The sequence below is a fragment of the Umezawaea sp. genome (assembly GCF_057122925.1).
This window is the reverse complement of sequence record NZ_DBNGPQ010000035.1, coordinates 1-55,565: the sequence shown is the minus strand read 5'-3', so window position 1 is coordinate 55,565 and position 55,565 is coordinate 1. Positions and strand designations below refer to the sequence as shown.

At 72.3% G+C, this 55,565-nt stretch carries 56 protein-coding genes and 4 tRNA genes (1 of these 60 running past the window's edge); 31 read left to right on the top strand and 29 right to left on the bottom strand.

The features are described from left to right. From AC156L_RS05510 to AC156L_RS05495, 4 genes are all read left to right on the top strand, one after another. Positions 1-709, top strand: the 3' portion of a protein-coding gene (locus AC156L_RS05510) for a hypothetical protein (RefSeq protein ID WP_330875797.1). 182 nt of this gene lie to the left of the window's left edge; the window shows 709 of its 891 coding nt (coding positions 183-891); the start codon falls outside the window, past its left edge; it ends in the stop codon at positions 707-709. Between the two features lie 58 nt (positions 710-767). Then, positions 768-920, top strand: coding sequence for a hypothetical protein (locus AC156L_RS05505; RefSeq protein ID WP_330875796.1), 153 nt, complete (start codon positions 768-770; stop codon positions 918-920). Between the two features lie 40 nt (positions 921-960). After that, on the top strand, positions 961-2,040 hold the full coding sequence (locus AC156L_RS05500) for an LOG family protein (RefSeq protein ID WP_330875795.1): 1,080 nt from the start codon (positions 961-963) through the stop codon (positions 2,038-2,040). A gap of 78 nt (positions 2,041-2,118) precedes the next feature. Then, a complete protein-coding gene (locus AC156L_RS05495) occupies positions 2,119-2,775 on the top strand; it encodes a M15 family metallopeptidase (RefSeq protein ID WP_330875794.1) in 657 nt (218 codons plus the stop codon). Positions 2,776-2,778: 3 nt separating this feature from the next. On the opposite strand, the gene AC156L_RS05490 is transcribed toward AC156L_RS05495, so the two are convergent. Next, on the bottom strand, positions 2,779-3,342 hold the full coding sequence (locus tag AC156L_RS05490) for a YbaK/EbsC family protein (protein ID WP_330875793.1): 564 nt from the start codon (positions 3,340-3,342) through the stop codon (positions 2,779-2,781). Positions 3,343-3,413: 71 nt separating this feature from the next. On the opposite strand from AC156L_RS05490, the gene AC156L_RS05485 reads away from it, so the two are divergent. Further along, entirely contained in the window at positions 3,414-4,172 is a 759-nt protein-coding gene (locus tag AC156L_RS05485; protein WP_330875792.1) for a MerR family transcriptional regulator, read from the top strand. A gap of 32 nt (positions 4,173-4,204) precedes the next feature. On the opposite strand, the gene AC156L_RS05480 is transcribed toward AC156L_RS05485, so the two are convergent. From AC156L_RS05480 to AC156L_RS05460, 5 genes are all read right to left on the bottom strand, one after another. Continuing rightward, positions 4,205-4,753: a type 1 glutamine amidotransferase domain-containing protein gene (locus AC156L_RS05480; RefSeq protein WP_330875791.1), complete on the bottom strand. Its 549-nt coding sequence runs from the start codon at positions 4,751-4,753 to the stop codon at positions 4,205-4,207. A 28-nt stretch (positions 4,754-4,781) separates the two neighbouring features. Beyond that, entirely contained in the window at positions 4,782-5,486 is a 705-nt protein-coding gene (locus AC156L_RS05475; RefSeq protein ID WP_330875790.1) for an alpha/beta fold hydrolase, read from the bottom strand. Further along, positions 5,483-5,803 (bottom strand): DUF2516 family protein, encoded by a 321-nt coding sequence (locus tag AC156L_RS05470; protein ID WP_414719865.1) that lies wholly within the window; start codon positions 5,801-5,803, stop codon positions 5,483-5,485. Before AC156L_RS05470 ends, AC156L_RS05475 begins: the two co-directional genes overlap by 4 nt. A 142-nt stretch (positions 5,804-5,945) precedes the next feature. Further along, positions 5,946-6,632 (bottom strand): helix-hairpin-helix domain-containing protein, encoded by a 687-nt coding sequence (locus AC156L_RS05465; RefSeq protein ID WP_330875788.1) that lies wholly within the window; start codon positions 6,630-6,632, stop codon positions 5,946-5,948. A 5-nt stretch (positions 6,633-6,637) separates the two neighbouring features. After that, a complete protein-coding gene (locus AC156L_RS05460) occupies positions 6,638-7,042 on the bottom strand; it encodes a helix-turn-helix domain-containing protein (protein ID WP_330875787.1) in 405 nt (134 codons plus the stop codon). 125 nt (positions 7,043-7,167) lie between these two features. Between AC156L_RS05460 and tgmC the strand changes: the two genes are divergently transcribed. Continuing rightward, entirely contained in the window at positions 7,168-8,325 is a 1,158-nt protein-coding gene (gene tgmC / locus AC156L_RS05455) for an ATP-grasp peptide maturase system methyltransferase (protein WP_330875786.1), read from the top strand. Here tgmC and AC156L_RS05450 read toward each other — a convergent pair. Then, the gene (locus AC156L_RS05450; RefSeq protein WP_330875785.1) at positions 8,322-8,717 is read right to left on the bottom strand and encodes a TFIIB-type zinc ribbon-containing protein; all 396 of its coding nucleotides are present in this window, start codon (positions 8,715-8,717) and stop codon (positions 8,322-8,324) included. The two genes, tgmC and AC156L_RS05450, sit on opposite strands and share 4 nt — an antisense overlap. An 85-nt stretch (positions 8,718-8,802) precedes the next feature. Here AC156L_RS05450 and AC156L_RS05445 point away from each other — a divergent pair, with 85 nt between their 5' ends. After that, positions 8,803-10,818 carry an NACHT domain-containing protein gene (locus AC156L_RS05445; protein ID WP_330875784.1) on the top strand — a complete coding sequence of 672 codons (2,016 nt, stop codon included), beginning with the start codon at positions 8,803-8,805 and terminating at the stop codon, positions 10,816-10,818. Here AC156L_RS05445 and AC156L_RS05440 read toward each other — a convergent pair. From AC156L_RS05440 to AC156L_RS05430, 3 genes are read right to left on the bottom strand one after another with little or no spacing between them, the layout of a single operon-like run. Beyond that, positions 10,787-13,084, bottom strand: a complete 2,298-nt coding sequence (locus AC156L_RS05440) for an ABC transporter permease (RefSeq protein ID WP_330875783.1) — start codon at positions 13,082-13,084, stop codon at positions 10,787-10,789. The two genes, AC156L_RS05445 and AC156L_RS05440, sit on opposite strands and share 32 nt — an antisense overlap. Beyond that, complete coding sequence (locus AC156L_RS05435; RefSeq protein ID WP_330875782.1) at positions 13,081-13,755, bottom strand: ABC transporter ATP-binding protein; 675 nt, start codon at positions 13,753-13,755, stop codon at positions 13,081-13,083. The genes AC156L_RS05440 and AC156L_RS05435 overlap by 4 nt, the downstream gene beginning before the upstream one ends. Then, a complete protein-coding gene (locus tag AC156L_RS05430; protein WP_330875781.1) occupies positions 13,752-14,276 on the bottom strand; it encodes a PadR family transcriptional regulator in 525 nt (174 codons plus the stop codon). The genes AC156L_RS05435 and AC156L_RS05430 overlap by 4 nt, the downstream gene beginning before the upstream one ends. 107 nt (positions 14,277-14,383) lie before the next feature. On the opposite strand from AC156L_RS05430, the gene AC156L_RS05425 reads away from it, so the two are divergent. Beyond that, entirely contained in the window at positions 14,384-14,914 is a 531-nt protein-coding gene (locus AC156L_RS05425; RefSeq protein WP_330875780.1) for a CGNR zinc finger domain-containing protein, read from the top strand. Here AC156L_RS05425 and AC156L_RS05420 read toward each other — a convergent pair. Next, positions 14,911-16,164 (bottom strand): DUF445 domain-containing protein, encoded by a 1,254-nt coding sequence (locus tag AC156L_RS05420; protein WP_414719864.1) that lies wholly within the window; start codon positions 16,162-16,164, stop codon positions 14,911-14,913. The two genes, AC156L_RS05425 and AC156L_RS05420, sit on opposite strands and share 4 nt — an antisense overlap. 29 nt (positions 16,165-16,193) lie before the next feature. On the opposite strand from AC156L_RS05420, the gene AC156L_RS05415 reads away from it, so the two are divergent. The 4 genes from AC156L_RS05415 (at position 16,194) to AC156L_RS05400 (ending at position 20,656) form a co-directional block, all read left to right on the top strand. Continuing rightward, entirely contained in the window at positions 16,194-17,366 is a 1,173-nt protein-coding gene (locus AC156L_RS05415; RefSeq protein ID WP_330875779.1) for a pyridoxal phosphate-dependent aminotransferase, read from the top strand. Between the two features lie 232 nt (positions 17,367-17,598). Next, positions 17,599-18,147, top strand: a complete 549-nt coding sequence (locus tag AC156L_RS05410; RefSeq protein WP_330875778.1) for an RNA polymerase sigma factor — start codon at positions 17,599-17,601, stop codon at positions 18,145-18,147. Then, entirely contained in the window at positions 18,144-18,590 is a 447-nt protein-coding gene (locus tag AC156L_RS05405; protein ID WP_330875777.1) for a hypothetical protein, read from the top strand. The genes AC156L_RS05410 and AC156L_RS05405 overlap by 4 nt, the downstream gene beginning before the upstream one ends. Continuing rightward, positions 18,587-20,656, top strand: a complete 2,070-nt coding sequence (locus AC156L_RS05400; RefSeq protein WP_330875776.1) for a CHAT domain-containing protein — start codon at positions 18,587-18,589, stop codon at positions 20,654-20,656. Before AC156L_RS05405 ends, AC156L_RS05400 begins: the two co-directional genes overlap by 4 nt. Here AC156L_RS05400 and AC156L_RS05395 read toward each other — a convergent pair. Then, positions 20,634-21,764, bottom strand: a complete 1,131-nt coding sequence (locus AC156L_RS05395) for a S8 family peptidase (RefSeq protein WP_330875775.1) — start codon at positions 21,762-21,764, stop codon at positions 20,634-20,636. The genes AC156L_RS05400 and AC156L_RS05395 overlap by 23 nt on opposite strands. 246 nt (positions 21,765-22,010) lie before the next feature. Between AC156L_RS05395 and AC156L_RS05390 the strand changes: the two genes are divergently transcribed. Then, positions 22,011-22,928 carry a hypothetical protein gene (locus AC156L_RS05390; protein WP_330875774.1) on the top strand — a complete coding sequence of 306 codons (918 nt, stop codon included), beginning with the start codon at positions 22,011-22,013 and terminating at the stop codon, positions 22,926-22,928. A gap of 386 nt (positions 22,929-23,314) precedes the next feature. Here the strand turns inward: AC156L_RS05390 and yczR are convergent, their stop codons facing one another. Further along, positions 23,315-24,775, bottom strand: a complete 1,461-nt coding sequence (gene yczR / locus AC156L_RS05385) for a MocR-like transcription factor YczR (RefSeq protein WP_330875773.1) — start codon at positions 24,773-24,775, stop codon at positions 23,315-23,317. A 53-nt stretch (positions 24,776-24,828) separates the two neighbouring features. Here yczR and yczE point away from each other — a divergent pair, with 53 nt between their 5' ends. Then, positions 24,829-25,491, top strand: a complete 663-nt coding sequence (yczE, locus tag AC156L_RS05380) for a membrane protein YczE (protein ID WP_414719863.1) — start codon at positions 24,829-24,831, stop codon at positions 25,489-25,491. Here yczE and AC156L_RS05375 read toward each other — a convergent pair. After that, complete coding sequence (locus AC156L_RS05375; protein ID WP_330875771.1) at positions 25,463-25,996, bottom strand: Clp protease N-terminal domain-containing protein; 534 nt, start codon at positions 25,994-25,996, stop codon at positions 25,463-25,465. The genes yczE and AC156L_RS05375 overlap by 29 nt on opposite strands. Next, the gene (locus AC156L_RS05370) at positions 25,996-26,208 is read right to left on the bottom strand and encodes a helix-turn-helix domain-containing protein (protein WP_330875770.1); all 213 of its coding nucleotides are present in this window, start codon (positions 26,206-26,208) and stop codon (positions 25,996-25,998) included. Before AC156L_RS05370 ends, AC156L_RS05375 begins: the two co-directional genes overlap by 1 nt. Positions 26,209-26,270: 62 nt before the next feature. Here AC156L_RS05370 and AC156L_RS05365 point away from each other — a divergent pair, with 62 nt between their 5' ends. Continuing rightward, positions 26,271-26,996 carry a protein phosphatase 2C domain-containing protein gene (locus AC156L_RS05365; RefSeq protein WP_330875769.1) on the top strand — a complete coding sequence of 242 codons (726 nt, stop codon included), beginning with the start codon at positions 26,271-26,273 and terminating at the stop codon, positions 26,994-26,996. 173 nt (positions 26,997-27,169) lie between these two features. Here AC156L_RS05365 and AC156L_RS05360 read toward each other — a convergent pair. The 4 genes from AC156L_RS05360 to AC156L_RS05345 all read right to left on the bottom strand — a co-directional run bounded on the left by AC156L_RS05360 (position 27,170) and on the right by AC156L_RS05345 (position 27,910). Next, positions 27,170-27,243 (bottom strand) — tRNA-Phe (locus tag AC156L_RS05360). A gap of 31 nt (positions 27,244-27,274) precedes the next feature. Continuing rightward, a tRNA-Asp gene (locus AC156L_RS05355) sits at positions 27,275-27,348 on the bottom strand. 54 nt (positions 27,349-27,402) lie between these two features. Further along, a tRNA-Glu gene (locus AC156L_RS05350) sits at positions 27,403-27,475 on the bottom strand. Between the two features lie 189 nt (positions 27,476-27,664). Then, positions 27,665-27,910: a hypothetical protein gene (locus AC156L_RS05345; RefSeq protein WP_330875768.1), complete on the bottom strand. Its 246-nt coding sequence runs from the start codon at positions 27,908-27,910 to the stop codon at positions 27,665-27,667. Positions 27,911-28,061: 151 nt separating this feature from the next. Between AC156L_RS05345 and AC156L_RS05340 the strand changes: the two genes are divergently transcribed. The 4 genes from AC156L_RS05340 to AC156L_RS05325 all read left to right on the top strand — a co-directional run bounded on the left by AC156L_RS05340 (position 28,062) and on the right by AC156L_RS05325 (position 31,417). Next, a complete protein-coding gene (locus tag AC156L_RS05340) occupies positions 28,062-28,289 on the top strand; it encodes a hypothetical protein (RefSeq protein ID WP_330875767.1) in 228 nt (75 codons plus the stop codon). Positions 28,290-28,419: 130 nt separating this feature from the next. Next, positions 28,420-28,629 carry a heavy-metal-associated domain-containing protein gene (locus AC156L_RS05335; protein WP_330875766.1) on the top strand — a complete coding sequence of 70 codons (210 nt, stop codon included), beginning with the start codon at positions 28,420-28,422 and terminating at the stop codon, positions 28,627-28,629. Positions 28,630-28,636: 7 nt separating this feature from the next. Continuing rightward, a complete protein-coding gene (locus AC156L_RS05330; protein ID WP_330875765.1) occupies positions 28,637-30,877 on the top strand; it encodes a heavy metal translocating P-type ATPase in 2,241 nt (746 codons plus the stop codon). A 210-nt stretch (positions 30,878-31,087) separates the two neighbouring features. Next, positions 31,088-31,417: a hypothetical protein gene (locus tag AC156L_RS05325; RefSeq protein ID WP_330875764.1), complete on the top strand. Its 330-nt coding sequence runs from the start codon at positions 31,088-31,090 to the stop codon at positions 31,415-31,417. An 84-nt stretch (positions 31,418-31,501) separates the two neighbouring features. Here AC156L_RS05325 and AC156L_RS05320 read toward each other — a convergent pair whose 3' ends face one another. Continuing rightward, the gene (locus AC156L_RS05320; RefSeq protein ID WP_106186934.1) at positions 31,502-31,705 is read right to left on the bottom strand and encodes a cold-shock protein; all 204 of its coding nucleotides are present in this window, start codon (positions 31,703-31,705) and stop codon (positions 31,502-31,504) included. Between the two features lie 386 nt (positions 31,706-32,091). Here AC156L_RS05320 and AC156L_RS05315 point away from each other — a divergent pair, with 386 nt between their 5' ends. Further along, positions 32,092-33,267, top strand: a complete 1,176-nt coding sequence (locus AC156L_RS05315) for a L,D-transpeptidase (RefSeq protein WP_330875763.1) — start codon at positions 32,092-32,094, stop codon at positions 33,265-33,267. 150 nt (positions 33,268-33,417) lie between these two features. On the opposite strand, the gene AC156L_RS05310 is transcribed toward AC156L_RS05315, so the two are convergent. Together AC156L_RS05310 and AC156L_RS05305 are read right to left on the bottom strand one after the other, a co-directional pair. Beyond that, positions 33,418-34,236 carry a glutamate ABC transporter substrate-binding protein gene (locus tag AC156L_RS05310; RefSeq protein ID WP_330875762.1) on the bottom strand — a complete coding sequence of 273 codons (819 nt, stop codon included), beginning with the start codon at positions 34,234-34,236 and terminating at the stop codon, positions 33,418-33,420. A gap of 142 nt (positions 34,237-34,378) precedes the next feature. After that, positions 34,379-35,260 (bottom strand): oxygenase MpaB family protein, encoded by an 882-nt coding sequence (locus AC156L_RS05305; RefSeq protein ID WP_330875761.1) that lies wholly within the window; start codon positions 35,258-35,260, stop codon positions 34,379-34,381. Positions 35,261-35,312: 52 nt separating this feature from the next. On the opposite strand from AC156L_RS05305, the gene AC156L_RS05300 reads away from it, so the two are divergent. Both AC156L_RS05300 and AC156L_RS05295 read left to right on the top strand, forming a co-directional pair. Next, complete coding sequence (locus tag AC156L_RS05300) at positions 35,313-35,723, top strand: PPOX class F420-dependent oxidoreductase (protein WP_330875760.1); 411 nt, start codon at positions 35,313-35,315, stop codon at positions 35,721-35,723. After that, the gene (locus AC156L_RS05295; RefSeq protein WP_330875759.1) at positions 35,723-37,585 is read left to right on the top strand and encodes a hypothetical protein; all 1,863 of its coding nucleotides are present in this window, start codon (positions 35,723-35,725) and stop codon (positions 37,583-37,585) included. The genes AC156L_RS05300 and AC156L_RS05295 overlap by 1 nt, the downstream gene beginning before the upstream one ends. A gap of 55 nt (positions 37,586-37,640) precedes the next feature. Here AC156L_RS05295 and AC156L_RS05290 read toward each other — a convergent pair whose 3' ends face one another. From AC156L_RS05290 to AC156L_RS05280, 3 genes are read right to left on the bottom strand one after another with little or no spacing between them, the layout of a single operon-like run. Then, on the bottom strand, positions 37,641-38,780 hold the full coding sequence (locus AC156L_RS05290) for a WXG100-like domain-containing protein (RefSeq protein ID WP_330875758.1): 1,140 nt from the start codon (positions 38,778-38,780) through the stop codon (positions 37,641-37,643). Positions 38,781-38,789: 9 nt separating this feature from the next. After that, on the bottom strand, positions 38,790-39,101 hold the full coding sequence (locus tag AC156L_RS05285; protein WP_330875757.1) for a WXG100 family type VII secretion target: 312 nt from the start codon (positions 39,099-39,101) through the stop codon (positions 38,790-38,792). After that, on the bottom strand, positions 39,098-39,580 hold the full coding sequence (locus tag AC156L_RS05280) for a YbaB/EbfC family nucleoid-associated protein (protein ID WP_330875756.1): 483 nt from the start codon (positions 39,578-39,580) through the stop codon (positions 39,098-39,100). Before AC156L_RS05280 ends, AC156L_RS05285 begins: the two co-directional genes overlap by 4 nt. A 157-nt stretch (positions 39,581-39,737) precedes the next feature. Here AC156L_RS05280 and AC156L_RS05275 point away from each other — a divergent pair, with 157 nt between their 5' ends. Further along, the gene (locus AC156L_RS05275) at positions 39,738-40,274 is read left to right on the top strand and encodes a hypothetical protein (protein WP_330875755.1); all 537 of its coding nucleotides are present in this window, start codon (positions 39,738-39,740) and stop codon (positions 40,272-40,274) included. 83 nt (positions 40,275-40,357) lie between these two features. Here the strand turns inward: AC156L_RS05275 and AC156L_RS05270 are convergent, their stop codons facing one another. Genes AC156L_RS05270 through AC156L_RS05260 form a run of 3 tightly spaced genes read right to left on the bottom strand, consistent with a single transcriptional unit; the run spans position 40,358 to position 48,000 of the window. Further along, a complete protein-coding gene (locus tag AC156L_RS05270) occupies positions 40,358-45,229 on the bottom strand; it encodes a DNA repair ATPase (RefSeq protein WP_330875754.1) in 4,872 nt (1,623 codons plus the stop codon). A 7-nt stretch (positions 45,230-45,236) separates the two neighbouring features. Beyond that, positions 45,237-47,372 (bottom strand): flotillin family protein, encoded by a 2,136-nt coding sequence (locus AC156L_RS05265; RefSeq protein ID WP_484406642.1) that lies wholly within the window; start codon positions 47,370-47,372, stop codon positions 45,237-45,239. Positions 47,373-47,388: 16 nt separating this feature from the next. Next, entirely contained in the window at positions 47,389-48,000 is a 612-nt protein-coding gene (locus AC156L_RS05260; protein WP_330875752.1) for a hypothetical protein, read from the bottom strand. Between the two features lie 135 nt (positions 48,001-48,135). On the opposite strand from AC156L_RS05260, the gene AC156L_RS05255 reads away from it, so the two are divergent. Next, on the top strand, positions 48,136-49,116 hold the full coding sequence (locus AC156L_RS05255) for a CobW family GTP-binding protein (protein WP_330875751.1): 981 nt from the start codon (positions 48,136-48,138) through the stop codon (positions 49,114-49,116). Here AC156L_RS05255 and AC156L_RS05250 read toward each other — a convergent pair. Then, a complete protein-coding gene (locus AC156L_RS05250; RefSeq protein ID WP_330875750.1) occupies positions 49,113-49,679 on the bottom strand; it encodes a DUF4232 domain-containing protein in 567 nt (188 codons plus the stop codon). The genes AC156L_RS05255 and AC156L_RS05250 overlap by 4 nt on opposite strands. 331 nt (positions 49,680-50,010) lie before the next feature. Here AC156L_RS05250 and AC156L_RS05245 point away from each other — a divergent pair. The 7 genes from AC156L_RS05245 to AC156L_RS05215 all read left to right on the top strand — a co-directional run. Then, positions 50,011-50,083: transfer RNA gene (locus AC156L_RS05245), tRNA-Lys, on the top strand. Between the two features lie 340 nt (positions 50,084-50,423). After that, entirely contained in the window at positions 50,424-50,912 is a 489-nt protein-coding gene (locus AC156L_RS05240) for a superoxide dismutase (RefSeq protein ID WP_330875749.1), read from the top strand. 56 nt (positions 50,913-50,968) lie between these two features. Continuing rightward, the gene (dusB, locus tag AC156L_RS05235) at positions 50,969-52,120 is read left to right on the top strand and encodes a tRNA dihydrouridine synthase DusB (protein WP_330875812.1); all 1,152 of its coding nucleotides are present in this window, start codon (positions 50,969-50,971) and stop codon (positions 52,118-52,120) included. Beyond that, positions 52,113-52,577: a hypothetical protein gene (locus AC156L_RS05230; RefSeq protein ID WP_330875748.1), complete on the top strand. Its 465-nt coding sequence runs from the start codon at positions 52,113-52,115 to the stop codon at positions 52,575-52,577. Before dusB ends, AC156L_RS05230 begins: the two co-directional genes overlap by 8 nt. A 187-nt stretch (positions 52,578-52,764) precedes the next feature. Further along, a complete protein-coding gene (locus tag AC156L_RS05225; protein ID WP_330875747.1) occupies positions 52,765-53,640 on the top strand; it encodes a GGDEF domain-containing protein in 876 nt (291 codons plus the stop codon). 326 nt (positions 53,641-53,966) lie between these two features. Continuing rightward, entirely contained in the window at positions 53,967-54,533 is a 567-nt protein-coding gene (locus tag AC156L_RS05220) for a hypothetical protein (protein WP_484406641.1), read from the top strand. A 791-nt stretch (positions 54,534-55,324) separates the two neighbouring features. Continuing rightward, positions 55,325-55,565 (top strand): hypothetical protein (locus tag AC156L_RS05215; RefSeq protein ID WP_484406639.1); only part of this gene is annotated, 241 nt, incomplete at its 3' end.

The window sequence follows — 55,565 nt, the reverse complement described above, 5'->3', positions numbered from 1 at the left end:
CGAGAAGGCCGGTGACACGGCCCCGCCGGAGGCCCCGGTCGAGGTCAAGGAGAAGTGGGTCTCGCTGCGCGCCTCCGCGGCGGGCGACCTGGACCCCGTGGTGGTCAACGGTTCCGGGTTCACGCTGTACCGGTTCGACAAGGACTCCGCGGACCCGTCCAGGGCGACCTGCGACGACGAGTGCGCCAAGACGTGGCCGCCCGTGACGGTCGCCAAGGGCGGCAAGGTCTTCATCGCGGGCGTCGAGCAGGCGGACGTCGGCTTCGTGAAGCGCGAAGACGGCCACGTCCAGGTCACGCTGAAGGGCTGGCCGCTCTACCGGTTCGCCAAGGACGTCAACCCCGGTGACACGCTCGGCCAGGGCGTCGGCGGCACGTGGTTCGGCACCACCCCGAACGGCGCGAAGGCGGGCCCGGCGGAGAAGCCCGTCCCGCCGGTCGCCGCGCCCGACGCGAAGCCCGCCCAGTCCGCGACCCTGTTCAGCGGCAAGAACTTCGACGACACCAGCGGCACCAACTTCGCCACCGGCATCGCCACCCCCGGCTGCAACGACCTGCGCGGCGGCTTCCTCTCGCTGACCGTCAGCGGCTCCATGAAGGTCTGGTCCGAGGTCGGCTGCAAGGGCAAGTCGGCGGTCGTGACCGACGACGTGCCGAACCTGGCCGCGCTCGGGTTCCCGTCGGGCGTCAAGTCCGTCTTCCTGGGCTGAGGCACCGCACCGTGAGGGCGCTGGTGGTCGCGGCGGTCTCCGCCGCGCTGCTCGCCGGGTGCTCGCAGGGCGTGCCCGGCCGGGCGAGCAGGACGGCGACGTCGGCCCCGGCGCGGGCGACGCGAAGGGCGAGACCATTCCGTCCGGTTTCGCACGGGTCGAGGGGTTCCTCACCGGCTCGGCCCGGTCCTGCACGACCCGTTACCGCTGACCGGGGGTGATCCCGGTCCGCGCCGCCGTAGGATTCGGCGGTGCGAACCGAGATCAGCGACCTCGACCAGCTGCGCGCGGCGACCGACCTGCGCGGCGCGGTCCTCACCGGCCTCGACCTGACGGGTGAGGACGTCCGGGGGCCGCTCGACGGCGCGCTGTTCCTCGGCTGCCTGCTGTCCCCGGCGTTGCAGCGGCGGGCGGAAGCCGCGGGGGCGCTGACGTTCCCGGCCATCCCGGACGTGCCGTACGACGTGTACCGGACCAGGCTCTACACGCCCGCCGAGCTGTTCGCGGGCTTCGACCCGACGACACCCGCGTCCTACGCCGACACCCCGGACGCGCGGATCTACCGGCACAGCAGGCGCCTCGGGAAGCACCCCGACCCGCTGCACGCGCTGGCCGAACGGCTGCACGACCACGCCATCACCGAGGCCCTGGACGAGGTGCTGACCGGGAAGCCGGTGGCCGTCATGGGCGGCCACGCGCTGGGCCGCGACTCCGCCGGGTACCGCGCGGCCGTCGACCTCGGCGTCGCGCTGGGCCGGGCGGGCCTCACCGTGCTGACCGGCGGCGGGCCGGGCGCGATGGAGGCCGTGCCGCTCGGCGTCCGGCTGGCCGACGGCGGCGACGTGGCCGACGTGCTCGGCCGGATCTCCGCCGCGCCGGGGTTCGGCGGCGACGACGAGAGCATCGGGCGGTGGCTGGCGGCGTTCCCGACCGACCTGCCGTCCGGCCCCGCGCCCCGCACGATCGGCATCCCGACCTGGTTCTACGGCCACGAGCCGCCCAACCCGGCGTGCGAGCTGCACGCGAAGTACTTCGCGAACTCCGTGCGCGAGGAGGGCCTGCTGACCGTCGCCACCGGCGGGATCGTGTACACGCCGGGCAAGGCCGGGACCGTGCAGGAGGTGTTCCAGGACTTCTGCCAGAACTACTACGGGAGCGTGGGCCCGGCCGCCCCCATGGTGTTCCTCGGCAAGGACTTCTGGCTGAACGAGGTGCCCGCCGCCCCGCTGGTGCAGCAGCTCGCCCGCGGGCGCGACGCCGAGCGGTGGATCGTCGTCACCGACGACGTCGAGGAGGCCCTCGCCATGCTCCAGGAGTACCAGGAGGGGTGAACCCGGCCCGACGCGCGGCCGACCACGGGTTCGTCGGTCACAATCACCGTTTTCCCGACGAGCACCGCAGGTGACACCGTGACCGAACTCGTGCTGCTGTCCAACCCCCGCGTGGCCGACCTGCCCGCGCGGGAGTGCGGGGAGCCCCTCGTGGACCTCCGCACGATCGGGGAGCTGGCGCTCGACGACCGCCAGGCCGACCCGGCCGGGGCGTACGTGCACCTCAGGGCCGGGGTGGTGGAGCGGCTGCTCGTCGCGCAGGGGCACCTGCCCGCGGGCGTGCGGCTGCTGGTCGTGGAGGCGTACCGGCCGCTGTGGCTCCAGGAGCGGTACTTCGAGGAGTACGCCGGGGTGCTGCGCTCGGACAACCCGTCGTGGAGCGAGACCGAGGTCCGGGACCAGGCCAGCAGGTACATCTCGCCGCCGGAGATCGCGCCGCACGTCAGCGGGGCAGCCGTCGACCTGACGCTGTGCACCGAGAGCGGCGAGGAGCTGCCGATGGGCACCGAGGTCAACGCGTCACCGGAGGAGAGCGCGAACGCCTGCTACACCGACGCGCCCGACATCCCGCCGACGGCCAGGGACAACCGGCGGCTGCTGGTGCGCGCCCTGCGCACCGCGGGTCTGGTCAACTACCCCACCGAGTGGTGGCACTGGTCCTACGGCGACCGGTACTGGGCCATGCTCACCGGAGCCCCCGCCGCCCTGTACGGCCCGCGGGACCTGCGGCTCTGACGGTCACCCGACCGGTCGCGACAGCCCCTCCACGACCTCGGCACCCGGCAGCTTCACCAGCACGTCGCCGGGCACCAGCAGCTTGCTGCCCCTGATCCCGCTGCCGATCACCAGTTCCGGGGCGGCGGCGACCTCGGGTGACAGCAGGACCGGCCAGTCCTGCGGCACCCCGACGGGCGTGATGCCGCCGTACTCCATGCCGGTCAGCGACACGGCGTCGTCCATCGGCGCGAAGGACGCCCGCCTGGCGTCCAACCGCCGCCGGACCACCCCGTTCACGTCGGCCCGAGCGGTGGCCAGGACCATGCAGGCCGCGTACCGGGTCACGTCCCCGCGCCGCCCGGCGACGACGACGCAGTTCGCGGACGCGGACAGCGGCGACCCGTAGAACGCGCAGAACTCGGCCGTGTCCGCCAGGGCCGGGTCGATCTCCGACACGGCGCACCGGGCGGCGTCGGACGGGTCCAGCGCGCGGAGCGCGGCCGCCACCGGGGCGGCCACCAGGTCGAGGCGGTCGAGGGCGGGTACGGGCGTCAGGGAGCCTGCGATGGTCCACACCCCGACCATCCTGCCAAACGACGCTTGACGTTGACGCAGCGTCAACGCCTACCGTTGGTCGGGCGAGGGAGGACAGGGACATGGCCTGGTCGACCGCCGAGGTCGCACGGATGTCGGGGGTGACGTCGCGAACGCTGCGGCACTACGACGCCATCGGCCTGCTGGTGCCCGCGCGGGTCGGGACCAACGGCTACCGGTTCTACGAGCGCGAGCAGGTGCTCCGGTTGCAGCAGATCCTGCTGCTGCGCGAGCTGGGGCTGGGGCTCGACACCGTCGGGGAGGTGCTCGACGGGAGGCACCGGGCGGTCGACGTGCTGCGCAACCACGAGCGGTGGTTGCGGGCCGAGCAGGAACGGCTGGGGCTGCTGGCCTCCACCGTGGCGAAGACGATCGAGGAGATGGAAGGAGGTGAGAACGTGAAGATGGAGGAGTTGTTCGAGGGGTTCGACGCCGACAAGCAGGCCCGCTACGAGGAGGAGCTCGTCGAGCGCTACGGCGAGGGCGCCAAGGAGCACATCGCCGAGAGCAAGGCGAAGATGCGGTCCTGGGACAAGGCGGAGGTCGACCGGTTCACGGCCGAGTGGAAGGACGTCGCCGAGCGGTACGCGGCGCTGTTCGACGCGGGGGTGGCGGTCGACGCGCCCGAGGCGCTGGAGCTGACCGACCGCCACTACCGCTGGATCTGCCTGAGCTGGACGCCCAACCGGGAGTCCTACACGGGCCTCGGCCGGCTGTACGTGGACGCGCCGGACTTCAAGTCGCAGTTCGACGCGCACGCCGAGGGCTTCGCGGAGTACGTGCGGGACGCCATCGCCGCCTACGCGCGGGCGCGGCTGTAGGGGACGTCACCGGGAGCTGCAGATCCCGGTGATCAGCCGAGGCCGAAGGCCTTGAGCGACTCCCGGTTGAAGTCCTCCAGGTCGCCGGGGTTCCGGCTCGTGACGAGGGTCCAGCCGTTCATCACGCACACCTGGACCTCGACGTCGTCCCAGCTCCCGCCCGCGTTGCGGATGTCGGTCTTGAGGCTGGGGAACGAGGTCAGCATCTTGCCCCGCACGACGTCCGCCTCCACCAGCAGCCACGGACCGTGGCAGATGGCGGCGACGGGCTTGCCCGCGGCCACGTGCTCCTGCACGATCCGCACCGCGTCGGGCTGCATGCGCAGCAGGTCGGAGTTCGCGACCCCGCCGGGGATCACCAGCGCGTCGTAGTCGCCGTCGACGGCGTCGGCGAACGCCACGTCCACGTCGAACGTGTCGGCGGGCGTGAGGTGGTTGTACCCCTGGACGGTGCCGAGCTTCGGGCCCAACAGCCGCGGCACGCCGCCCGCCTTCTCGACGTGCTGCCACGGGTCGGTGAGCTCGATCTGCTCGATGCCCTCGTCGGCCACCAGGAAAGCGATCTTCTTCTGTTCAGCCATGGCCCTCGGTTACCCGAACGACCTGGCCTCACACACGGGTGAAGTCGACCAGCAGCGCCCGGAGTTCACGCCGATGGGTGACGAGCGGCGTGCGCGACGGGTACACCTCCAGCACACCCGCGGGGAACGCGGCGGCCATCGCCTTCGCGACCGGTTCGGGGTGCAGCGGATCGTCCGTCGCGGCCACGACCAGCACCGGGGCGGTCACGCGGGCCAGCACGCCGGGCTCGGCGACGCTCACCTGGCCGGGCATCGCCGCGACGGCCGCGCTGAGCCGCCGGAACGCCGCCGCGCGAGCCTGGAGGTAGGCGCCCGCGTCGACGCCCTCGGGGAGTTCGACCGCGTTGACCAGGTCTTCCACGGTCTGCCGGGGGCGGGGCCGGTCGAGGGTGGCGGGCAGCAGCAGTGCCACCCGCTCGAACGCGTCGGGCCGGGAGGCGAGCAGCGCCACGAGCGCGCCCGCGCCGAGCGAGACGCCGATGGCGCGGGTGGCCCCGACCTCCTGGGCGACGTCCCACAGGTCGCGGGCGATCCGCGGGTACGTCCAGTAGCCGTCGGGCGCGTCGGCGGCACCGCTGTGCGACGGGAGCGTCACGATGACGCGGGTCCCCGGCAGGCCGGAGGCGGGGATGCGGGCTTCACCGGCGGTGGCGCCCAGCCCGTGGACGATCAGCGTGGTCGGCCCGCCGCTGCCGAACGCCTGCCAGCGCAGACCGCTGGGCAGGGGGTTCACCAGCGCGGACCGCGCTGGATCTCGATCAGCTTCGGCCGGACGTCCACCACGTAGATCATCACCGCGACGACGCCCGCCAGCCAGAACATGCCGCCGGGGCTGCTGAGCTGGAAGACCATGAGCACGAACGCGCCACCGCCGGTGATGCCGAGCCACGCGGGCTTGGTCAGCCTCTCGGCGGCCGTGAAGGCGTCGGCGCGCTGCGTCACGGCGTGCGCGAACGCGTACACACCCATGATCAGCGCGGCCCAGCCCACCCCGTAGAGGATCCAGGCATCCAGGTACAGGGGGTTGAACGGTGGCACCCTCGAGAACAACACGGGACCCAGAGTACGTGCCGTATCAAGGCCGCGACGTCGTCGCGGCGGCTCGGCCGCTCCCGGACGGCAGTTCGGGCCCCGATCGTCGTCGAGGCCCGACCTGCCGACGCGGCCTCGCGGCCCACGTGGTGACCCGGTGCTACTTGGTGGTGCTCGGCGACTTGCGGGCCGGGGTCGTGCGGGTGGTGCTCGACGGCTTGGTCGCCGTGACCGCGGGCTTGCGCGGGGCGGTCCGGTTGGCGGCCTTGCGGGTGGTGCTGCGCACCTCGTGCGCCACCTCGCCGCCGACCTCCTCGACCGTCTCGGCGATGGCCTCGCTGACGTCGTCGATGGCGACGGCGGTCTTCTCGCCGACCGAACGGGTGCGGCGGGTGACCTTGCCGAGGACGTCGTCCGCGATCTCGCGGGCGTCGGCGGCGGCGGACTCGGCGCGCTTCTGCGCGGCCTCCACGGCCTCCTCGACCTGAGCGGTGGCCTTCTTGACCTGGGGCTGCGAGCGCAGCTTCTCCAGCGTCGCCTCGCCCTGCTCGGCCAGGTAGCTGTAGAGGTGCAGCGCGGACTGGGTGTAGGCGTCGACCAGCTTGCGCAGTTCGGCGGGCTCCAGCCTCTCGCGGAGACCGGCGACCTCGCCGGGCAGCTCGTCGACCGCGGTCTTCGCGGCCTCGGCGCGCTCGTCGAGCGTGTGCTTGGCCTTGTTCAGGGCCTCGATGACGGCCTTCGTGGCCAGGTCACCGGCGCCGAGAGCGGCGAGCAGCGGGGTGCGCGCGGCGGCGGCGGCCTGCTCGCCCGCCTTGCGCAGCTCTTCCTGGCTGGGGATGTTCGGCATGGAGATCACTCCTCGGGTTCGTTACCGTCCACATCGGACTTCGACTGCTTGGCGGCGTTCTCCCGCCGGAAGGACTCGTAGACGTCGAGCAGCACCTGCTTCTGCCGCTCGGTCAGCTCTGGTGCGGCGGCGATCGCGTCGGCCAACGCGCCGCCCTCCCGCTGTTGCAGGATCCCGGCCTCGACGTAGAGCGCCTCGGCGGAGATCCGCAGCCCCTTCGCGATCTGCTGGAGGATCTCCGCGCTCGGCTTGCGCAGGCCCCGCTCGATCTGGCTGAGGTACGGGTTCGAGACACCGGCGAGCTTCGACAGCTCCCGCAACGAGATCTTCGCGTTGCTGCGCTGCTGCTTGATGTAGTCGCCGATGTCGCGGCCGAGGTCGGCCACCGCCTTGTCGATGGACTTGTCCACGGCGGGGTCTCCTTCCGTCCGGCTCGACAACGACGTTACGCGCGGGTGCTAGCAGTTGCAAGCAGGCTGCTAGCAAAACCCCCGTGGCCTCCGACACACCGGTAAAGTCGGAGGTGGGAGCCCACGTGCACGAGACCGCGAACGACGCGACCGCACTCCGCACCCGCTTGGTCGACGACCTGCTCGCCGACGGCGCGGTGCGCGATCCGCGCTGGGCACGGGCGTTCCGCGAGGTGGACCGGCACGCGTTCCTGCCCCGGTTCTTCCGCCAGCTGACCGACGGCCGGTGGGGTCCGGTCGACGCGGACGACCCCGACTGGCTCCCGCTCGTCTACCGCGACCGCGTGTGCGTGACCCAGCTCGACGGCGACGACGGGGCGTGGCAGCGGGCGGTCGACGAGGGCGCCGTGCACGGGGTGCCCACGTGCTCGTCGAGCATGCCGACGATCATGGCGATCATGCTGGAGGCGCTGCGCGTCCAGCCGGGCCACGACGTGCTGGAGATCGGCGCGGGCACGGGCTACAACGCGGCGCTGCTGTGCCACGTGCTGGGCGCCGAGCACGTGACGACCGTCGACGTCGACCCCGGCGTGCTCGCCAGGGCCCGCGACCACCTGGCCGCGGTGGGCGGCGAACCGACGTGCGTCGTGGGCGACGGCGAGCTCGGGTGCCCCGAACGGGCGCCGTACGACCGGGTGCTCTGCACGTGCGCGGTGTCGCGGATCCCGACCGCGTGGCTCACCCAGACCAAGCCCGGCGGGCTCGTCGTGACGACGCTCAACCGGTCGATCGGCGCGGGCCTGGTGCGGTTGGTGTCGGACGGCCGCGGCGGTGGCCGGGGCCGGGTGCTGGCCGAGGACGGCCGGTTCATGCCGCTGCGCGCCCACGCCCACGGCTGGGCCGCCGACGTGCTGGAGATCGCCCGCGGCGCCCCCGCGGACGAGCGCGGGCGCACGGCGCTGGACCCGGAACTGGTGGTCGACCCCGGCAGCCCGTTCGAGTTCTTCGCGGGCCTCGTGCTCCCGGACGTCGTGGTGGGGCACGGGGACCGGCACCGCGTCCACCTCGCGCACCCCGACGGCTCGTGGGCCCGGCTGCGCACCGGTTCCCCGCGCGTCGAGCAGGGCGGTCCGCGCAGGCTGTGGCAGCTCGCCGAACGGGGCTACCGGCAGTGGCTCGACCTGGGCAGACCGCGCCGGGACCACTTCGCCTTCACCGTCGGCCCCGAGGGGCAGCGGTTCCACCTCGGCGACCTGGACTGGCCGGTCTGCTCACCGGGCTAGTCGAGCAGCTCCTCCAGGAAGCTGCGCCTGCGCGGCGGCGGGTAGTAGCCCGGTTGCTGGTACCCGTACCCCGGAGCGGGGTAGCCGGGCGGCGGCGTACCGGGCGGCGGCTGGTACGGCGGCGGAACCCCCGCGGGCTGCGAGGAGTGCGTGGGCGGCGCGGGCGGCGGCGGAGGCGGTGGAACCGCTGTGGGGTCTGGGTTCTCGTGCGGCAGCGGCAGCGGGATGTGCGCGGGCGGCGGGGCGTCGGCGTAGTGCTCGCGTTCCGCCGCCACGATCTGCTCCAGCTCGCCGCCGTCGAGGAAGACGCCGCGGCAGCGCTCGCACTGCTCGATGTGGACGCCACCCCGGTTGATGGTCCGCATGAGGTCCTGGCACTTGGGACAGATCACCACACGAGCGTACGCAGGAACGACACAGGTGACACGAGCGTGCCCGTGTCGACACCTGGTGTGACGGGTGAGTCATGATGCCGGGGTGTCCAGACTTCGCCAACGCGCTGTGCTCACGGGGTGCGCTCTCGCCGCTCTGCTCACGCTGGTCGGTCTGCTCGTCACGGGAGCGGGTGTCGACCCGCACGTCTGGCTGGGCGGACTGGCGATCGCGTTCCTGGTGTTCCTCGCCGTGCTCGACCCCTGGCTGCACCGCCGCCGCGCCGCGGGCCTCGCGACCGAGCAGAACCTCGACGCCGCGGCGAAAGCGCTCGCGACCGCGCTGCACCTCCAGTGGGCCGAGGAGTGCACGGCGCGCAAGTTGACCGAGCGCGGCGACCTGCTGGACCTGCACTGGACGGCCACCGAGCTGGACGTGAGCGACCGGCCCGCCGCTCCCCCCGGCCACAGCGACGGCGTGGTCGGCGCGTTCGAACGCCAGCCGCACCACCGGATCGTCGTGATCGGCGAACCCGGCAGCGGCAAGAGCACCGTCGCGATGCTGCTGACGATCGGCCTGCTGGACCGCTACCTCGACGGAGCGGTACCGGTGCTGCTGCCGCTCTCGACGTGGGACCCCGCCGTCGAGGACGTGCGGACGTGGATGACGCGCAGGCTCTACGAGGACCACCCCGCGCTGCGCAACACCGAGCTGTACGGCAGCTACGCGGCGGACCTGCTCGTCGAGCAGCGCCGGGTGTTCCCGATCCTGGACGGGCTGGACGAGATCCCGCAGGCACAGCGGGCGGAGGCGGTGCAGCGGATCAACCGGGCGTTCCCGGTGAAGTCGCCGCTGGTGATCACCAGCCGCATCGACGAGTTCGTGGACACCGTGTCGCGGGTCGGCGCGGTGCCCGGCGCGGACGTGGTGGAGCTGCACCCGCTGGACCTGGAGGAGGTCGCCGCCTACCTGCGCGCGGGCGCCGACCCCGTGAAGGCGGCGGGCTGGGAGCCGATCTTCCTGCACCTGCGCGCCGAACCGGAGGGCCACCTGGCGGAGGTGCTGTCGGTGCCGCTGATGGTGTGGCTGGCGAGCACGGTCTACGGCACGGGGGTCGGCGAGCCGTCCGAACTGCTGGACCGCACGAGGTTCGCCGACCAGAAGGCGATCGAGGACCACCTCGCGGACAGCCTGGTGGAGCGGGTGTTCGGCAACGTCGACACGGCGTACCAGGCGCACGCGAGCCAGGCGTGGCCCCGCGACCAAGCCCGGCGCTGGCTGGGGTTCCTGGCGCGGCAGATGCGCGACCAGGGCGTCCGCGAGCTGGGCTGGTGGGACCTGCGGCGGTCGGTCGGCAACGCGTGGCTCGCACTGCTCGGCGCGCTCGCCGTCGGCTCGATCGGCGGGTTCGGCGTCGGCTGGCTGATGGCGTACGCGGGCACCCCCGGCATCGCCCCGTTGACCGGGCTCATCGCGGGCGCCGTGGTCGCGGTCGCCGCGCTGACGGCGTCCAGCAGGGCGTTCCGCGCCAGGACGGCGAAACCGCGCCTCGGCGTGTGGCGCAGCCTGGTCGTGACGAGCGGGACCATCGGCACGGCGACCGGTCTCGTGTTCGGCGCCCTGTACGGGCTGTCCGCGGGGCTGGTGGTCGGGCTCGGTCTGGCGGTGGCGACCGCGCTGCGGTTCGCCACCGCCAGTTCCACCGAGCTGACCCACCCGTCGAGCCCGCAGTGGACCATGGCGCGCGACCGCATGGCCGTGTGGACCGGTTCCCTCGTGCTGGGTGTGGTCTTCGGTGCGGCCGCGGCCATGGTGTTCGGCGTGCACCAGAGCGGCATGATCGGCCTCGGCCTGTCGTCCGGTCTGCTGCTGGGTTTCGCGCTGTCCGTGCTGCACCTGCGCTGGTGGTGGTTCACCGTGGCGCGGATCTGGCTGGCCGCGCGGATGAGGCTGCCGTGGGAGCTGATGGTGTTCCTCGACGACGCCCGCAAGCTCGGCGTGCTGCGCCAGGCCGGTGCCTGCTACCAGTTCCGCCACGCACTGGTGCAGGACCGCCTGGCCGACAAGCCCGTCGCGCGCGGGATCGGGCTCATTCCGCGCGCAACCCCGTCGCGCCGGTAGCCCTCCGCACCGCGGGCAGGGTGCACAGGGTCACGAGCAGCGCCACGCCCACGACCGTCGCGGTCAGCACCCCGATCCCGGTCAGGTCGAGCCCCAGCGGGAGGAGCGACACCCGCTGGTACAGCAGGCCCGTCCCCGACCCGACCGCCACCGCGACCAGGACGGCGAGCCCCAGCGGCACCGCGTTCTGCCACAGCAGCGACCACAGCAGCGTGCTTCGCGGCACCCCTCCGGCCGCGAGCACCGCCAACGGCCGCCGCCGCGTGCGCACCTGCTCCAGCGCGAGGACCAGCAGGCTCGCTCCGGCGAGCACCACCACGAGCAGCGTCCCGGCGAGGAACACCTGCCGCAGCGTCCGGTAGTCCGAGGCCTTGTCCTCCGGGTCGGGGGGAAGGAACGACCTGGTCAGCGAGTGCCGTCCGACCGGTCCGAAAGCGGTGATCGCACGGTCGAGCGCGTCCGGCACGGACGGGTCCAGCACCACTTCGAGACGACCGCGGGTGCCGGTCACGTCGAGCCCGCCGAGCGCGCCGGGGGTGAGGAGGACCTGGTACAGCGAGCCGTTCTGCGAGGCCTCGACGTCGAGCAGCTCGGGAACGGTCCACTGGCCGCTCACCCGCACCTGGGTCGCGAAGTCGAGGACGTCGACGACCTCACCCGCCTCCGGCCCCTCCTCGGAGGTACCGCGGACCCGGAACCCGTCGCCGTCCTGGCACTGGTCGAACCGCGCGATCGAGCGCAGGGACGCGCACGACCCGACGGACACGCCGAACGGCGTGACCGACCCCGCCCGCCGGACGGTGAACTGCCGCACGGCCACGACCGACCGGACGCCCTCGGTCGCGCGGACGTCCTCGGCGATCGCGTCGATGCGAGCGCTCAGGGTTTCGGGTACGTAGGCCATGAACAGGTTGCGCTCCACGTCCGACACGCCCAGCTGCCGATCCCGGACACCGGCCTCCTGGCCGATCATCATCGTCTGGAGCGCGATGCCGCCCGCGAGCACGACGGCGACCCCGCCCACGACCCTGGCGGCCGAGCCGCTGTCCATCTGGAGCCTGCGCACGGCGAGCTGCCACGACGGTGGCCCGCCCCGGAACCGCCCGACCGACCGCTCGACGACCCACGGCAGCACCAGGGGAATCCCCAGCAGCAGCAGGGCGACCGCCGCGAGCGTCAGCTCGGGGTTCCCCCTGAGGGGGTGCTCCAGGAGCGTCTCGGCCTGGACCGCCAGCAGGCCGACGCCCGCGAGGATCGGCGCGAACCGCCACCACAGCCGCCGCCGCGCGGGTGCGGACTGGCGCACCACGCCGAGCGGGTCGACGACGCTGCCGCGCATGGTGACCAGCGCGGTCGCGACCGACAGCACGGGCACGACGACCACCACCAGCAGGGCCAGCAGCGGGTGCGGGGTCAGGTCGCTCGCGAACGTGCTGACCCCGAACAGCTCGACGCGTTCCACGAACCCCCGCAGGCCGAGGAAGGCGCCCGCGCCGAGCACCAGGCCCACGACGGCGCCCGCCAGCGCGTCCCCGGTGGAGATCCTCCGCACCTGGCGGGCGCTCGCGCCGAGCAGCCGCAGCGCCGCCAGCCTGCGTTCGCGTTCCGGACCGGCGAGCCGGGTGCCGATCGTGACGAAGACCAGCACCGGCAGCAGCAGCACGACCGCGCCGATGAGGCCCAGCGCCCAGTACCAGGGGTTGGTGCCGGCCCGCGGGTGCGCGCGATCGAGCCCGAACGAGTAGAACGCGGTCCGGTCGTTCTTCTCGATGGTCGAGTCACCAGCGATGAACAGCAGGTGGTTCGGACCGATCAGGCCCTCCTGGGAGATGGTCCCGACGACCCGCTGCGGGAACCTGGGCCGCAGCAGTTCGCCCTTGGGCGAGGCCAGCAGGTCGGCGAGCGCGGGCGAGACCACGATCTCCCCGTCACCCGGTATCCGTTGCAGACCAGGGGGGATCGGGGCGCGCGGGCCGCCGGGCCAGACGTAGCTGCCCATGATCTCCTCGCGGCCGAAGTTCTCCGGGGCGTAGGCGCGGTAGAGCGGATCCACGCCGGGAGGCCGCTCCTCACCGGGTTGCACCCTGGACGCGTCCTGCCGGGCCTGCCGCTCCCCGAACGCGGTCGGCGCGGAGGCGCCGACGAACAGCACCGCCACACCAACCCCGACGCTGACACCCGTCAGCGCGAGCCGCCGCCACGACGACCGGCCGCCGCCGAACGCGATGCGGACGCCGAGCGCGAGGTCGTTCACCCAGCCCTTCACCCGGCGTGCTCCACGAGGCGGGACCGGCCGTCGCGGACGACGACCTCGCGGTCGGCGTACGCGGCCACGCGCGGTTCGTGGGTGACCAGGACCACGGCGGCGGCGGTCGCGCGGGCGGCGGCGAGGAACAGGGTCATCACGCGTTCGCCGTTGAGCGAGTCGAGCGCGCCGGTCGGCTCGTCGGCGAAGATCACCTTCGGCGAGGTGACCAGCGCGCGGGCGACCGCCACGCGCTGCCCCTGGCCGCCGGACGTCTCGCCGGGCCGTTTCGCGGCGACGTCGGCGACCTCCAGCTCCTCCAGCCACTCGGTCGCGCGGCGCTCGGCGTCCCGCCGCTTGACCCCGGCCAGGCGGAGCGGCAGCGCGACGTTCTCGACGCAGGACAGCTCGGGCACGAGCCTGCCGAACTGGAAGACGAAGCCGAACTCGGTGCGGCGCAGCTCGCTGCGCCTGCCGTCGGACATGGTGCCGAGGTCGACGCCCCGGTAGTGGACCTCGCCCGCGTCGGGGGTCAGGATGCCCGCGAGGCAGTGCAGCAGCGTGGACTTGCCGGAACCCGACGGCCCCATGATCGCGACGATCTCGCCCTGGTCGACGGAGAGGCCCGCGCCCGCGAGCGCGGGGGTGGGGCCGAAGGCCTTGTGCAGGTCGGTGGCGGACAGCAGGGTCATCGGGCGACCCGCTTCCTCAGCTGGTCGAGGCGGGCGGTGGTGAGTTCGAGCCAGCGCAGGTCGGCTTCGAGGTGGAACAGGGCGTAGTCGCAGATGAGCTGGTCGGCGAGGTCTCCCCCGGTCTTGCGGCGGGTCAGCTCGCGCATGGCGTTCAGGTGGGCGGCGCGCTGGGTGTCGAGCACGTCCGCGGCCTCGCGGCCGGACAGCAGCGCCAGCACGACCTTCGTGTACAGCGTGTTCTGGAGGTACGGCTCGGGCTTCTCCGGCGTGACGAGCCACTTCTCGACGTCGGTGACGCCCGCGTCGGTGATCGCGTACCGCTTCCGGTCCGGCCCCGAGCCGGACTCGACGCCCGCTTCCTGGACGAGTCCGTTGCGCAGCAGGCGGGACAGCGTCGTGTACACCTGCCCGTAGTGCAGGGGCCGGTCCTGGCCGAACCGGTCGTCGTAGGCCTTCTTGAGGTCGTACCCGTGGCCGGGGCCGCGTTCGAGCAGACCGAGCAGGGCGTGTCCGAGTGACATGCCGGCGACTATACACACGAGGTATACACACGGTTCATACCCCTGGAAGACAGGTTGGGTCGGGTGGATGGGCCCCTCACGGCCGGGTTGCCGGCTACAGTGGAGAGGTGACTGGTCTGGCAGCCGGCTGGGATCACGCGAGCTTCGCGCACGATCGAGCCGGCGATGCGGAACACGATGTCGAACTGCTGCTCGCCTTCCTCAACACCCGAGACCTCGAACTCGGCACCGACGTGTTGGACGACGCGGCCTCGTGGCGGGCGTGGGTCACCGAAAGAGGACTGGGCCACGTGGACGACCTCGCGAAGGTCCGTTCGGCCCGCGTGGCGCTCCGGTCCGCCCTCGGTGAGCGCGCCGCGGCGAAGCCGTTCTCCGGCACCGTCCGGATCGAGCTGAGCCAGGGCGTGCCGATGATCGCGACCACGGACGCGCTCGGCGCCGTGCTCGCGGCGGCGGCGCGGGTCGCCCTGCTGGGGTCGTGGGAACGGTTGAAGGTGTGCCAGGCGGAGAGCTGCCAAGCCGCGTTCTTCGACCGATCCCGCAACCGCTCCCGGACGTGGTGCTCGATGCAGGTGTGCGGGAACCGCGAGAAGGCGAGGCTCTGGCGCGAGCGCACCAGAGCCCTGAGCGCCTCCTAGGTGACGAGCTGGCCGACGGTGTAGATCACCAGGCCTGCCAGGGCGCCGACGACGGTGCCGTTGATGCGGATGAACTGGAGATCGCGGCCGACCTGCAACTCGATCTTGCGCGAGGTCTCCACGGCGTCCCACCGCTCGACCGTGTCGGTGATCAGGGTGGTGATCTCGGCCCGGTAGTTCGACACGACGTACGCCGCCGCGCCCTCCAGCCAGCCGTCGACCTTCTCGCGCATGGCGTCGTCGTCCGAGAGCCGCCGCCCGAACGACTCCAGGCCTTCACGCACTCGTCTGCGCAGCTCGCTGGACGGGTCCTCGGCTGCGTCGAGCAGCATCTTCTTCGCCGCGCCCCACGCGGACCCGATGAAGTGCTGCACGTCCGGGTGCTCGACGAGCTGGTTCTTGACCAGCTCGGCCCGCTCCATCGTCGCCGGGTCGTGCTGGAGGTCGTGCGCGAACTCGATCATGAACTGGTCGAGCGCCAGCCGCATCGGGTGGTTGAGGTCGGTCTTCACGGCCCAGGCGAAGTTCAGCAGCTCCGTGTACGCCTTGTCGCCCAGCAGCGAGTCGACGAACTTCGGCGACCACGTCGGCGCCCGCTCGGCCACGACCTGCACGACCTTGTCGTGGTTGTCGTGCACCCAGTCGTAGGTCCGGTCGATCACCAGGTCGACGAACCTGTGGTGCGCCCCGTCGGTCAGCACCTGCCCGAGCAGCTTGCCCAGCGGCGGCCCCCACGGCTTGTCGACCAGCCGCCGCACGATCCCCTGGTCGATCACCGCCTGCACGTCCTCGTCGCGCAGCACGGTCACGGCGCCCTTGACGACGTTCGCCAGCTCGGACGTGACCCGCTCGGCGTTGACCGGCTGCACCAGCCACGTCCCGACCCGCCTGCTGATGTCGACCCGACGCAGCTTGTCGCGCACCACGTCCTCGGCCAGGAAGTTCGTGCCGACGAAGTCGCCGAGCGCGTCGCCGAACGTGTCCTTGCGGGTCGGGATGATCGCCGTGTGCGGGATCGGGAGCCCCAGCGGCCTCCGGAACAGCGCCGTCACCGCGAACCAGTCGGCCAGCGCGCCCACCATGCCCGCCTCGGCGGCGGCGCGCACGTAGCTCCACGCGTCCCCGTCGCCCTCCAGGAACAGCGCGACGAGGAACACCACCGTCGCCGCGACGAAGAACCCCGTGGCGACGAGTTTCATCCTGCGCAGGTCTCGCCGCTTGACCTGGTCGGCTGCCGTCAGTTGCTCCACCGCACCATTGTCCGTGAAGATTCGACGTTGTGCGGGTACCAGCGCTAGTCCCCAGATTGCGGCCGTTCACCTCGACGATCTTCGCGGAGATGACGGCCCTGGCCCAACGAACCGGTGCGGTGAACCTGGGCCAGGGTTTCCCGGACACCGACGGCCCGGTGGGCATGCTCGAAGCGGCCAAGGCGGCGATCGACGGCGGCCTCAACCAGTACCCGCCCGGCCCCGGCACACCGGCGCTGCGGCAGGCCGTCGCCGAGCACCGCACCCGGTACGGGACCACCTACGACCCGGACACGGAAGTGCTGGTCACGGTGGGTGCGACCGAGGCCATCGCGGCCACCCTCCTGGCACTGGTGGAGCCGGGTGACGAGGTGGTCCTGTTCGAGCCGTACTACGACTCCTACGCCGCCTCGGTCGCGCTGGCGGGTGCCACCAGGCGCACCGTCGGCCTGATCGAGGACCCGCTGACCGGCCGCTTCGGCCTGGACGTCGCGGGCCTGCGCGAGGCGATCGGCCCGAAGACCAGGGCTGTGCTCGTCAACACACCCCACAACCCGACCGGCACGGTCTTCACCAGGGCGGAACTCCAGGAGGTGGCCGCCCTCTGCGTGGAGCACGACCTGCTGGCCATCACCGACGAGGTCTACGAGCACCTGGTCTTCGACACCCACGAGCACGTCCCGCTGGCCACCCTGCCGGGCATGGCGGACCGCACCGTGACCATCTCCAGCGCGGGCAAGACGTTCAACTGCACCGGCTGGAAGATCGGCTGGGTCTGCTCGACCCCGGAACTGGTGGCGGCCGTCCGCGCCGCGAAGCAGTTCATCACCTTCGTGGGCGGGGCCCCGTTCCAACCAGCCGTCGCCCACGCCCTGCGGCACGAGATGCCCTGGGTGGAAACCCTCCGCACCGACCTGGCGGCCAAGCGCTCCCGCCTCTCCGAGGGCTTGGCGGAAGCGGGCTTCGCGGTCCGCCCGAGCGAGGGCACCTACTTCATCACCGCCGACGTCCGCCCGCTCGGCTTCACCGACGGCGCCGAACTCTGCCGCGCCCTACCGGAACGCATCGGCGTGGCCGGGGTGCCGGTGCAGGTCTTCACCGACCACCCGGAGCAGTGGCAACACCTGGTCAGGTTCGCGTTCTGCAAGAAGGACGAGGTCCTGGACGAGGCACTGCGCCGCCTGCACAAACTGACCAACTAGCGAACCACCACCAGCAGCACCAAGCCCTTCAGCCGACCGGAAGGCGAGCACCCCGCCACCACCCGAGCGGAAGCGAGCACCCCGCCACCACCTGACCGGAAGCACGCAACCAGGGCGACACCCAGACTCCCCCCGCCACCCACCCACCAACTCAGCCACCCAGCCCCACAAAAACACCACACGATCGAGCGAGTATCGGAGCCGAACTGGACCATCGGTCTTCCAACCCGCCATGCACGACCTGACGAACGCCGAACTGGTGTCCCGAGCCAAGCTCCACGACGAATCCGCCTGGCGGGAGATAGTCGGCCGCCACCTCCCCCTCCTCTGGTCCACCGCCAGGTCCGCGGGCCTCCGCGACGCCGACGCCGCCGACGTCTGCCAGTACACGTGGCTCGCCCTGGCCGAGAACCTCCACCACATCCGCACGCCCGCGAAGCTCTCCGGCTGGCTGATCACCACCGCCAGGCACGAGGCGCTGCGCGTCCGCAAGGTCCGGGGCCGGGAACTCCCGGTGGACCTCTGGGGCCCGCCGGAACCGGACTTCCCCAGCCCCGAGGAGCTCGTCCTGGCCGACGAGCAGGCGGTGAAGCTGTGGCGCGCGTTCTCGGGCCTCACCGACCAGTGCCGCGACATCCTCCGCCTGATCGCCTACGCACCCGACCTGACCTACCAGGACGTGGCCGAGGCGCTGGGGATGCCCGTCAACAGCCTGGGCTCGACCCGCAGCCGCTGCCTCGCCGTCCTGCGCCGCCGCGTCGGCGCGGAGGTGGGCGTGTGAGCACCGACCGCGACCTGCTGGACGCCCTGGCGGCCGTCCTGGACCAGGTGGACCCGGTCCCGCCCCACCTCGCCGAGGCCGCGCTGTTCCGACCTCCCGCCGACCTCGTGCCGCTCACCTGGCTCGCCGACTCCGCCGTGGCGACCCCGCCGAACACCCGCGGCGCCGGACCGTCCCGCACCCTCCACCTCGGCCACGAAGGGGACGGCACCACCGTGGACCTCCGCCTGGACACCGTCGACGACCGCGGCGTCCGAGCGCTGGGCCTGGTCCACCCACCGCGGGGAGGCACGGTCCACGTGACGTGGCCGCACGGCGGAACCGCGGGCGACATCGACGACGTCGGCTGGTTCCAGGCCGACCTGCTCCCCACCGGTCCGCTCCGGTTCGTGATCAGCCAACCCGGCCTGCCGGACCTCAGCACCGGCTGGTTCGTCCAGTGACCCTCCACGCCGAGTGCCTGGAGGAGGTGGAACGCGGCCACCTCCCCCGAGCGCGAGCACTGGCCCGCGAAGGCCTGCGGCGAGCGACCACCGACCACGAGCGGGCCCGGTTCCACCTCACCCTGGCCTGGATCGAACTGGACCGGGGCAGGCCGAAGGCCAGCACGAGCCACCTCACCAGGGCGTTCCCCCACCTCCGCGGCAACGACCTGGCCCGCGCGCGCTGCCTCCAGGGACTGCACCTCTGCCAGACCGCCGATCCGGGGTTGGCCGCCGCGCACCTCACCGGGGTCATCCGCGACCTGAAGCGCCACGACGACCCCCGGTGGCTCGCCAACGCCCTGGTGGGCCGCGGCATCGCCCGCGCCCACTCCCTCCGGCTCGCGGAGGCGGACGCCGACTTCACCGCCGCCCGGAGAACGCTGCTCGCCATCGGCGAACCGGACCGGGCCGCGATGTGCCTGCACAACAGGGGTTTCGTGGCGATGGTGGCAGGCGACCTGCCCACCGCGCTGCGCCACTACGAGCAGGCGGCGCACGACGGGCTCACGGTCGCGCACCGCCCGGAAGCGCTGATCGACCGCGCCGAGGCGCTGCTGGCCGCGGGCCTGGTGCGCGAGGCGAGATCCGTGCTCACCCCGGCGATCAGCCTGCTGGACCGGTGCGACCGGGGTTCCCGGCTCCCGGACGCGGTCCTGCTCGCGGCCCGGTGCGCGTTGGCGGACGGCGACCTCCGGCAGGCTCGGGTGCTGGCCGACCAGGTGGGCGGCTGGGTGGCCAGGTCGGTGTCGCTGCGGGCGCGGCTGGCGGCGGGCGAACGCCCGGCGGTCCGGCGCACGGCCACCGAGTGCGACCGCCGGGGCAGGCACGAGGACGCCGCCGAACTCCGCCTCGCCGCGGGCCTCCCGCTCGACGTCCGGCGCGGCACCGCCCGGCTGCGGGCGCTCGGCCTGCTCGACACCGCCCGTCGAGCCTCCACCCGCCGGGAGGCCGCCACGGCGTGCCGGGCGGGCCTCGCCCTCGTCGACCCGACCACCTGGCCGGGCACCGAACTCCGGGACATCGCCCTGCGCCACGCCCTGATGGGCGGCGACGCCAGGTCCGTGCTCCGCTGGACGCGCCGGGTCGCACCCGTCGCCCCCACCACGGAGCACTCCGCCGAACTCAGGCTGGCCAGGGCGAGGGCCGACCACGACCGCGTGGTCGCTCTGGAGCGGGAGATCCGCAGGCGAGCGCTGACCACCCGCCCGACCCCGCCCAGACCCGCCGCGCGCACCACCCGGCTGGCCTTCACCGAGCACGACGGCGTCCTGCACGCCGTCACGGTGGTCGCAGGCCGCGCCCGCCTCCACCGGCTGGCGCCGCTCGACCACCGCACCAGCGCCCTCCGCCTGGCGCTGGAGTCCGGTCGCGACACCGCGGCGGAGCTGGCCGCCGCCGCGCTCGACGCCCTCCTGCCCCCGACCGGCGACGGGCCGATCACCATCACCGGCTCACCGGCTGGCCTCCCGTGGGCCGCCCTCCCGTCCTACCGGGGCCGCCCGTTCTCCCTGGACGGCGCTCCGGCGAGGTCGGGCGCCCCACCGCGCACGGGTGCGTGGATCGCGGGCCCGGAGCTGACCCACGCGACCGAGGAGGTGTCCACCCTGCACCGCGCCCACGGCGGCACGCTGCTCACCGGCCGATCGGCCACGGTGGACGCCGCGCTGCGGGCGATGGACGGCGTCGACGTCGTCCACGTCGCCGCGCACGGCCGGGCGCGAGGATTGTTCTCCTCGCTGCAACTCGCGGACGGCGACTTGCACATCCACGACCTGGCCAGGCTTCGGCGTCCACCGGGGATCGTCGTCCTGTCCTCGTGCGACTCCGGCCTCGCCACCGCGTTCCTCGACCGCGGCGCCGGAGCCGTCATCGCCAGCACCCTGGCCGTCCCGGACGACCGCACCCCCGCGTTCATGACGACCGTCCACGCCGGACTCCGCGCGGGCCTCGACCCGGCCACCGCGCTGGCCGAGGCCCGACTGCTCCACGACGACCGCTCGTTCAGCTGCTCCGGGCCGGGCTGAACTCCTCGGCCGCCACGGCAGCGGCCTCGCGCGGGGTCCGACCGTCGCGGACCAGGCACGCCACGCGGGCCGCGACGCGCGGTGCCGCGAACGACGTGCCGCTCCACCTCGCGAACCCGTACTCCCTGGTCTCCGTGCCCTCGGGCGCCCCGCGCCCCGGCCGCAGCCGCACGTGGCTGCTGACCACGTCCACGCCGGGCGCGACGGCGTCGACCCACGGCCCTCGGTTGGAGAAGGAGGCGTCCGCGCCCACGGCGAGCACGTCCGGCAGCGCGGCGGGCCAGTGGGGGCGGGACGTGCCGCCGTTGCCCGCCGCAGCCACGACGGCGACGTCGGGGAACGCGCTGATCTCGCTGCGCAGCAGCGGCGGGCACTCGTCACCGGCCGTGTGGCAGCCCGCCGTGAGCACGACGACGTGCAGGCGTTCCCCGTGCTCAGCGGCCTGCGCGCGGAGCCGCCGGAGGCCGGTGGCGACGGTGACGTCGTCGGTCAGGCCGAGCGAGGAGAGCACGCGGTGGTGGCGGACGACGACGCCGGGCGCGTGCTGGAGGAGAACACCCGCGACGAACGTGCCGTGCCCGGCCTGGCGGTCCTGGCCCGCGCGACCGTCGGCGTCGAGCACCTCCGGCGAGTGACCCCACTCGAAGAACCAGCGCCTGCCCGCGAACCACGGGTGCGGGTCGAGACCGGTGTCCAGGACGGCGGCGGTGACGTCCCAGCGCTCGTGGCGCGGCGGCCTCGGCGGCTCCGCCCCGACCGGCACCGGCCGGGCGGTGCCGATCATGATCGGGCTGCCGACGTGGACGTTGTTGGGCGCGCAGCCGTGGTCCCGCGCGATCCGGACGCACTGGCCGCGCTCGGCGGGGCGCAGCCGGACGCGCACCACGCCCAGGCCCGCGGCCTCGTCGACCCGGTCGATCCAGCGGCCGATCCGGTCCACCACGCGTGGCAGTTCGTCCGGGAAGACCACGAGTTCGCCCGAACGGACCAAGCACTCGGCGGGGCCGCCCGCGTCGTGCAGGACGAGGTCCGGCCGTTCGGACCGCCACCCGCCGACCAGCTCCTCAAGCGAAGTGACCTGCGCACTTCCCGAAAGTTCGTAGTCCACGGTGGACACCATCGCCGACGCCGGGACAGTCCACAGCGGACAGCGGAACTCATCACCCGAACTCGTGAACAGCGACGGAAAGTGTTCACCCGCCTCAGCGACTACCCGGACAGCCGCACCGCGCAGCCCTTCCGAGTGGTTCCGCCGGATAACGTTCGAAAACGGCGTCACCAGTGCTAGACATAGCACAGTGCCAGCCCCGAAAGCCGGCGGTGTTCGCGGTGACCCGGAACGGTGGTGATTTCCGTGGCAGGAGCAGATGCGGTGCGCAGCACCGGGTCTCTGCTGGTGCGGGCCCTCGCCGTCGGCGGGCTCACGGCGGCGGCCTGGCTGTTCGGCGGCGCCGTCGCCTCCGCCAGTCCGGTCGACCACGTGCCGGACGCGTCGAGCATCTCCGAGTACGTGCACGCGGTCATCGCCGAGCACCACGAGTCCGCTGAGGACACGCAGGCCGAGGTGGCGGGCATCCGCGAGCAGTGGACGGCGACGCTCACGACCGCGCCCGTCGAACTCCAGTCCCTCTCCCCCGTGCGCGTACCGGTGGAGCACGCGCCGGGTGTCGCCAGACCGGAGCAGGAGCACGGGGCGGAGCACGAGCAGGCGGCGGAGCCGGAGGAGGACGAGGAGTTCTCCGGTGGCGTGTCGCTGGTCTACTCGGGCGGCGTCATCAGCAACCACACCGAGCGCTCGGGCACGGTCTCGAACTCGATGCCGGAGGAGCTGTACACGGCGAAGGTCACCGCCAAGGCGGCCGCGAAGCTCGCCGCCGCCACACCTCCGCCGGTGCCGGTCGAGGTGGTCGCCCCCGTGGCGGCCGAGGTGGTCGCCGCCGCCGTCGTCGACGAGGCACCGCGGTGGGACGTCCCCGAGATCCACGTGTCAGCCCCCGTCGCCGAGGTCGAGGACGTCCCGGCGGCGAGCGGCCTGGAGTGGGAGACGCCGCGGCCCGCCGCGCCCACTCCCACGCCCCAGCCCGCTCAGGCCCCGACGGCGCCCACGGCGTCGTCCAGCGCCCACGACAACTCCGGCGGCGCCCGTGGCGGCCTCGCCGTGACGACCGCCCAGACCGCGCTGCACCGGCCGTCCCTGTGGACCGCCGCGCGGCGCGACGACGGTCGAACCCCCGGCAGCGTCCAGGGTCTGCCGAGTTCCTCACCAGACTGACCAGGGCACGAGTGTGCCCTCAGCACGCCCGTTGACCGGTGCTCGTCCCGGTCCCGTGGCCGTATTCCTCCCCTAGTCGCACCCAGGTCGTGCGTGTCCCCGGCGTTCGCGCCGCAGCGACAGCACGTCCGCCCAGGCTTCCCGACCTGCCGACCGCGCCCCAGCAGGTCGGGATGGCCCAGGTGCCGCACTGCCCCGCGACACCAGGGCCTCACCCCGAACCTGCGGTGGGGGACGTTCCGCCCCGAACGTCCCCCACCGCAGGTCCACGGGAACCTCCACCGGCATCCCGGCACATCGAGGGGCTGTGCTGGAAGCCCGGCTGGCAGGCGCCGGTCGGTCCCCGCCGCCGCTGACGCGGCGGGGACCTCGACCCCGGCCCCTCCTCAGGCCACCGGAACGGCCAGGTCGCCGTCCATCGCCGTCGCGGACCCCGCGACCAGCGCGGCCACCGACCCCAGCCGCCGAGCCGCGTCGCGCAGGACGTCCGTCGGCAGCGCGTACGGCAGCCGCAGCCACCGCTCCAGCCCTCCCTGCGCCGCGAACCTCGCCCCCGGCACCAACCGCATCCCGTGGCTCTGCGCCACGACCGCGATCCGCGTGCTGATCGGCGCGTCCAGCTCGCACCACAGGACGAGCCCGCCGGACGGCCGCCGGAACGTCCACCCCCCGCAGTGCTCGCGCAAGCCGTCGACCAGCGCGTCCCGCTGCACGGCCAACTCGGCGCGGCGGGCGCGCAGCGCGGGCTCGGGGTCGGCGAGCAGCTCGGCCGTCACCAGTTGCTCGAACACCGGCGTGCCGAGGTCGATCGCGGTGCGCGCCGACACGAGCCGGTGCACGACGTCCGGCCGCGCCCGGATCCACCCGATCCGCAGTCCGCCCCAGAGCGACTTGCTCACCGCACCGACGGTCACCACCAGCTCGTCCGCGAAGGCGGCCATCGGCAGCGGCGCGTCGGCCGGGTCGCCGTCCAGGTCGAGGTCGACCAGCGACTCGTCGACGATCACGGGCGTGCGGGCCCGCCTCAGCAGGGCCCCGAGCCTGGCCCGGCCCAGCTCGTCCAACCGGTGCCCGGTCGGGTTGTGGAAGTCCAGCACCAGGTAGGCGACCCGCGGCGCGGCCTGCCGCACCGCGGCCTCGATGCCCGCGAGGTCCCACCCGTCGGGCAGGAGCGGCACCGGCACGGGGATCGCCGAAGCGGATCGGATGGCGTCCAGCGCGTTGGGGTAGCTGGGCTGCTCGACCAGCACGCGGTCGCCGGGTCCGGTGAACAGCCGCAGGGCCAGCCCGATGGCGTGCTGGGCGCCGCTGGTGACGACGATGTGGTCCGGCGAGGTCGGCAAACCCCGTGCGGTGTACCGGTCCGCGATCACCCGCCGCAGGTCGGGCACCCCGTGCTCGTGGTAGCCGTGACCGGCCAGGTGTTCGGGCATCCGCAGCCGCACGGCCTCCATCGCCGCGGCCACGGCGGGCACGGCCGGTGGCGCGGCCCGCGCCAGGTCGATCAGGCCGCGGCTCGACGGCACCAGGTCCGCCACCGGGTTCAGCGCACCGGTCGGCAGCGTGATCCACGAGCCCGCGCCCCGGCGGCTGGCCACGACGCCCTCCTCTCGGAGCTGGTCCAGCGCCGCCGTGACCATCGTCCGGCTCACCGGCAGCACCTCGGCGATCTCGCGCTCGGCGGGCAGCCGGGTGCCCGCGGGCAACTGGCCCTCCAGCACCAGCATCCGGATCCCCGCGGCCAGGTCTGCGGTGCCCTGCCGGACCCCTCTCCGACGCCAGTCGCCCAGCAACTGGGCTAACCGCTGCCCGGATATGCGTCCACCTAGCGGGATTGCCTGGTCCATGAGGCCAATTATTGTCGATTGGCCCTGGAATACAAGGCCAATCAAGCCGCAGGATGGGCCACATGGCCTCCCCTCGTCTCGCCGCGCTCACGTCCGCACCGGTGACGGTCTCCCCCGCTCGCCGCCTGCCCCAGCTGGCCGTCGGCCTCTGGCTCTACGGCGCGTCGATGGCGCTCCAGATCCGCGGTGCGCTCGGCCTGGCCCCGTGGGACGTCCTGCACGAGGGCCTGACCAAGCGCACCGGCCTCAGCTTCGGCACGGTCACGGTCGTCGTCGGAGCCCTGGTCCTGCTCTGCTGGATCCCGCTCAGACAACGTCCCGGCGTCGGCACCGTCGCCAACGTGGTGCTGATCGGCGTGGCCGTCGACGTCACGCTCGCGGTGCTGCCCGCGCCGGTGGAACCGCTCCCGCGGATCGCGCTGCTGACCTCGGGCATCGTCCTCAACGCGCTGGCCGCCGCGATCTACATCGGCGCCCGCCTCGGCCCCGGCCCGAGGGACGGCCTGACCACGGGGTTCTGCGCCCGCACCGGCACCTCGCTCCGGCTGGTGCGCACCGTGATCGAACTGGGGGTGCTGACCGGCGGCTGGCTGCTGGGCGGCACCCTGGGCATCGGCACCGTCCTCTACGCCGTGGCGATCGGCCCGCTCACCCAGGCGTTCCTGCCCCGGCTGACCTGGGTCGAGGTCAGCCCTGAGCCGCGACCAGCTTCCTGACCTCCGCGTAGGTCACCCCGCGAGCCTCCAACACCTCGGCGACGAGCCCACCGCCCGCCAGCAGCGCGAGCACCAGGTGCTCGTTGCCGAGGTAGTGGTGCCCCAGGTCCCTGGCCTCCACGAGGCTGCGCTCCAGCGTCTTCTTCAACGCGGGCTCGAACGGCCGGTGCTCCCCGAACAGCCACCGCTTCCGGCGCGTCTTCGTGGTCGCCAACGCACCCTCGCCCAACGAGCGCTCGATGCTGTCGACGATCTGGTCGACGTCGATCCCGAGCCCGCGCAACGCCGCCGCGTCGGCCTCGCTCAGCCCGCCCTTGCGCCGAGCGGTGCGGAACGCCCCCTCGATCTCCTCGCGCGACAGGTCGAACCCGGCGAGCACCGGCGACCCCAGCAGCGCCAGCAGCATGTGCGTCCGACCGACCTCGGGGACGGACTCGCGCTCCGCCTCCTTCGCCGCGTCGAGCACCGCTCGCCGGGCCTGTTTCGTGAACCGCTCCCCGAGCATCAGCCCCGCCCTCCGTGCTTCTTGTGCACCGCCTGCCGGGTGACCCCCAGCTCAGCCGCGATCTCCTGCCATGACCAACCCCGCACCCGCGCGTTCCGGACCTGAACGGCTTCGAGCTGCTCCAACAACCGCCGCAACGCGCTGACGGCCCGCAACCCGACCCTCGGATCCTGATCACCCGCTGCCGAGGCCAACTCCGTAGCCTTCGTCATGGCGTCAACCTAAGTTGACATTCGGGCCTTTGTCAACCCAGGTTGACGCATACGGTGTTCGAGTGATCCGCACAGCCGAACGCGCCGCACCCGGCCGACCGACGGAGGACCGCGTCTTCACCACCGCCAACGCGGTGGTCGTCCTGGACGGCGTCACCTCGACCAGACCTCCGGACAACAACGGCGCCTGGTACGCCCAGACGCTCGGCGAAGAACTCGTGGACCTGCTGGCGAGCGGCGGCGACCTGGCGGACCTGCTGGCCGCGGCGATCAACCGCGTCACCACCCGCCACGGCCTGGTCCCCGGCGACTCCCCGGCCAGCACCGTGGCCATCGCCAGGTGGACGGGGACCGAGGTCGACACCCTCGTCCTCGCGGACAGCCCGATCATCACCTTCGGCAGGACCACGGAGGTGATCGCCGACACACGCCTGGCGGCGCTGCGTCCCATCACCGCGAGCCGGGTCCCGCTCCTGCGCAACCGCCCGAACGGCTACTGGGTGGCCGAAGCAGACCCGCGAGCGGCTCACCAGGCAAAACGCAAAACCCTGCCCAGGTCGGCCGTGGAAAAAGTGATCATCGCCACCGACGGCGTCTCGTGCGCGGTGGACGACTACCAAATCTTCGACACCTGGCAATCGGTCCTGGACCTCATCACCGAAAAAGGCCCGGAAGCGGTTCTCGACCGCATCAGGGCCGCAGAACTCTCAGACCCGAACCACACCAGGTGGCCGAGAACCAAAACCCACGACGACCAGGCCCTAGCCCTAATCAACTTCACCGAATAAAACAGCAGTGATCAACACCACAAAGAAACCGGCACGCACGAATCACCGCGAACCACCGGGGGTGCGGGGCGAAGTCCTCCCTGCCTCGGGGCCTGGGACGGGAGCCCCAGGGACGCGCAGAATGAGAAATCCCCGCCTGCGATTTCCGCAGACGGGGATTTTTCGATGTCGAATGGCCAGGGGCGGGGTCGAACCGCCGACCTACCGCTTTTCAGGCGGTCGCTCGTACCAACTGAGCTACCTGGCCATGTAGCGGCCGGGATGACCGAACGCTATAGCGACCCAGACGGGACTCGAACCCGCGACCTTCGCCGTGACAGGGCGACGCGCTAACCAACTGCGCCACTGGGCCTTGCTCTCGTGCATTTCGTGCAGTCTAGCTTGTCACTTTTCCTAGCCTAACACGTGCCCCCAACGGGATTCGAACCCGTGCTACCGCCTTGAAAGGGCGGGGTCCTAGGCCGCTAGACGATGGGGACCCTTGCAACTTCCGGCAGCCCTTGTGTGGGCCACCCTCTGTCTCGGGCCCTCCAACCGCTGTCCGTTGGAAGCTCCGTAAGCATAGGACACGAGTGCCCATTACTCCAAAACGGGGGTCCTACTTTAGGTCTGATCTGCGGAAATCGGCTCCGACGGGTGCCGACACACCCGTCGGAGGTCCGCTTCCACTACCGCTGGACGGGCGTGGGCCCTCCGTCCTCGCCCGGCGACAGGCCGAGCATGTCGAGCAGGAGGCGGCAGTCCTCGGCGCCCGTGGCGCCGCGGGCCACCGCCAGCCGTGCTCGGTGGACTTGATCGTCGGAGATCCTCGACGGCTCTCCGGTTCGTTGGGCGGGGACTCCGCCCGCTGCCTGCCGCGACAAACCGTCGTCCTGCGTCCACAGGAACTGGCGGACTTCAAGGGACCCGCTCATGACACCCTCCCCGACTTGAGGTTGGCGCGAGGCTAAGCGACCTCGGTCGGGCACCGCAGCCCCCCGGAGAGTGATTCGCTCGCGACTGAGTGTCACTCCCAGTAGGTGCCCGCGCGGAACCGACCGTGAACGGGCGAGGAAGGATGGACGTATGACTGAGGTGGAGCCGGACCCCGAGTCCGCGTCGAACTCTTCCCCGATGGACCCGCAGGCGATCTTGGCGAGTCTGTCGATGGCGGACATGGAGGCGGATGTCGAAGCCCTGATGAACGACCGGATGAGCAAGCTCGACGAGATGCTGGACGGGCTGGACCAGCTCGTGTCCCGCATCGAGGGCGAGATGGATCTCTTCGAGGGTCGGGTCGACCCTCCACAGTAGACTCACCCGGTCACGCCGAGCGCTCCCCGAGCACCACGGACACCCCCGCAGTGACCAGCCGCACCCTGTTTCAGGGTTACCCCCTGGGGGTATTCTGGTCTCACTGCCCACGATCGAGAGGACAACGGTCATGTCCGTCACCGCCACCTTCACCGTCTCCGGGATGACCTGCGGCCACTGCGTCAGCTCGGTCACCGAGGAGCTCACCGAGCTGGACGGCGTCACCGACGTCTCGGTCGTCCTCGACAGCGGCGCGGTCACCGTGACCAGCGAGCGCGAGCTGGGCCGGGCCGAGGTGGAGGCCGCGGTGACCGAGGCCGGCTACCAGCTGGCGGGCTGATCGAGCCATGACGACCACGGAGTCCAGGCCCCACGACCGCGTCGAGCTGGCCATCGGCGGCATGACGTGCGCGTCCTGCGCGAACCGGATCGAGCGCAAGCTCAACAAGCTCGACGGCGTGACCGCCTCGGTCAACTACGCCACCGGGAGGGCGAGCGTGGCGTTCCCGGCCGGGATGCGCGTCGAGGACCTGGTCTCCACGGTCGAGGCGGCGGGCTACGAGGCCACGCCGCCGAGCCCCGAGCGGACCGAGGGGGCGAGCGGCGAGCACGGCGACGACCTCGGGCTCCGCCTGGCCGTCGCGGTGTTCCTGGGGCTGCCGGTCGTCGTGCTGTCGATGGTCCCGGCGTTCCAGTTCCCGGCGTGGCAGTGGCTTTCGCTCGCGCTGGCGAGCACGGTGGTGTGGGTGTGCGGCTGGCCGTTCCACCGGGCCGCCGCGGTGAACCTGCGCCACGGCGCGAGCACCATGGACACGCTGGTGTCGATGGGCGTGGCCGTGGCCTACCTGTGGTCGGTCCACGCGCTGGTCCTCGGCTCCGCCGGGGTGATCGGCATGGTCCACGAGTTCAGCCTCGTGCCGCGGCCGTCGACCTCCGGTGACGTCTACCTGGAGGTCGCGGTCGGCGTGACCGTGTTCCTGCTGCTGGGCCGCTGGCTCGAAGCGCGGTCCAAGCGCAGCGCGGGCGCCGCCCTGCGGGCGCTGCTCGCGGTGGGGGCCAAGGAGGTCGCGGTCCTGCGGGGCGGCGTCGAGGTGCGGGTCCCCGTGGAGTCGCTGCGGGTGGACGAGCGCTTCGTGGTCCGGCCAGGCGAGCGGATCGCGACGGACGGCGTGGTCGTCGACGGCAGCTCGGCGGTCGACCGCTCGACGGTGACCGGCGAGTCGGTGCCGGTCGAGGTCGGCGCGGGCGACGACGTCGTCGGCGGGACGGTCAACGCGGGCGGCAGGCTGGTCGTGCGGGCCACGAGGGTCGGGGCGGACACCCAGCTGGCCAGGATGGCGTCGCTCGTGGAGCAGGCGCAGACGGGCAAGGCCGAGGTGCAGCGGCTGGCCGACCGCGTCTCGTCGGTGTTCGTGCCGGTGGTGCTGGGCATCGCGCTGGCGACGCTCGCGACCTGGCTGCTGGTCGGGCGGCCGGTCGAGTTCGCGGTCACGGCCGCGGTGGCCGTGCTGGTCATCGCCTGCCCGTGCGCGCTCGGCCTGGCGACGCCGACGGCGCTGCTGGTCGGCACGGGCCGGGGCGCGCAGCTCGGCATCCTGGTGAGGGGCCCCGAGGTGCTGGAGTCGACCCGGCGCGTCGACACCGTCTTGCTGGACAAGACGGGCACCGTGACCACCGGCAAGCTGACGCTGGTCGACGTGGTCCCGGCCGCCGGGGTCGAGCGGGCGGACCTGCTGCGGGTCGCCGGGGCCGCGGAGCACCCGTCGGAGCACCCGGTCGCCGGTGCGATCGTGCGCGGCGCGGGCGCCGAGGTAGGCGAACCGCCCGCCGTCACCGCCTTCCGCAACCGCGAGGGCCTCGGTGTGACGGCGGAGCTGGACGGCCGCGAGGTCGTCGTCGGCAGGCCCCGGCTGCTGGCCGAACTCGGCGTGGAGCTGCCCGAGGACCTGCGGGGAGCCGCGGCGGCGGCGGAACGGGCGGGTCGCACGGTCGTCGCGGTCGCCGTGGACGGCGAGGCGCACGGGCTGCTGGCGGTGACGGACGCGGTGAAGCCGACCAGCGCCGCCGCGGTCCGCGAGCTGCGGGCGCTCGGCCTGCGGCCGGTGCTGCTGACCGGGGACAACGCCGTGGTGGCCGGGGCGGTCGCGGCGGAGGTCGGCATCGACGCGGCGGACGTGGTCGCCGGCGCGCTGCCGTCGGAGAAGGTCGACGCGGTCCGGGAGCTCCAGGCCCGCGGTCGGGTCGTGGCCGTGGTCGGGGACGGCGTCAACGACGCCCCCGCGCTGGCGGCGGCGGACCTGGGCCTGGCGATGGGGACCGGCAGCGACGCGGCGATCGAGGCGGGCGACCTGACGCTGGTGCGCGGGGACCTCCTGGTGGTCGCCGACGCGATCCGGTTGTCCCGCAGGACCCTCGGCATCGTCAAGGGAAATCTTTTCTGGGCGTTCGCCTACAACGTTGCCGGTTTGCCGTTGGCGGCGCTGGGATTGCTGAACCCCATGCTCGCGGGGGCCGCGATGGCTTTCTCCAGCCTGTTCGTCGTCACGAACAGCTTGAGGCTGAAGCGGTTCCGTTCGCGCGCTCGCTGAAGAATTCGGCTTTACCCCCTCCCCGGAACACAGTGCGCGTGCAACAATCCGATTTGCTGACACACCCCCGGTCAGCACCTGTGGAGATCCCCTCCGGCCCCCGCGTTCCTCCCCCTGGCGCGGGGGCCTCTCCACGCGGACGAGCAGGAGCGCCAGGTGACCGGAGTCACACTTCTGTGGCCGCCGCAATCCAACCGTTACCCTTGTCCGGTGCCCCTACCGTCCCTTGGTCGTTCGAAGTCCGGCCGTCATCGTCCGCCCCAGCAAGAAGTGGCGGAGGGCGACCTGGCTCCCGAGGTCGACACCGATGACGAGCTGACGTCCTACCTCGCCGCCCTGGCGCCGGAGACCGCGGATACCGAGACCACCGCGGGCGGCACCAGCTTCGGCACCGCGCAGGTCTACCAGCTCCGCCTGACGCTGATGGACAACGAGCAGCTCAAGGAACTGGCCGCCGAGCGCCAGACGTCCCCGCAGGCCCTCGCCACCGAGTGGGTCATGCAGCGGTTGCAGTGGGAAGCCCGCCAGCGCGGCTTCTGACCCGCCCGACGACGACCCCGAACAGACGAGAGCGGCCCCACCGGTGCAGAACCCGGTGGGGCCGCTCTCGTTGGTGGGACCGACTCAGATGGCCCGGACGTTCTGGGCCTGCGGGCCCTTCTGCCCCTGACCGACCTCGAACTCGACGCGCTGGTTCTCGTCCAGGGAGCGGAAGCCGTTGCCCTGGATCTCCGAGTAGTGGACGAAGACGTCAGCGCCGCCGTTGTCCTGGGCGATGAAGCCGAAGCCCTTTTCGGAGTTGAACCACTTGACAGTGCCCTGTGCCATGTACCTGCCTCCATCGCAGGAAAGCTTGAGGTTGCACCATGCAACCCCCGGCCGTCCCGGGGGCATCTCCTCCGCTTGCCTCAACGAGAAGAGGGTCCGCCCGCGTGCTGTTCCGCGAGCGTGAGACACGAACACAGAAACCACGGCCTGCGAGGCCAGGGTATCGCTTGGGAGCGCTCAAGACTACAGGTCGGAGCGATCAAACCGGACGCGCTGGAAGCGCTTCCCGAGCCTCCCCGAACGGCCCGGTGAACGCCTCGGGACCGATCTTGCGGTGATCGACACCCCACCAGGACCCCTGTGACCGGTATCACCTTCGACTCGGGACAACGCCCCTGGTCCGCGACACGTCACAGTCCACGTCGAGCGTGGTTCAAGGGGGAGCAGTGGGGTTGAGCAAGGGTTTCGCGGCAGCGGTGGCACTGGCCGTCGGGGTGCTCGTGGCGGGGTGCGGCAGCGGAGGGGAGTCCGCGAGCCCGGCCCCGGTCGAGCAGCAGGCGACGAACGTCGCGGTGCGGGCCCCGATGGCGGTCAGCACGACACCCGCCAACGGCAGCGAGGGCGTGAGCCCGGCCGGACCGGTCCAGGTCGCGGTGACCGAGGGCGAGCTCGTGTCCGTCGCGCTGACCAACGCCGAGGGCAAGCAGGTCGCGGGGGCGCCCTCCGCCGACGGCACGAGCTGGGTCGTCAGCGAGCCGCTCGGGTACGGCAAGACGTACACCTGGACGGGGACCGCCGTCGGCAAGGACGGCGAGGAAGCGACGATCACCGGCGCGTTCACGACCGTGACGCCCGCGCGGCAGATCAGCGGCAGTCTGAACGTCGGCGACGACCAGACCTACGGCGTCGCGATGCCGGTCGCGGTCGAGTTCTCCGCCCCCGTGGCGGACCGGGCGAGCGTGCAGAAGGCGTTGAAGATCGAGACGTCCGTGCCCACCGAGGGCGCGTGGGCGTGGCTGAGCGACACCGAGGTGCACTGGCGGCCCAAGGCGTACTGGACGCCCGGCACCACCGTGGAGGTGAACGCGAACCTCTACGGGGTCCCGCACGGCGACGGCGCCTACGGCAGCCAGGACGTCAGCGTGCACTTCACGATCGGCCGCGCGCTGATCGCGACCGCCGACACGCAGACCCACCGGTTCGTCGTCACCAAGGACGGGCAGCAGCTCTTCGACTTCCCGGCCAGCTACGGCCTGGAGTCCGACCCCGGCCGCGTCAGCCGCAGCGGCATCCACGTGGTCATCTCGAAGTCGCCCGAGGTGTCGATGACCAACCAGCGGTACAACTACGAGAACGTCAAGGTCCCGTGGGGCGTGCAGATCTCCTACAACGGCGAGTACGTGCACGGGTACGAGGGCTCCCGGTACGCGCAGGGCAACGAGAACGTGTCGCACGGCTGCGCGAACCTGGCCCCGGAGAACGCCAAGCTGTACTACGACGAGGTCATCCCCGGCGACCCGGTGAACGTGGTCGGGTCGAGCGTCGCGCTCTCGGAGGAGGACCGCACCTACTTCGACTGGACCCTCGACTGGAACGCGTGGCTGGCGAAGGGGGCTCCGTAGCACTGTCGCTGCTCCGCAGACTCCGGCTCGGCCGCTCTCGGTCGGCACGTCGAAAAAATCGAAGTTCGACGTGCCGACGCGGCCTCGCGTCGTGGCCGGCAGGCAGATCGTGCAGGAGTTCGCCCAGGGCCGTTGATCCTGCTCGTGCGGTTACTGCTCGGTGATCCTCGGCGGGTCCGGGACCTCGATGCCCGACTGGCCGATGTTGCGTTCGAAGGACCTGGTCCACTCGCCTGAGCTGATCATCTTGTCGATGGCGCCGTTGACCTTCGCGCGGCCCTGCACGTCGTCCTTGGGCAGGCCGACGCCGTACTTCTCGGTGCTGAACTTGGGACCGACCACCTTGAGCAGCTCCGGGTTCGCCGCGGCGAAGCCCGCGAGGATGACCTCGTCGGTGGTGACCGCGTCCACGTTGCCCGCCAGCAGCGCGGTGACGCAGTCGGAGTACTGGCCGTACTCCACCAGCCTCACTCCCTGCGCGAACTCGTCCACGACCTTCTGCGCCGACGTGGAGTTCGAGACGGAGCACAGGTTCTTGCCGTTGAGCTTGTCCGGCCCGGTGATCTCGTCGTCGGTGTACCGGACGAGCACGCCCTGGCCGGTCTCGAAGTAGGGGCCCGCGAAGGCCACCTGCTGCTTGCGCTTGTCGGTGATCGAGTAGGTGGCGACGACGAAGTCGACCGCACCTGACATGATCATCTTTTCGCGGTCGGCCGACCGCGCCTCGACCCAGGAGATCCTCTTCTCGTCCACCCCCAGGTCGGCCGCGATGAACTTGGCCACGTCGACGTCGAAGCCGACGAACTTGCCGTCGATCCGCCGCTGGGCGAGTCCCGGCTGGTCGAAGCGGATCCCGATGGTCAGCGAGCCGCTGTCGGCCCTCCCCTCCAGGGAGTCCTCGGCAGGACCTCCGCACCCGGCGAGCAAGGCCACCGAGACGGCGATGGGCAGCATTCGACGCAACAGCATGCGCTGGAGAACCTTTCTTCGAACCGTGCGGGCAGGGCGTCATCCGGGGGTGTGCGGGAGCGGTCGCCATCGACCCGACCTCGGGATTCGCGTTTCCCATGCTACGTACGGGATAAGGCAGCCCTATGCGACGCGCGTCGCACTACGACGTTTCACTAGGCCGTTCGGGTGATGAACGGCTGTGACGTCGGACAAATCCCTGTGGCAGCAGTGCTCGCCGGGGGTACGCGGACCACCCGAGCCGGTGGACGGCCCGGTTCACGTGCCCGCTCGGCACGCGCCACCGCAGCAGCCCCGGCACGGCCTTCGCGGTGCCGCGCAGGACCCGCAGCAGCGCCGTCGCCCTCGCCGCGGAGTAGGGCCGGTGCCCGTACAGCTCCACGGCCCACCCCGGCAGCAGCGAGTACGCCAGGTGGCCGAGGACGGGCTCGTAGACACCCAGTCCCCGGCGCAGCGCGCCGCGCACCGGAGGCCGGTGCAGGAAGCGGTAGACCACGTCGGCGTCCGCGGACCGGCGCAGCTCCGGCCGGACCTCGCGCAGGTAGTCGGCCATGTCCGCCACCGACCCCGGCACCTCGTCGGCGTGCAGCCCGACGAGCGTCGCGCTCGCGCGCTGCTCGGTCAGGTAGAGGTCGGCCTGCTCGTCGGTGAGCCGGTACCCGGCCCGGCGCACGACCGCGAGGAACGAGTGCACCTCGGCGCAGTGCACCCAGCGCAGCAGCTCCGGGTCGTCGACCCGGAACGCCGCGCCGGTCTCCGGGTCGCGCCCCCGCAGCGACCGGTGCACCGAGCGCACCCCGGCCGCGGCGGTCTCGACCTCCTCGGCGGTGCCGTAGGTCGACACGCCCACGAAGCTCGCCGTCCGCGACAACCGGCCCAGCGGGTCCTGCTGGAAGTTCGAGTTCTGCACGACACCAGCGGCCGCGCGCGGGTGCAGCGCCTGGAGGTAGAGGCTGGAGATCCCCGCCACCCACATCGCCGGATCGGCGTGGAGCTGCCAGGTCACCGAATTCGGTGTCGCCACGATTTCATCGTGTCACAGGCGCACGCCTCTGCGTCACGACATGATGTCCCCCATGGATCTGGATCAGGCGCGGGACGTCATCCGCACGCAGCACCGGGCGGTCCTCGCGGCCGTGCGCTCGGACGGCACCCCGCAGATGTCGCCCGTGCTGGTGGCCGTCGACGAGCAGGGGCGCGTGCTGGTGAGCACCCGCGAGACCGCGTACAAGGCGCGGCAGCTCCGCAACGACCCCCGCGTGTGGCTGTGCGTGCTGCCCGACGAGTTCTTCGGCACCTGGATCCAGGTCGACGGCACCGCGGAGGTCGTGCCGCTGCCCGAGGCGATGGACGGACTGGTCGAGTACTACCGGCAGGTCTCGGGCGAACACCCGGACTGGGACGAGTACCGGGCGGCCATGATCGCCGAGCAGCGCGTGCTGGTGCGCGTGGAACTGCACCGCGCCGGACCGGACCGGACGGGCTGATGGCCGCCAGGGTCCTGCTGGGGATCGCGCTCGCGGTCCACCTGCTCTACGCCGCGCTCCCGCTGCCGCTGCTCGCGACGGAGGGGTCGGACGCGCTCGTCCCGGCGGTGGCGGCCGTGGTGCCGCTGCTCGGTCTGGCCTGGGCGGCCTCCAGGTACCGCTACCGGCCGCACCGCTGGTCGGTGGTGTCGCTGGCCGTCGCCGCCGTGCAGGCGCTGGGCGCCACGGCGGCGATCGTGGTGCACCTGCGGCCGACCGAGTTCCACCCGGCGCTGAACCTGGTCGTCTACCTGGCGCTGTGGCTCCCGCCCACGCTGTTCGCGTGGCTCGCCGGGCGCGCGCTGCTCGCTCGACCCGCCGAGGTGCTCGGCACCTCGCCGTACCAGGTGAACTTCCCGCTCCGAGCGGTCGAGAAGGCCTCCGCCAACACCGACTCCGTGGTCGTGACCGACCGGGCCGTGGAGGTCTGGGTCCAGCGGGCCGCGGGCGAGCCGATGCTGCTCGCCCCCGGCCAGAAGCGCGGCCGGGTGCCGTGGAAGACCTTGCCGCTCAACGACATCACGGCCGCCACCGTGCGCTCGGCGGTGCCGGGGGAGGCCCCGTGGGCCGTCCTGCGCAACGGTCCGAGCCAGTCGGTGCCCTCGGGCGAGGTGGCCGTCGTGCGGTTCGGCACCACCGACCAGGTGCTGCCGGTGGAGGATCCAGCGAAGTTCGCCGAGCTGATCCGCGTCCGGACGGGGCGGGCGCCTGCGTCGCGCGTGGCCGGTCCGGAGCGGGAGCTGGACGCCCACGTCCCCGAGGTGCTGCCCGCACCGGAGCCGGTGGGACCGGCGGTCCACCCGACCCGCGGACCGGACGACCCGCTGCCGACCGGACCGGGACTGGTGGCCCGGTGGCTCATCGCCGCGCCGCTGGCCCTCATCGGCACCGCCGGACTCCCGCTCGCGGTGCTGCTGGCGACCGGCGCCACCGCGGGTTTCCTGGCGTGGACGGGGGTGGCGGTCGTGGTGTGGCTGCTCAACCTGCGCGTTCCGCGGGTCTGGGGCCGGGTGGCGTTCCTGCCGGTACCGCTGGCCTTGATGTGGCTGGCCACCCAGCAGGAGTGGCTGCTCGCGCTGCCCCTCGTGCTGTGCCCGGTGCTCGGGCGGCTCGCGGGGGCGGTGTTCACGAACTGGCGCGGCACCGACCTGGGTGGCAGCGCGGTCGAGGTGCCCTTCGCGCTCCGGACCGGTGAGCGGCTGCACGTCCAGCGGGACCGGCTGGTGCGCGAGGCGGACGCCAAGGGCGTGCTGCCCTACGCGCTGTGGCTGGCCGACGTCACGCTGGTGCAGTGCGGTGTGCGAGCGGCGCCGGAGGCCGGGGAGTGGCAGTCCCCCGGCGGGTACCGCACCCCCGTCTTCGACTCGCCCTGGCTGCGGATCGTGGCGGGCCGCCAGCAGTGGCTCATGGCCACCGGCGAGCTGCGGCTCGTCGCGGCGCTGGTCACGGCACGGGCGGCGACCGCCGCGCCCGCTCCACCAGACCACCTGGACCTCGCGGGCTGGTACCGGCTGCGCGCGTGGGCGGTGGCCAAGACCGACGGCGGCATCGTGAAGCTGGGGCTGCGGAAGAACGGCATCGGCTGGCGGCTGGGCCTCGCCGCCGTCGCGGGCGGGTTCGCGTTCCTGCTGCTGCCTCTGGCCGCCGCGCTCGTCCCCGGAGCGGTCTGCGCGGTGATCGCGCTGGCGGCGCTGGGTGACTGGGCACGCCTCCGACCGCGGCTGCGCGAGGCCGAGCACCACTCGTTGCCGCCCGGCAGCCCGAACTGGGGCGAGGTCCGGCCGGACCACGCCCCGGTCTTCGCCTACCAGCCCTGGGCCTAGTGCGGCCGTCCCCCGCCGGGTCTCGTCGTGGGACTCGGCGGGGGCACCGCGCCCACTACGGCCTCGGCGGGTCGGGGAGGTCGAGGTCCCCGACCATCCGGGGCGGGTTCGCCGAGGTCTTGACCTCGTAGTCGTCGTCGTGCGGGTCGTTGACGTTGTTCGGCCCGCCGTCGCCGGGGATGTGCTGGGCGTTGCCCGAACCCCAGCCGCCGGTGTACGGGTTGTCGACGTTCGCCCGCACCGTGGACCCGTCGGGCGTGGTGAACGTGTGCCCCTGCGTGTTGTGGCCGGAGGTCGTGGTGCCGTCCGGCGAGGTGCCGGTGCCCCAGGTGTCCGCCAGGCCGCCGTGCCGGTTCGACATGCCGCCGACCGCGCCGCCGACGCTGCCGGACAGCGCGCCGGACGTGGCCGCGTTGAGCGTGTCCTCCAGGCCGAACTTGCCGTGCGCGAAGTTGTTGAGGATGTTGCCACCGGCGCCGCCGATGGCGCCCTCGACCGCACCCCGGCCCGCGGCCTGGACGAAGTTGCTGGTCGTGGTGCCGATGCCCTTGGACACCGCGCCGACCGTCCCGCCCGCGACACCGGCCGCCACGCCGGCGATGCCCGCGTCGAGGGTCTTGCCCGCGTCCCAGCTCCTCCGGTTGCCCGCAAGCGCTTGCCCGCCCTGGATCGCCAGGTCGACGCCGACGTTGATGGCCACGTTGATGGCGATCTGCTTGATCAGCTCGCGGAAGAACATCTGCACGGTGATCCTGGTCGCCGCCTGGGCGATCGGCACGCCCGCCGTGCTCGCGCCGAACGTGGCGACCGCCGACGCGATCATCGCCGCGATCTGGGCCGCCAGGATGATCAGCGCCGCGATGATGCTGAGCTTCGTGTACTCGATGTTCAGCGCGGCGTCGTCGCAGCCGGACGCGAGGTCCGTGCACAGCTGTTGCAGGTTGACGAGGTACGCGTCGCCCTCGACGAACTGCTTCCAGTACTTCTCGAACGCCTCCGACGTCTCGCCGGACATGCAGCCCAGCACGGCGGTCGAGGCGCCCTCGCCCTCCTGGACCACCTCGCCGACCGCTGTGGCGGCCTGCGTCCACGCCTCGCTGAGCCTGCGCAGGGCGGTCTCGTCGCCCTCCGGCCAGTCGGCGCCCACCACGATCGGGACCAGCCACTCGACCGCGCCCGGAATCTCGATGCCCATGTCGGCCCCCTAGCCCTGTGCGCCGAACGACCGGGCGTTGCCCTGGTCGACCTGTTCCCAGGTCGTGGCGGTGTTGTCCAGCTCGGTGCGGATGCCGTGGATGGCGTCGGTGATGCCGGGGAACGCCGCGCGGGCGGTGTCCGCGGCCGGCGAGTAGCCCTGGGAGAACTTCTGGCCCACCTCGTCGCCGCCCCAGCACGCGCCCTCGGCGTCCATGACCGCGCGGAGCGCCTCCCAGGCGTCGGCGAGCTTGTCGCCGGTCGTGGAGAACTTCGGCGACGCCGACCGCAGCGCGGTGGGGTCGACCTCGAAGCCGCTCACCAGCCGTTCCCGTCCATGAGGGAGTCGCGCGGCTCGTCGTCGTCGGGTTTCCTCGGCGGCGTCAGCGGCGGGGCCGCGGGCGTGGGCAGCAGGTTCTTCAGCGACGGCGCGCCGGGGAACAGGTCGGGCAGGTCCGGCACGTTCTGCTGGAACGGCGCCATGGCCGCGTCGGCCTGGCCGCGGGCGTCGAGCGCGGCCTGCTGGACGACCTGCACGAACGTCTTGCCCAGCTTCTCGGGGGTGTTGCGCTCGAAGGCGTTCGGGGCGAGCCGCACGTCCGTCACGATGCCCGCCGCGTTGACGACCACGTGCACGAGACCGTCTTGCGACGTCGCGGAACCGGTCTTCGCCACCGCTTCCGCCTGCGCCTCGCGCAACGCCGACGTCTGGCGTTCGAGGTTGGCGAGCATGGAGTCGACCTGGGTGCGCAAAGCCGCGTTCCGGGCTTCGAGCGCGGCGCGCTGAGCGGGATCGTTCATGAAGGCCTCTCTCACGGATCGGACGGGCGTTCGTCCGATTGTCACGCAAAGCGAATTCCGCCACACTCCGATTGGCGCAATCGGTAACGCCGTCGGCCTTCAGGACGATTCCACGTGACGCCACGGGCGTGGAATCGGTGGAGCGGGTGCATCTGGGATGATCAGTGGCAGACGCCGCGTCCTCGTCTTGACGGGGGCAGCGCTGGTCGGCGGCGCGATGATCGGCACGCTCGTGCTGTCCGGCGGGCCGAAACCCGTCGACGTGCGGCAGGTGCAGGGCAGCTTCGGCCCGGAACCGGTGCTCAGCGCCACCTACACCACCAGCGTGCTCGGCGTCGGCCCGACGACCGCCGCGCCACCGCCGCCCGCACCGCCCCCCGCGCCACCGCGAGCACCCACGACGACCGGGGCGGACCTGCCCCCCGCACCGACGAGCGCCGCGCAACCACCTCCTCCTCCTCCTCCACCGGACCCGACGCGCACCGACCTCCCCCCGTGGCTGGAGGAACTGGGCGGCTGCGACGACGACTACGACACCCACGGCACCTGCGTGCCGTGGCTGCTCCCGCTGCTGGTGGACGAGTGCGACTGGCTGCACCGGCACGGGTCCCGGCACATCGAGGTCCGCGGGCAGGACCGGCACGACCTGGACGACAACTCCGACGGCATCGCCTGCGGCCACGGCGACCGCTAGGGCGGTGGCCGCGGTCCTCACCGGGTTTCGCGCGGCCGGGGTGGACCCCTCGCGGCCCTGAACGGCGCGAACCCGGCAGGGGGTCAGCGGTTACCGCACCAGCCCCGCTCCTCGGGGCCCGCCAGCCGGTCGATCGCCGTGCCGACGCGGTCCGCGAGCAGGCCGACGGCACCGACCGCGCGGCTCACCGGATCGTCGGTCGAGCCGCCCAGCGCCAGGGCCCGGCGGTACGCGGCCTTCACCTCGGCCCACCTCGCCGCCTGCTCGGCGGTCAGCGTGCCGCGCAGCTCACCCAGCTTCAGCAGGTTCGCCTCGGCCCCGGAGGTGAGGGTCTGCGCCTCCCCGACGTAGTGGTCGTCGATGACGGCGGCCAGCTCCTCGTCGTTCATCACCGGCACGATGCGCTCGGCCAGCTTGTTCATGTTGCGGTAGGACCCCTGGAGCTGGAACGGCGGCTCGGTGCGCGACGCGTCGGCCTGCGCGGCGGAGGCGATGTAGGCCCGGTTGTTGGCCAGCACGACCTCCTGGGCGCGGACCAGCTTGCGCAGCACCGAGAGCACCTGCTCCAGCTCGACCGACGAGTACGGGTGGGAGAGCTGGTCCGGGCGCACGCCGTCGTCGCCGCGGGCCAGCCGCACCAGCAGCTCCACGTCCCCCCGATCCCTTGTGGACAGTTGGGCGAGCACGGGGTTCGAGGTGAGCGAGTTCTCGACGTAGCTCAGCGCGAACAGGTCCTCGCGGCCGGACAGGACGTCGCCGAGGTTCCACACGTCGGCGCGGTTGGCCAGCATGTCGGGGACGCGGAACCGCTTGCCGGACTCGGTGTACGGGTTGCCCGCCATGCAGACCGCGAACCGCTTGCCGCGCAGGTCGTACGTGCGGGTGCCGCCGTCCCACACGCCCTCCATCCGCCGCTGCGCGTCGCACAGGGAGATGAACTTCTGGAGCAGCTCGGGCGAGGTGTGCTGGATGTCGTCCAGGTACAGCAGGACGTTGGTGCCCATCTCCAGCGCGAACGAGATCTTCTCGACCTCCTGCCGCGCGGTGGCGTTGGGCGCCTCGGCCGGGTCGACGGACGTGACGTCGTGGCCGAGCGACGGCCCGTTGACCTTCACGAAGATCAGTCCGAGCCGGTTGGCGACGTACTCCATGAGCGTCGTCTTGCCGTAGCCCGGCGGGGAGATGAGCAGCAGCAGGCCCATCTGGTCGGTGCGCTTGGCGTCGCCGGCCGCGCCGAGCTGCTTGGCGAGGTTGTCGCCGATCAGCGGCAGGTACACCTCGTCCAGCAGCCGGTTGCGGACGAACGCGCTCATCACCTTCGGCTGGAACTCGCCGAGCCGGAGCTCCTTCTTCCTGCGCGCCACGAGTTCGTTGCGCTGCTTGAGGTACGACCGGAACGCCGGGATCCGCTCGGTGCGGAACGCCCTGGTCCTGGCGAGCAGCTCGTCCACGCGGAACTCCAGCCTCCGGTCCACGATCCGGGGGTGGGTGCCCAGCAGGCCGTCCACGACACCGGTCAGCTCGGCCGACGACTCGTAGCGCGGCAGGTCGTGGCACAGCTCCAGCGCGACGGCCTCCGGCAGGTCGGGTGAGACCTCGTCGCCGAGGAACACGCCCAACCAGGCCTCGACGAGCTGGCGGCGGGCGGGCAGGTCGACCGCCCGCAGGTCCTCGTCGAACTCGTGGCGGCTGCCCAGCGCGCGGTGGAACCGCTCCAGCAGCGACCGGGCGGCGGCGCTGGTCGCGAACCCCGCGGGCGCGCGGACCAGCTCCTCGAACAGGTACTCGCCCGCGAGCTCGTCGCCGATGGCGGCGCCCATCTCCTCGGCGAGCACGTCGATCGCCCGCGACCGGCCGAAGACCGTGCGGGCGCGGTCCAGCGACGTCGCGCGGCGGGTCCAGGCGGCCTTCAGGTCGTCGGTCGCCTCGAACGCCCAGAACAGCTGGGCCGCGGCACGGGCGGCCGGCGGGTAGCGCAGCACGCCCGCGCCCGCGTGCAGGCGGAGCAGCACCTCCAGGATCCGGGCGGTGTCGTGGTCGTGGACGCCGCGCTCGTACCCCTCGTCGTAGCGGGACTCCGCGGCGCGGCGCACGACGTCGAGCAGCTCGGTCTCGTGCAGCACGGCCGGGTCGTCGTGGCCCGCGAGGATCGACGCGGCCAGGTGCTCGGCGCGGTAGACCTCGGCCGACTCCGACACCAGCAGCTGGTCCCAGAACGGCTCGGTGGCGGCGAAGGCCGGGTCCGTGACGGGTTCGCGGAAGTCGGTCCCGGTGATGGCGAACGACATCCGGCCGTCCTGCGGCACCAGGGTGAGGTCCACCGCCTGGGTGTTCACCGCGAACCGGTGCTTGCCCAGCTTGATGGTCTCGCCGCCGTCGGTGAACAGGTCGAGCCGGTCGCGCAGCGAGCGCCCCGCCTCCTGGCGGGCGGCGAGGAGCCTGCCCTCCAGCTCCTCCGCGCGCACCTGGTCGCCGAGTTCCCGCAGGTCGGACACGACGCTGCGGAGCTTCGCGACCATCGGGTCGGAGACGAAGTAGGTGTTCACGTCGTCCAGCGACGTGAGCGTGCCGACCCGGCGGGTGACGCTGGCCAGGATGCGGTCGGCGGAGTCGACGAGCCGGTCCGACCGGCGGGCGCGCTCGTCCAGCAGCGCCTGCTTGCGGGAGGAGAACGCCTCGTAGACGTCGGTCCGCTTCGCGCCCAGCTCCGCCAGGAAGTCGTCGAAGTCGCTGAACCGCGACTCCAGGTTCTCCAGTTGGAGCAGCAGCCTGCCGAGCTGCTCGTCGCAGCGCCGCGGCGAGTCCGCGACGGCCAGCGCGCCGGTGATCGCCTGGCCCAGCAGCGCGAACTCGGCGGCGAACTCCGCGCGCCCCTCGGTGTCGAGCAGCCGCCTGCGCCGACCGTCCACGGTGGCCCGTGCGCGGTTGATGCCGCCGAGCACCTCGCCGATGCGCTCCAGGATGCCGGTGCGCACGGTGGCGTCGGCGATGTCCAGCGAGCCGACGACCTCGGTGAGGACCTCCAGGCCCTGCGACTGCTCGGTCAGCCGGTCCACGACCGGCTTGGCCTCGGCGACGGTGGCGATGGCGTCCGCCTTCGCCACCAGGTCGTCGATCTCGGTGTGGTAGCCGGTGAAGGCGTCCTCGCGCTGGAGGTGCGCGACGGCCCGCTGCGCGGACGTGCCCAGCTCCTGGGCGAGGTCGGCGACCAGCACGTCGATCCGCGCCAGGTCGACGTACCGCAGCTCGCGCAGCGTGACGAGCCTGCCCTGCGCCCTGCGGAGGTCCACCAGCCTGCGCACCCACGCGTCGGCCGACGTCGGCGTCTCGCCGCGCTGCTGCCGCACCAGGGACGCGACCTGCGCGCTCGCCTCCTCCAGCGCCGCGGCGGCCTGGTCGGTGAGCGCCTGCACGGTCTCGAACTCGTCCAGCACCTGCTCCGCCGTCGCCCGCACCTGCGACAACGGCGTGCCCAGGTCGTGCAGGTCGGCGTCGCCGAGCCAGTGGTAGTGGTCGAACGCCCGCGCGCACGCGGCGATCAGCCCCTCGAACACCGGGGTGGAGGGGGCCATCTCGCCCACCATCCGGGAGATGGACAGGCAGTCGGAGATGCCGCGCACCAGGTCCGCGTTGCCGACCCGGTCCAGCGGGCCGGTGCCGACGGGCTGCGCGGCGGCGTAGGTGTCCGACAGGTACGGCGTCTGCCACACCTGCATCGGGTGCACCCTGGTCGGCTCCTCCGACGCGGCGCGGAACACGACCAGCGTGCCGTCGTCGAACAGCGAGTAGCCGTGGCACGGGATGGGCGTGGCCACTTCCTTGCGGATGACGTTGTAGGGCAGCAGCAGCGACCGGCCCTCGCTGCGGGCGTGGAAGACGTAGAGCACGTCCTCGCCGTTGGTCGAGCGGATCACCCGCTCGAACTCCAGGCTCTCCACGTCGGTGTCGAAGGTCTTGTTGACCCCGGTCTCCAGGTAGTAGCCGCCGGGGAAGATCACCCCCTGGTCCTCGGGCAGCCGCTGGCACGCCTGGCCGACGCCGTCGAGCCGCACCACGCCCTTGGTGCGGGTGTTGAAGACCAGGTGCCGCCAGGTCTTCTCGTTGTAGGGCAGGATCTTCAGCAGGATCAGCGGCCCGACCCGCGCGTACCGGACGTCCGCGTCGGCGAGGCTCTGGAGCGGCTCGTCCACCGGCTCGTGGTAGACGCCCTCGCCGCTCTCGGTGTTGTTCTCGACCTTGACGGTGAGGTCTCCGCCGACGGCCTCGACGAACACCTCGTCCTCGATCGAGATGTGCGGGTGCCGCCCCAGCACGTGGTTCTCGCGGACCGTCGTGGTCCACTCGAAGTCGTGCGAGGGCGGGAACACGTGGTCGCGCTCGCCCCGGTTGTCCACGTAGGACACCGATCCGTCCGGCGCGACCCGCCAGCGCAGCACGCGGACGTCCTCGGTGCGCGCACCGGTCTGGAAGATCGCCAGCACCTTGCTCTCCACCCGGCGGAGCTGGAGCAGGCGGGTGTCGCGGTAGTACCGGTACAGCTCGGCGAAGTCGCGCAGGAACCGGGGGTCGCGCAGCAGGCCGGGCAGCGCGTCGGGGCCCGCGTCCTCGAACCGGAACGCGTCGCCGTCGCGGGTGAAGCGGTGCAGCGAGAACACGTCGTCCACGGTCGTCTCGGGCTTGAGCCCGATGAACACGTTGTAGCCGAACAGCATCAGGCCGCCGACCGCGCTCGTGCCTCCGGTGCCCGCGGGCACGGAGATGCAGTCCCGCGGCACGCAGTTGTTCGCGGTGCGGATCCGTTCGGTGCCGATGAGCTGGAGTTCGGCGCTGCCGAACACCCGCAGGCGTTCGGCGTTCAGCTCCTCGGCCCGGCTCGCGAGCGCGGCGGCCTGCTCGGCCAGCCGCGCCCGCAGCACCTCGTAGGTGCCCGCGTCCAGCTCCCGCGTCGACGTCACCGCCGCGTCACCTCGCCGCGAGGGCGGCGACCGGTCGCTCGGCCAGCCCCAGCCGCTTCGCGGTGTCCAGCAGTTCCGTCAGCTTGCCCGAGTCCGGGCCGCCGGACGAGATGAGCCGCACGAGCAGCGCGGACACGGTCAGGTTCTGCACGTCGTTCGTGCCGAACGAGCCGAGCACCCTGGTGATGTCCTGGGTGAAGTCCGCGGAGCCGTCGAGCCACGACCCGCCGAGGCTCCGGGCCACGTCGGAGTGCTCGACGAACCCGTCGACGCTCTTGCCCATCGTGATCGCGCCGACCACGCGGTCGAAGAACATGCTCTCGCCGCCGACGATGTCGATGTCGGCCTTCTCCAGGCCCGCGGCCAGCACGGACGCCTGCGACTCCGCGAGCTGGCGCTGCACGTCGAGGCCCGCGAGGCGGACCTCCTTCTCGGTCTCCAGGCGCAGCCGGTACTCCTCGTGGCCGCGGGTCGCGTCGTCGAGCGCGTTCATCGCGGCGGCCTTGTCGGAGAGGCCCTCCGCCTCGCCCTTGAGCTTCTCGCGGATCGCGGTGGCGGCGACCATGGCCTTCTCGCGCTCGACCACGGCCTGGGCCATGCCGACCTTCTCCGCGCCCTCGGCTTCGGCGAGCTGCTTCTCCCGCGACACGACGGCCTCGGCCAGACCGACCTTCTCGGTGCCCTCGGCCTGCGCGAGCTGCTTCTCCCGCGCGACGGCGGCTTCCGCGCGGCCGACCTTCTCGATCGCCTCGGCGTCCCGTTCGCGGACCTGCACCTCGGCCAGGCCCTCGGCCGCGGCGGCGGCCTGCGTGCCCTCGGCGAGGCGGATCTTCGCGCGCGTGTCCAGCTCGGCGGTCTGCTGCCTGGCCTCGGCGAGCGTCAGCTCCTCGCGCGCCCTGTGCTTCGCGGTCAGCTCGGCGGCTTCGGCGGCCTTGATGTCCTTGACCAGGCCCTCCTGGGCCTCGGCCTCGGCGTGGATCACCGTGGTCTGGCGGAAGCGCTCGGCCTCCTCGACCGACCGGAGGCGCTTGATGCTCTCCTCCTGCTCGGCCACGGTCTTCTCGACCGCGATCCGCTCGCGGATCACCTCGGCGATGTCGCGCTTCTCGCCCTCCAGCTCCTTGTCCTTCGAGATGCTGGCCAGCGCGGTCTCCCGCTCGCGGCCGATCACCTCGAGCTGGCGGTCCTTCTCGATCCGCTCGGTCTCGATGGCGATCACGCGCTCGCGGTTCTTCTCCGCCACGGCGATCTCGCGGGCCCGGTTCTGGTCCTGGATGCCGAGCTGCTCCTCGGTGCGGATGTGGGCGGTGCTCGCCTTGAGCCGCTCCTCCGACTGCACCTTCGCGGTCTCGGCCTCCTCGCGGGCGCGCATCGTCTCGATCTCGCGCTTCTGCTTGGTCTCCGCGTCCGCCTGCCTGCGCTCCAGTTCGAGGATGGCCTCCCGCGCGTCGACGTTCTGGCGGGTGATCTCCTTCTCCTCGCTGCGCTGGAACTCGTTGGTGCGCACGTGCTCGATCGCCGTCAGCTCGGTGATCTTGCGGATGCCCTGCGCGTCCAGGATGTTCGCCGGGTCCAACTGGGACATCGGCGTCTGCTCCAGGAAGTCGATCGCCGCGTCCTCCAGGCTGTACCCGTTGAGGTCGGTGCCGATGACGCGGATGATCTGGTCGCGGAACTCGTCGCGCTTGGTGTAGAGGTCGACGAAGTCGAGCTGCTTGCCGACGGTCTTCAACGCCTCGGAGAACTTGGCGTTGAACAGCTCCTGGAGCGTGTGCTCGTCGGACGCGCGGGCGGTGCCGATCGCCTGGGCGACCTTGATGACGTCCTCGACGGTCTTGTTGACCCGCACGAAGAACGTGATGCGGATGTCGGCGCGGATGTTGTCGCGGCAGATCAGCCCCTCGTTGCCCGCGCGCTTGATCTCGATGGTCTTCACCGAGATGTCCATGACCTCGGCGCGGTGCAGCACCGGCAGCACGACGGCGCCGGTGAAGGTCACGTCGACCTTGCGCACCTTGGAGACGATCAGCGCCTTGCCCTGCTCGATCTTGCGGAACAGGCGGCTGATCATGAACAGCAGCACGAGCACGACGAGCACGACGACGGCGATGAGGATGCCGAATCCCGTGGTGATGACGTCCATCAGGGTCTCCCTGCGGTCAGAGGTCGGGGCCGAGCGCGGAATCGACTGGCGCGACCCAGAAGAACTCCCCGTCGACGTCGTAGTCGAAGATCAGAGCGGTGCTGCCCGCGACCAGGACGTCCTGTCCCGCTTGGCGCACCTGCACGACGGCCGACGAGCCGTCGGAGGCGGTGACCTCGGCCTGACCGAAGTCGTGGGTGACGGTGCCCGTGCGGATCACGCACGGCCTGCCGACGAAGTCGTTGCGGGAGGCCTGCCGCGGGTTCGGGAACAGCTTCCGCAGCGGCCACGCCAGCAGCCTGGTGAGCAGCAGGCCGACGACCACGGCCACCACGAGGACGACCAGGCCGAGCGCGATCACGACCGGGGACGACAGGTCGAATCCGTTGAGCAGCACGGAGCCCCCGAGGCAGGCGAACCAGGAGAAAGCGGTCAACAGCGACAGCACGACGGTCACGGGCACGCCGTCGAGGCCGAGCCCGGCCAGCGCGCCCTCGACGCCGAGGACCCCGTCGTCCCCGTCCAGCACCCCGACCGCGGCCAGCGACCAGTACAGGACGACCACGACGAGGAGCACGCTCAGGAACGCCGTCGGGTAGCCGAACGCCGTCCTCGCGAACTCCGCCAACGCGCCCCCCACCTGTGCCGTGTTGGCTGGACACTATCCAGCTGACCTCGAACTTCGTGGCGTTTCGCAATTTTTGCGGTCGACCCTCACCCGCTGCGGCGGGTTCGTCACCCAGCGCCGCTCTAGCATGGAGGCGTGGCCAAGCAGCGGATCCCGGTGATCGTCGTCGCGGGTTTCCTCGGCTCCGGGAAGACGACCCTGCTCAACCACCTGCTGGCGACAGCGGGCGGCACGCGGATCGGCGTCCTGGTCAACGACTTCGGCAGCATCAACGTCGACGCGATGACGGTCGCGAGCCAGGTCGACTCCACCATCTCGCTGAGCAACGGCTGCCTGTGCTGCGCGGTCGACCCGTCCGACATGGACGACATGCTCACCAGGCTCGCCAAGCCGTCCGCGAACGTCGACGTGATCGTCATCGAGGCCAGCGGACTGGCCGAGCCGCAGAGCATGGTGAAGCTGGTGCTGGCCAGCGAGCAGCCGCGCACCACCTACGGCGGCCTCGTGCTCGTCGTGGACGCCGCGGAGTTCCCCACGACCAGCGCCCGCCACCCGGAACTGGCGAAGCACCTGCGCCTGGCCGACCTCGTGGTGCTGAACAAGACCGACCGCGCCACCGACCTGGCCGCGGTGCGCGCCGCGATCACCCCCGGCACGCCCGTCGTGGAGACCACCCACGGCCGCGTGGACCCGGCCCTGCTCTTCGACCCCCGGCCGCGCACGCCGACGGTCGGGCAACTGTCCTTCGAGGACCTGGTCGAGGACCACGGCGACCACGTGCACGCGCTGTACGACAGCGTCGAGCACACGACGGACGCACCGGTGAGCCCGCGCGGGCTGCTGCGCTTCCTGTCGGACCGCCCGGCGGGGCTGTACCGGGTGAAGGGCTTCGTCGACTTCGGCACGGACGACCGCTACGCCCTCCAGGTCGTCGGCGACCACCTGTCGCTGCACCGCACCCCGTGGCCCCGCGCCGTTCCGCGCGGGACCCAGCTCGTCCTGATCGGCACGGACCTGTCCGCGCACGCCCTCACGACGGCCCTCTCCGCCTGCGCCACCACCGAGCCCCCTGGTCCGCGGGAGATGCTCGACGTGGAGCGCTACCTGCGGCCCTAGGCCGCACCGGGGGCCCACGCGCCGACCGGCCCGACGTAGGTGCCGGGGTGCGTGGCCGCGTCCTGCCTGAGCACGGACCCGGCCGGCCAGTCGAAGACCTGAGAGTCGTCGGTGTTCGGCGGCGTCACCGTCACCGTCGTGACGTCCCACCGCTGGTCGCCCGTCTCGGGCAGGTACGTCAGGTAGGCGGTCGTGCTCGCGCCGGGCGTCAGCCGCACGTCCTCCACCTCGGCACCGGACCGCGTCAGGTCCCACGTCTGGCTGTCCTGCCCCTTCAGCCGCGCACCGGGGAACCCGCGCAGCAGGCACGCCGTGCCGCCCGCGTTCGTCATCGTCAGCGGCAGCCGCATCTGCGTCGGGCCGCCCTCGCCGGGCTTCGCCTCGCCGAGCGCCACCCTCACCTCGGCGCACTGCTCCGCCGCCTCCGCGACGCCGCTCGTGAACGTGTCGGGCCCCTTCACGCCGGAGCCGCCGCCGGTCTCGCCGCCACCGCCGGGGCCCTCGGTCTCCCCGACCCTGACGCTGCACGCCGCCAGGAGACCCACCGCGGCCACGACAGCCACCGCCACACCGCCGCGTCGTGCCCGACCGGTGTTCCGGCGCATTTCGACCAACTCCTTTTCGCGTCGTGCGGGACGAACGTAGGTGAGATGTTCGGTTGTGCAATTCGGATGCTTGTTTGTGATGTGCATCACCTGGGTCGGCGGGGGTTCCGAGGACTGTTCCGGCAGGTCGGAGGAGGCCGGGAAGGACTGGTTCCGGTGACCGGTTGAGACGGTGGCGCCGGGGGTGGCATCCACCACCTGCGTGGGAGCACTGGCTGGCAGACCGCTCGGGCGGTGAAGCCGACCACCCTGCACCACGGGGACCGCGGAGTCGGTACGCTGCACACGAGGGCTGCTAGCTCAATTGGCAGAGCAGGAGACTTTTAATCTCTTGGTTCAGGGTTCGAGTCCCTGGCGGCCCACGGAACCCCAGCTTTGTGAAGCTGGGGTTTTGTGTTTTCGGGGTCCCGTGAATTGGTCGAACGGTGTTCGGCCGGTGGTCCGTTCCGGGGCGTCCTCACCGGACGGGCAGGTCTCCGAGGTGGGTGGAGTGCGGTAGGTCGGCGGTTGGTCGGCGACCTCCGCGGTGGGGGTCACCTGGCGTCAAGGCGGCCTTTCCCCCACGGGGCGCGGTGCGCGGCGCGGCTGGTCGGGCGGAGCAGCACGGCGTCGCGACCGTGCTGGTGCGCGGCGACGTCGGGTGATCGCTGGACCGGGTGACGCGGCTGGCCCGCCGCACGCCGGGGCGCTACTGATGGCCTCATGCACCTCGCCGCCGTCGCACTGGCGCTCAGCGCAGCGCTCGCCCCGCCCGTCCACGTCTCGGACACGCTGACGGTCTACGACACCGGGCTCGCGCCGGTCGGCTCGGAGGCGTCCGTGCTCTCGTGGACGACGCCGGGCGGCGGCACGTTCGTGCTGCTGCACACCGAGGGCCTGCTGCCCGACCGGGAGTACGGCGCCCACGCCCACGCGAAGCCGTGCGGGTTGACCCCCGCCGACCCGGGACCGCACTTCCAGCACGTGCCCGGCGGCGCGACCGACCCCGAGCACGCCAACCCGGACAACGAGATCTGGCTCGACTTCACCACCAACCCGCGCGGGTCGGGCATCGCCGTGGCGCGGGTGGACTGGGCGTTCACCGACCGCCGCGCCGCCTCGGTCGTCGTCCACGCCGAGCACACGCACACCGGGCCCGGCCACGCGGGCACGGCGGGGGCGCGCCTGGCCTGCCTGACGGTGCCGTTCTAGCGGCGTGAGCACCGCCTCAGCCATCCGGTGCACGACCACTCCTGCGTCGGGTGACAATGGTCGGGATGTCCACGGCACTCCAGACCACCAAGTCCCTGCGGATCGGCCCCTTCGAGGTCGACCCGCCGGTCGTGCTCGCGCCGATGGCGGGCATCACCAACGTGGCCTTCCGCCGACTGTGCAGGCAGTACGGGGCGGGGCTGTACGTGTGCGAGATGGTGACGGCGCGCGCGCTCGTGGAGCGCGACGCGACGACCCTGCACATGATCACGTTCGACCGCGACGAGCACCCGAGGTCGATGCAGCTCTACGGCGTCGACCCGGTGACCATGGGCGCGGCGGTGCGGATGATCGTCGACGAGGGTCTCGCCGACCACGTCGACATGAACTTCGGCTGCCCCGTCCCGAAGGTGACGCGCAAGGGCGGCGGGGCGGCGCTGCCGTACAAGCGGAGGCTGTTCGGGGAGATCGTGCGGGCCGCGGTGAAGGCCGCCGAGCCCGCCGGGATCCCGGTCACGGTGAAGTTCCGGATCGGGATCACCGACGAGCACCTGACCTACCTGGACGCGGGGCGGATCGCGGAGGCCGAGGGGGCCAGGGCGGTGGCGCTGCACGCGCGCACGGCGGCCCAGCGGTACTCCGGCCAGGCGGACTGGTCGGCCATCGCGCGCCTCAAGGAAGCCGTGACGTCGATCCCGGTCCTGGGCAACGGCGACGTCTTCAGCGCGCAGGACGCGCTGCGGATGGTCGACGAGACCGGGTGCGACGGGGTCGTCGTGGGGCGCGGGTGCCTCGGGCGGCCGTGGCTGTTCCGGGACCTCCAGGCCGCGTTCGCGGGACTGCCGGTCCCCGAGGGGCCGAGCCTGGGCGAGGTGGCGGAGATCCTGCGGACGCACGCGGAGCTGCTGACCGAGCACTACGACGAGGACAAGGGCGTGCGCGACCTGCGCAAGCACATGGCGTGGTACCTGCGCGGCTTCCCGGTGGGCGGCGACCTGCGGCGGAGCTTCGCGATGGTCAGCACGCTGCCCGAGCTGGACGACCTGATCGGACAGCTCGACCACGACGCGCCGTACCCGTCGGAGGCCGAGGGGCCGCGGGGCCGCCAGGGCTCACCGGCCAAGGTGGTCCTGCCGGAGGGGTGGCTGGACGACCCCGAGGACGCCACCGTCCCGATGGGGGCGGAAGTGATGCACTCGGGTGGCTGACCGCCACCTGCTGGTGGGCGCGCTGGCCACGGCCTGCGCGGTGCTGCTCGGCGGCTGCGGGTCGTCGGTGGCGGGCACGGCCCGGCCCCTGCGGATCACCGAAGTCGAACGCGACCAGGTGTCCGGCTACTTCACCCGGCTCAACGAAGCGGGCGGCAGGGGCAACCCGGAGCAGCGGAAGCTGTTCCAGGACACCCAGCACCCGGACTTCCGCTCGCGGACCTGCGAGCTGCGGGCGGGCACGCTGCGGATGGAACCGGCGATGTCGACCCTGCGCACGGACCCCGACTGGGAGCCGCCGGGCGGCGACACGCACCCGCGCGGCGTGGTCTACGTGGTCGCGGCGACCGTCACGCTGCTGGAGGACGACGCCCCCGTCGGCGTCCAGATCGGCTCGCTGCACGTCGTGCTGCTCGACGGCGCGCCGTACGGGTTCGCCCCCTGCGTCGGCGGCTGACCACCCCACCCGGTGGTGCGCGGCGTCGCGGCCAGGAGGGCACGCAGAGCCAAGTTGATCACCGATCGTCACTAGTTCGGAGCAGCAAGCGGTCAACCAGACGGGGGAAATAAGGCTCCCACGCGTCCCGCCGGCTCAAGCGCCGCCTCTCAAGAGTCGACACCAGGCAGGTAGGGAGGTGAGAGCGATGACCGCTTTGCGACCCGAAGTCGCCGAATCAGACCCGAGCAGGAAGTCCGACGACCACCCGCTCGCGGTCGACACCACCCCCTCCGAGAGCACCGGTCTGGTCGAGCTCCACGAGTCCATCGCGACGCTGCTGGCGTCCCGCGGCCAGTGGCGCCAGGCGTACCAGCACCTGCGGTCGGCGCTCGACCTCGTGTACGCGGACCAGGAGGAGCAGCCGCGCGTGCCGGAGCAGCTGCGCCGCGAGGTGGACCGGCTGCGCAAGGAGCACGCCGAGGCGCGCGAGCAGAGCCTGCGGGACAGCCTGACCGACAGCTACAACCGCCGCTACCTCGACCAGCGGCTGCTGGCGATCCTCGCGGAGCGCGGCACGTCGCGGCACGGGATGGCGATAGCGCTGCTGGACCTCGACTGGTTCAAGCGGGTCAACGACACGTTCGGCCACCTGCTGGGCGACCGGGTGCTCCAGAGGGTCGTGGACCTCTTGCAGACGGACCTGCCCGCGGACGCGTTCTGCGCCCGCTACGGCGGTGAGGAGTTCGTCCTCGTCCTGCCGAGTGTGACGGCAACCACGTCGGTGGAGATCGTCGAGGCGGCACGTGAACGTGTCGAGCGTCACGACTGGTCCCGTGTCGCTCCGGGGCTTCGGGTGACGGTCAGCGGGGGTGTGGCCTACGAGCCCCCCGCGGAGGCCACACCGACACGCCCTCCCGTGAGCGCTGAACAGCAGTTGCTGCGCGCCGACAGCCTGCTCTACACGGCCAAGCAGTCGGGCCGGAACGCGGTCGCCTACCGCGAGAACGGGCGGGCGAAGCTCGCCGGACCGGCTTCCGGGCGCCGGGCGGTGTCCGATTCCAGGGTTCTCGGTTACTACTGAGGCACCTGTTTCGCCTAGTCGTTCACCCGTTCGGTCGTGCCAGACTGCGCGTTACCGACTACTTGTCCCACCGGTATCACCGGGAGTGGTCGTCAGGAGTCGCCGTCATCCGTACTATCGACCGCACTGACACGCCGGTGGTGCAACCACTGTGTCCTCGCCGTCGTCAACTTGTGATGACAACCCAGTAGTGGACTTACCTGAAGGGAGACCGGGTGCCCGACGAGCCCCGCCGTGGCGGCCCCGGTTCCCGAGGTGCCGAAGAGCCCGAGGAAGAGCAGCAGTCAGGACGTCGCCGCCGCGCTGAGGGCGGTGGCGGTCTGAGCGTGTCGGACCTGGTGGAGCGGCACAGCCGCACCAACATCCCCCGCCCCGTCCCCCCCGCTCCGACGCCTCCTCCCGCGACCGGCCGTCGGGCCGCGCCGCCCCCCGCCCCGGTCCGCCAGCCGCCTCCGGGTCGGCCGAGCGGCGCGGAGCAGCCCGTGCGGCCCGCCGACACCGGCCGCAGGGCCGCACCTCCCCCTCCGCCGCCGCCCACGGGCCGCCGGGCCGCGCCCCCGGTCGAACAACCGACCGGTCGCAGGGCCGCACCCGCCGACCCGACCGGGCACCGGTCCGCGCCCCCCGTGGAGCCCACCGGTCGCCGCGCGGCGCCCCCGGTCGAGCCCACCAACCGCCGGACCGTGCCCGACGCGCTGCTCGGCGAGGTCACGGGCCGCAGGGCCGCGCCGGAACCGCCCCCGGCCGAGCCCACGGGCCGCCGCGCCGCCCCCGAACCCCCCGTCAGCGCCCCCTCCGCCTGCCGTCGCCGACGCTCCGCCCGCGCCTGCTCCGTCGCAAACCGGACCGTGCGCGTCACCACCGGCGCGCTCAGCTCCCCCGTCAGCAGGTAGTCCGCGAACCCGCGACGGAGCGCCCGCAGCGCGCTCGCCTCCTGCGACTTGCCCGTCAGGGCCACCACCGGCGGCGCGCCCCGCGATGCGTCCCCCAGCACCAGCTCCTCCAGCACCGCGGCTTCCGGGCCCCCGAGCTCCAGGATCAACAGGTCGTGCCTGCGCCCGTCCAGCGCCGCGGCCGCTTCGCTCGGGTCCGCCGCCTCCGTCAGCGAAAACCCCTCCGCCCGGGGTAGCGCGGCTCTCAGCTCCTCCAGCGCTTCCTGGTCGCTCGCCGCGACCAGCACCCGGATCACCTCTCCAGTCATTGTCTCGCCCTCGGCCCTCCCCGCATGGCGGGATGCGCAATGGTTTCCGCCATTCAGTGGCAGGGCGCAAGAGGGGGGCCACGGGGCGGGCGATGGGGCACGCTCGATGCTGGAGGCCTTCCGGCCCCTCCAGGGCTCCGGACCTGGTGGTCGAGGGGGGGGTGGCCCGCGGGCCTTGCCGGTCGCCGAGCCTTCGGCTGGCTCTCACGCCGGGCTTCGGGAGCGGGGGAGCGGGGGAGCGGGGGATAGGGGGGATGGGGGGACTGCGGGAGTCGGCGGCACACCCCCACTCCCGGGGCGTGGCGTCGCGGGAGGGGGAACGCCCACGCGCCGGCGCGGCCGGGGACCACCCCCGCTCACGGGAAGCGCCCGGAGAGCCGCCCGAAGGGCAGGATCCAGCCCGAGCCCGCGATGTCTGCTGGCGCCGGAAACGGGGCGTTCCTAGCTTGGGGTTCCCGCACCCAAAGGTCACTGGAGGAATCGTTGAGAGTTCGTCTGCTGCTGGCCGCCGGGGCGTTGCTCGCGACGGCGTGCGGCGCCCCGGCGGCGCCTCGCGCGCCCCGGGCCGAGCCGCTGGAGGAGCTGCGTCCGACGGAGGAGGAGGTTCGCCGGGTCGCCCAGCAATTCGAGACGCTGGAGACGGGGTTCCTGGAGTGGTACTACGAAGCGTACCCGGTGCGGGCGACGAGCCTGGGTGTGCACGGGTGGGACGGGGAGCTTCCGC

Excerpts from the sequence above, each read along its gene's own strand:
- AC156L_RS05465 (WP_330875788.1), bottom strand. The coding sequence starts at position 6,632 with ATGCCGAACATCCCCAGCCAGGAAGAGCTGCGCAAGGCGGGCGAGCAG.
- yczE (WP_414719863.1), top strand. The coding sequence starts at position 24,829 with ATGGGCCACATGGCCTCCCCTCGTCTCGCCGCGCTCACGTCCGCACCG.
- AC156L_RS05225 (WP_330875747.1), top strand. The coding sequence starts at position 52,765 with ATGACCGCTTTGCGACCCGAAGTCGCCGAATCAGACCCGAGCAGGAAG.
- AC156L_RS05295 (WP_330875759.1), top strand. The coding sequence starts at position 35,723 with ATGGCCGCCAGGGTCCTGCTGGGGATCGCGCTCGCGGTCCACCTGCTC.
- AC156L_RS05345 (WP_330875768.1), bottom strand. The coding sequence starts at position 27,910 with ATGAGCGGGTCCCTTGAAGTCCGCCAGTTCCTGTGGACGCAGGACGAC.
- AC156L_RS05485 (WP_330875792.1), top strand. The coding sequence starts at position 3,414 with ATGGCCTGGTCGACCGCCGAGGTCGCACGGATGTCGGGGGTGACGTCG.
- AC156L_RS05335 (WP_330875766.1), top strand. The coding sequence starts at position 28,420 with ATGTCCGTCACCGCCACCTTCACCGTCTCCGGGATGACCTGCGGCCAC.
- AC156L_RS05265 (WP_484406642.1), bottom strand. The coding sequence starts at position 47,372 with ATGGACGTCATCACCACGGGATTCGGCATCCTCATCGCCGTCGTCGTG.
- AC156L_RS05275 (WP_330875755.1), top strand. The coding sequence starts at position 39,738 with ATGATCAGTGGCAGACGCCGCGTCCTCGTCTTGACGGGGGCAGCGCTG.
- yczR (WP_330875773.1), bottom strand. The coding sequence starts at position 24,775 with ATGGACCAGGCAATCCCGCTAGGTGGACGCATATCCGGGCAGCGGTTA.
- AC156L_RS05375 (WP_330875771.1), bottom strand. The coding sequence starts at position 25,996 with ATGCTCGGGGAGCGGTTCACGAAACAGGCCCGGCGAGCGGTGCTCGAC.
- AC156L_RS05330 (WP_330875765.1), top strand. The coding sequence starts at position 28,637 with ATGACGACCACGGAGTCCAGGCCCCACGACCGCGTCGAGCTGGCCATC.
- AC156L_RS05280 (WP_330875756.1), bottom strand. The coding sequence starts at position 39,580 with ATGAACGATCCCGCTCAGCGCGCCGCGCTCGAAGCCCGGAACGCGGCT.
- dusB (WP_330875812.1), top strand. The coding sequence starts at position 50,969 with ATGGTCGGGATGTCCACGGCACTCCAGACCACCAAGTCCCTGCGGATC.
- AC156L_RS05430 (WP_330875781.1), bottom strand. The coding sequence starts at position 14,276 with ATGTCACTCGGACACGCCCTGCTCGGTCTGCTCGAACGCGGCCCCGGC.
- AC156L_RS05340 (WP_330875767.1), top strand. The coding sequence starts at position 28,062 with ATGACTGAGGTGGAGCCGGACCCCGAGTCCGCGTCGAACTCTTCCCCG.
- AC156L_RS05290 (WP_330875758.1), bottom strand. The coding sequence starts at position 38,780 with ATGGGCATCGAGATTCCGGGCGCGGTCGAGTGGCTGGTCCCGATCGTG.
- AC156L_RS05480 (WP_330875791.1), bottom strand. The coding sequence starts at position 4,753 with ATGGCTGAACAGAAGAAGATCGCTTTCCTGGTGGCCGACGAGGGCATC.
- AC156L_RS05310 (WP_330875762.1), bottom strand. The coding sequence starts at position 34,236 with ATGCTGTTGCGTCGAATGCTGCCCATCGCCGTCTCGGTGGCCTTGCTC.
- AC156L_RS05410 (WP_330875778.1), top strand. The coding sequence starts at position 17,599 with ATGCACGACCTGACGAACGCCGAACTGGTGTCCCGAGCCAAGCTCCAC.
- AC156L_RS05435 (WP_330875782.1), bottom strand. The coding sequence starts at position 13,755 with ATGACCCTGCTGTCCGCCACCGACCTGCACAAGGCCTTCGGCCCCACC.
- AC156L_RS05370 (WP_330875770.1), bottom strand. The coding sequence starts at position 26,208 with ATGACGAAGGCTACGGAGTTGGCCTCGGCAGCGGGTGATCAGGATCCG.
- AC156L_RS05490 (WP_330875793.1), bottom strand. The coding sequence starts at position 3,342 with ATGGTCGGGGTGTGGACCATCGCAGGCTCCCTGACGCCCGTACCCGCC.
- AC156L_RS05320 (WP_106186934.1), bottom strand. The coding sequence starts at position 31,705 with ATGGCACAGGGCACTGTCAAGTGGTTCAACTCCGAAAAGGGCTTCGGC.
- AC156L_RS05300 (WP_330875760.1), top strand. The coding sequence starts at position 35,313 with ATGGATCTGGATCAGGCGCGGGACGTCATCCGCACGCAGCACCGGGCG.
- AC156L_RS05240 (WP_330875749.1), top strand. The coding sequence starts at position 50,424 with ATGCACCTCGCCGCCGTCGCACTGGCGCTCAGCGCAGCGCTCGCCCCG.